This is a genomic window from Treponema parvum, from assembly GCF_017893965.1.
Taxonomy (GTDB): domain Bacteria; phylum Spirochaetota; class Spirochaetia; order Treponematales; family Treponemataceae; genus Treponema_D; species Treponema_D parvum.
The window spans coordinates 749,016-806,686 of sequence record NZ_CP054142.1 but is presented as its reverse complement, the minus strand read 5'-3'; the positions used below and the strand labels follow the sequence as shown (position 1 = coordinate 806,686).

At 45.3% G+C, this 57,671-nt stretch carries 39 protein-coding genes and 3 tRNA genes (2 of these 42 cut by a window edge); 21 read left to right on the top strand and 21 right to left on the bottom strand.

Annotated elements, in window-relative coordinates:
- The 4 genes from HRQ91_RS03610 to HRQ91_RS03595 form a co-directional block, all read right to left on the bottom strand.
- A protein-coding gene (locus HRQ91_RS03610; protein ID WP_246473270.1) for a glycoside hydrolase family 3 protein crosses the window boundary here: on the bottom strand, positions 1 to 845 show its 5' portion. The gene continues 865 nt to the left of window position 1, outside the view; only the first 845 of its 1,710 coding nucleotides appear in the window; it begins with the start codon at positions 843 to 845; its stop codon lies off the left edge, out of view.
- 129 nt (positions 846 to 974) lie between these two features.
- On the bottom strand, positions 975 to 1,841 hold the full coding sequence (locus HRQ91_RS03605; protein WP_210120304.1) for an HAD family hydrolase: 867 nt from the start codon (positions 1,839 to 1,841) through the stop codon (positions 975 to 977).
- Between the two features lie 157 nt (positions 1,842 to 1,998).
- A complete protein-coding gene (locus HRQ91_RS03600; RefSeq protein WP_210120303.1) occupies positions 1,999 to 3,147 on the bottom strand; it encodes an aldo/keto reductase in 1,149 nt (382 codons plus the stop codon).
- Positions 3,148 to 3,222: 75 nt separating this feature from the next.
- Positions 3,223 to 3,903: a GntR family transcriptional regulator gene (locus tag HRQ91_RS03595; protein ID WP_210120302.1), complete on the bottom strand. Its 681-nt coding sequence runs from the start codon at positions 3,901 to 3,903 to the stop codon at positions 3,223 to 3,225.
- A 252-nt stretch (positions 3,904 to 4,155) separates the two neighbouring features.
- Between HRQ91_RS03595 and HRQ91_RS03590 the strand changes: the two genes are divergently transcribed.
- The 3 genes from HRQ91_RS03590 to HRQ91_RS03580 all read left to right on the top strand — a co-directional run bounded on the left by HRQ91_RS03590 (position 4,156) and on the right by HRQ91_RS03580 (position 6,050).
- A complete protein-coding gene (locus HRQ91_RS03590; RefSeq protein WP_210120301.1) occupies positions 4,156 to 4,365 on the top strand; it encodes a DUF2281 domain-containing protein in 210 nt (69 codons plus the stop codon).
- Entirely contained in the window at positions 4,365 to 4,745 is a 381-nt protein-coding gene (locus tag HRQ91_RS03585; RefSeq protein WP_210120300.1) for a type II toxin-antitoxin system VapC family toxin, read from the top strand. The genes HRQ91_RS03590 and HRQ91_RS03585 overlap by 1 nt, the downstream gene beginning before the upstream one ends.
- 141 nt (positions 4,746 to 4,886) lie before the next feature.
- A complete protein-coding gene (locus tag HRQ91_RS03580; protein ID WP_210120299.1) occupies positions 4,887 to 6,050 on the top strand; it encodes a hypothetical protein in 1,164 nt (387 codons plus the stop codon).
- 73 nt (positions 6,051 to 6,123) lie between these two features.
- On the opposite strand, the gene HRQ91_RS03575 is transcribed toward HRQ91_RS03580, so the two are convergent.
- The 5 genes from HRQ91_RS03575 to HRQ91_RS03555 form a co-directional block, all read right to left on the bottom strand.
- Entirely contained in the window at positions 6,124 to 6,966 is an 843-nt protein-coding gene (locus HRQ91_RS03575) for an MBL fold metallo-hydrolase (protein ID WP_210120298.1), read from the bottom strand.
- Positions 6,967 to 7,000: 34 nt separating this feature from the next.
- The gene (locus tag HRQ91_RS03570) at positions 7,001 to 7,951 is read right to left on the bottom strand and encodes an ABC transporter permease (RefSeq protein ID WP_210120297.1); all 951 of its coding nucleotides are present in this window, start codon (positions 7,949 to 7,951) and stop codon (positions 7,001 to 7,003) included.
- A gap of 2 nt (positions 7,952 to 7,953) precedes the next feature.
- A complete protein-coding gene (locus tag HRQ91_RS03565; protein ID WP_210120296.1) occupies positions 7,954 to 8,904 on the bottom strand; it encodes an ABC transporter permease in 951 nt (316 codons plus the stop codon).
- Positions 8,901 to 10,418 (bottom strand): sugar ABC transporter ATP-binding protein, encoded by a 1,518-nt coding sequence (locus HRQ91_RS03560; protein WP_210120295.1) that lies wholly within the window; start codon positions 10,416 to 10,418, stop codon positions 8,901 to 8,903. The genes HRQ91_RS03565 and HRQ91_RS03560 overlap by 4 nt, the downstream gene beginning before the upstream one ends.
- 86 nt (positions 10,419 to 10,504) lie before the next feature.
- On the bottom strand, positions 10,505 to 11,533 hold the full coding sequence (locus tag HRQ91_RS03555) for a substrate-binding domain-containing protein (RefSeq protein WP_210120294.1): 1,029 nt from the start codon (positions 11,531 to 11,533) through the stop codon (positions 10,505 to 10,507).
- Positions 11,534 to 11,842: 309 nt separating this feature from the next.
- Between HRQ91_RS03555 and HRQ91_RS03550 the strand changes: the two genes are divergently transcribed.
- From HRQ91_RS03550 to HRQ91_RS03535, 4 genes are read left to right on the top strand one after another with little or no spacing between them, the layout of a single operon-like run.
- The gene (locus HRQ91_RS03550; RefSeq protein WP_210120293.1) at positions 11,843 to 12,850 is read left to right on the top strand and encodes a TRAP transporter substrate-binding protein; all 1,008 of its coding nucleotides are present in this window, start codon (positions 11,843 to 11,845) and stop codon (positions 12,848 to 12,850) included.
- Positions 12,851 to 12,864: 14 nt separating this feature from the next.
- Positions 12,865 to 13,440: a TRAP transporter small permease gene (locus tag HRQ91_RS03545; protein ID WP_210120292.1), complete on the top strand. Its 576-nt coding sequence runs from the start codon at positions 12,865 to 12,867 to the stop codon at positions 13,438 to 13,440.
- Positions 13,437 to 14,729, top strand: coding sequence for a TRAP transporter large permease (locus HRQ91_RS03540; RefSeq protein WP_210120291.1), 1,293 nt, complete (start codon positions 13,437 to 13,439; stop codon positions 14,727 to 14,729). Before HRQ91_RS03545 ends, HRQ91_RS03540 begins: the two co-directional genes overlap by 4 nt.
- 29 nt (positions 14,730 to 14,758) lie before the next feature.
- Positions 14,759 to 15,952, top strand: a complete 1,194-nt coding sequence (locus tag HRQ91_RS03535) for a mandelate racemase/muconate lactonizing enzyme family protein (protein ID WP_210120290.1) — start codon at positions 14,759 to 14,761, stop codon at positions 15,950 to 15,952.
- Between the two features lie 55 nt (positions 15,953 to 16,007).
- On the opposite strand, the gene aroA is transcribed toward HRQ91_RS03535, so the two are convergent.
- Both aroA and HRQ91_RS03525 read right to left on the bottom strand, forming a co-directional pair.
- The gene (aroA, locus tag HRQ91_RS03530; RefSeq protein WP_210120289.1) at positions 16,008 to 17,303 is read right to left on the bottom strand and encodes a 3-phosphoshikimate 1-carboxyvinyltransferase; all 1,296 of its coding nucleotides are present in this window, start codon (positions 17,301 to 17,303) and stop codon (positions 16,008 to 16,010) included.
- Positions 17,304 to 17,403: 100 nt separating this feature from the next.
- On the bottom strand, positions 17,404 to 18,021 hold the full coding sequence (locus HRQ91_RS03525) for a flavodoxin family protein (protein WP_210120288.1): 618 nt from the start codon (positions 18,019 to 18,021) through the stop codon (positions 17,404 to 17,406).
- A gap of 315 nt (positions 18,022 to 18,336) precedes the next feature.
- Here HRQ91_RS03525 and HRQ91_RS03520 point away from each other — a divergent pair, with 315 nt between their 5' ends.
- The 5 genes from HRQ91_RS03520 (at position 18,337) to HRQ91_RS03500 (ending at position 24,155) form a co-directional block, all read left to right on the top strand.
- Positions 18,337 to 19,983 (top strand): potassium/proton antiporter, encoded by a 1,647-nt coding sequence (locus HRQ91_RS03520; protein WP_210120287.1) that lies wholly within the window; start codon positions 18,337 to 18,339, stop codon positions 19,981 to 19,983.
- 292 nt (positions 19,984 to 20,275) lie between these two features.
- Positions 20,276 to 20,791: a TIGR03546 family protein gene (locus HRQ91_RS03515; RefSeq protein ID WP_210120286.1), complete on the top strand. Its 516-nt coding sequence runs from the start codon at positions 20,276 to 20,278 to the stop codon at positions 20,789 to 20,791.
- A 1-nt stretch (position 20,792) separates the two neighbouring features.
- Positions 20,793 to 22,979, top strand: a complete 2,187-nt coding sequence (locus tag HRQ91_RS03510) for a TIGR03545 family protein (RefSeq protein ID WP_210120285.1) — start codon at positions 20,793 to 20,795, stop codon at positions 22,977 to 22,979.
- A 74-nt stretch (positions 22,980 to 23,053) separates the two neighbouring features.
- A complete protein-coding gene (locus tag HRQ91_RS03505; protein ID WP_210120284.1) occupies positions 23,054 to 23,959 on the top strand; it encodes a PfkB family carbohydrate kinase in 906 nt (301 codons plus the stop codon).
- Between the two features lie 109 nt (positions 23,960 to 24,068).
- A tRNA-Leu gene (locus HRQ91_RS03500) sits at positions 24,069 to 24,155 on the top strand.
- A gap of 85 nt (positions 24,156 to 24,240) precedes the next feature.
- On the opposite strand, the gene HRQ91_RS03495 is transcribed toward HRQ91_RS03500, so the two are convergent.
- From HRQ91_RS03495 to cimA, 3 genes are all read right to left on the bottom strand, one after another.
- Positions 24,241 to 25,278, bottom strand: a complete 1,038-nt coding sequence (locus HRQ91_RS03495) for a sugar kinase (RefSeq protein WP_210120283.1) — start codon at positions 25,276 to 25,278, stop codon at positions 24,241 to 24,243.
- A 78-nt stretch (positions 25,279 to 25,356) separates the two neighbouring features.
- Positions 25,357 to 26,457 carry a 3-isopropylmalate dehydrogenase gene (gene leuB, locus HRQ91_RS03490; protein WP_210120282.1) on the bottom strand — a complete coding sequence of 367 codons (1,101 nt, stop codon included), beginning with the start codon at positions 26,455 to 26,457 and terminating at the stop codon, positions 25,357 to 25,359.
- 99 nt (positions 26,458 to 26,556) lie between these two features.
- Positions 26,557 to 28,134, bottom strand: a complete 1,578-nt coding sequence (gene cimA / locus HRQ91_RS03485; protein ID WP_420832846.1) for a citramalate synthase — start codon at positions 28,132 to 28,134, stop codon at positions 26,557 to 26,559.
- Between the two features lie 164 nt (positions 28,135 to 28,298).
- On the opposite strand from cimA, the gene HRQ91_RS03480 reads away from it, so the two are divergent.
- Positions 28,299 to 28,372, top strand: a tRNA-Asp gene (locus tag HRQ91_RS03480).
- A 34-nt stretch (positions 28,373 to 28,406) separates the two neighbouring features.
- Positions 28,407 to 28,479, top strand: a tRNA-Pro gene (locus tag HRQ91_RS03475).
- Between the two features lie 196 nt (positions 28,480 to 28,675).
- Here the strand turns inward: HRQ91_RS03475 and HRQ91_RS11740 are convergent.
- Positions 28,676 to 28,852, bottom strand: a complete 177-nt coding sequence (locus tag HRQ91_RS11740; RefSeq protein WP_246473302.1) for a BrnA antitoxin family protein — start codon at positions 28,850 to 28,852, stop codon at positions 28,676 to 28,678.
- Positions 28,853 to 29,298: 446 nt separating this feature from the next.
- On the opposite strand from HRQ91_RS11740, the gene HRQ91_RS03465 reads away from it, so the two are divergent.
- The 4 genes from HRQ91_RS03465 to HRQ91_RS03450 all read left to right on the top strand — a co-directional run bounded on the left by HRQ91_RS03465 (position 29,299) and on the right by HRQ91_RS03450 (position 34,365).
- Complete coding sequence (locus HRQ91_RS03465) at positions 29,299 to 29,985, top strand: DUF2249 domain-containing protein (RefSeq protein WP_210120280.1); 687 nt, start codon at positions 29,299 to 29,301, stop codon at positions 29,983 to 29,985.
- A gap of 213 nt (positions 29,986 to 30,198) precedes the next feature.
- Positions 30,199 to 30,684, top strand: a complete 486-nt coding sequence (locus HRQ91_RS03460) for an HD domain-containing protein (protein WP_246473269.1) — start codon at positions 30,199 to 30,201, stop codon at positions 30,682 to 30,684.
- Positions 30,685 to 30,901: 217 nt separating this feature from the next.
- A complete protein-coding gene (locus HRQ91_RS03455; RefSeq protein WP_210120278.1) occupies positions 30,902 to 32,221 on the top strand; it encodes an ABC transporter substrate-binding protein in 1,320 nt (439 codons plus the stop codon).
- Positions 32,222 to 32,229: 8 nt separating this feature from the next.
- Positions 32,230 to 34,365 carry a methyl-accepting chemotaxis protein gene (locus HRQ91_RS03450; protein ID WP_210120277.1) on the top strand — a complete coding sequence of 712 codons (2,136 nt, stop codon included), beginning with the start codon at positions 32,230 to 32,232 and terminating at the stop codon, positions 34,363 to 34,365.
- A 159-nt stretch (positions 34,366 to 34,524) separates the two neighbouring features.
- On the opposite strand, the gene HRQ91_RS03445 is transcribed toward HRQ91_RS03450, so the two are convergent.
- From HRQ91_RS03445 to ftsH, 4 genes are all read right to left on the bottom strand, one after another.
- Entirely contained in the window at positions 34,525 to 36,204 is a 1,680-nt protein-coding gene (locus HRQ91_RS03445; RefSeq protein ID WP_210120276.1) for an FAD-dependent oxidoreductase, read from the bottom strand.
- Positions 36,204 to 36,767, bottom strand: a complete 564-nt coding sequence (ahpC, locus tag HRQ91_RS03440) for an alkyl hydroperoxide reductase subunit C (RefSeq protein ID WP_210116926.1) — start codon at positions 36,765 to 36,767, stop codon at positions 36,204 to 36,206. Before ahpC ends, HRQ91_RS03445 begins: the two co-directional genes overlap by 1 nt.
- Positions 36,768 to 37,206: 439 nt before the next feature.
- A complete protein-coding gene (gene leuA, locus HRQ91_RS03435; RefSeq protein WP_210120275.1) occupies positions 37,207 to 38,877 on the bottom strand; it encodes a 2-isopropylmalate synthase in 1,671 nt (556 codons plus the stop codon).
- Between the two features lie 297 nt (positions 38,878 to 39,174).
- Positions 39,175 to 41,256: an ATP-dependent zinc metalloprotease FtsH gene (gene ftsH, locus HRQ91_RS03430; RefSeq protein WP_210120718.1), complete on the bottom strand. Its 2,082-nt coding sequence runs from the start codon at positions 41,254 to 41,256 to the stop codon at positions 39,175 to 39,177.
- A gap of 264 nt (positions 41,257 to 41,520) precedes the next feature.
- On the opposite strand from ftsH, the gene fliS reads away from it, so the two are divergent.
- Both fliS and flgN read left to right on the top strand, forming a co-directional pair.
- Entirely contained in the window at positions 41,521 to 41,961 is a 441-nt protein-coding gene (fliS, locus tag HRQ91_RS03425; RefSeq protein ID WP_210120274.1) for a flagellar export chaperone FliS, read from the top strand.
- A gap of 3 nt (positions 41,962 to 41,964) precedes the next feature.
- A complete protein-coding gene (gene flgN, locus HRQ91_RS03420) occupies positions 41,965 to 42,444 on the top strand; it encodes a flagellar export chaperone FlgN (RefSeq protein ID WP_210120273.1) in 480 nt (159 codons plus the stop codon).
- 21 nt (positions 42,445 to 42,465) lie between these two features.
- Here the strand turns inward: flgN and HRQ91_RS03415 are convergent, their stop codons facing one another.
- A complete protein-coding gene (locus tag HRQ91_RS03415; RefSeq protein ID WP_210120272.1) occupies positions 42,466 to 43,839 on the bottom strand; it encodes a hypothetical protein in 1,374 nt (457 codons plus the stop codon).
- Between the two features lie 265 nt (positions 43,840 to 44,104).
- Here HRQ91_RS03415 and HRQ91_RS03410 point away from each other — a divergent pair, with 265 nt between their 5' ends.
- Positions 44,105 to 54,226, top strand: coding sequence for an Ig-like domain-containing protein (locus HRQ91_RS03410; protein WP_210120271.1), 10,122 nt, complete (start codon positions 44,105 to 44,107; stop codon positions 54,224 to 54,226).
- Between the two features lie 331 nt (positions 54,227 to 54,557).
- Here HRQ91_RS03410 and HRQ91_RS03405 read toward each other — a convergent pair whose 3' ends face one another.
- Positions 54,558 to 57,671: the 3' portion of an Ig-like domain-containing protein gene (locus HRQ91_RS03405; RefSeq protein ID WP_210120270.1), read on the bottom strand. 1,491 nt of this gene lie beyond the right edge of the window; the window shows 3,114 of its 4,605 coding nt (coding positions 1,492–4,605); its start codon lies off the right edge, out of view — the gene reads right to left on this strand; its stop codon occupies positions 54,558 to 54,560.

Genomic DNA, 57,671 nt, shown 5'->3' with positions numbered 1-57,671 from the left:
AGCCCGTTATAGCCCAGCTTTTCGCGCAGTAATTTTTGGATTAATTCAGGAGCCAAGGTTGCCGGACGGATGTCCTCGTCTTTTAGTGAAGGATCAAGCTTTTTCGAATATTTAGGAAGCGCTATATGACCCGCCATAATCGTCATAACGCCTTCATCTATAAGCGCTTTATAAACCTTGCCGAACGTTTTGTCCCATTCTTCCGGCGAAAGATCGTTTACTCCCATGATAAGGTGCTGATCATTTTCTTCAGTACCGTCGCCCGGAAAATGCTTTATACACGTGGCGATGCCGAATTCCCTCATCGCTTTAAAAAACGATTTTGCAAAACGGATAACGTCGTCAGGATTTTCGTTATATGCCCGCAGATTGACTATAGTGTTGCGCCAATTATAGGGCAAGTCCACAATGGGAGCAAAATTCCAGTTGCAGCCGACCGCATCGGCTTCGGCGGCGCAGACTTTTCCCATCTTATATACGCATTCTTCCTTGCCTATGGCGGAAAGCGCCGCTCCGCATGCAACGGCAGTGCCGCCCGTCATTCCTCCGTTTCCTCCGGCTTCGCAGTTTGACGCGATCAATAAAGGAATGCGGCTTGTTTTTTGCAGACATTCGGCCATATTGCGGATTTCTGCGGGAGGCGCGTTGTGATAGCGGACGCCGCCCACGTGATATTTTTCCAATAATTTTGAAATGTTTTCAGGCTTACGGTCATCCGCCGACGCCAAAAGCGTAATAAAAAGCTGCCCGATTTTTTCTTCAACGCTCATGGAAGAAATTGTCTTTTCCACCCAATCAATCTGAGCGTCGTTTAAGTAAAACGGTTTTGCCCTTAAGTCTACCATCGTGATCCTCCGGAATAATCAATAAATTTAATCAATAGCATAAATTTCGAATTTCATTTTAGGGCGGCGGTTGCGCACGGATGTGCGGCACGGCCTTTTACCGCGCTTCACACCACGACGCGTCGTTTTTCAGACGCCGGCGCCAAGGTTTTTCCAAAACGCGGCGAGCATTTCCTTTTCATGAGGTTCGTAACTGTGTTTTAAAAGGCGATCCACAGCCGCCGCTGCATTCAGCCAGCTTTCCTTTTCTTTTTTTACCAAAATAGGATAACAGTGCACGCCGTTTTGTTCTGCGGCTTTTACATCGCCGGGAGCGTCTCCTATCATCAAGACATTGCCGGCCTCATAGCCTTTTTTCAAAAGAGCCGCTATGCATGCGTCTTTTGGTCCGTCTTCCTGACATAACAGAATATCGACGTGCTCCGCTATTCCCGTGCGCGTCCATTCTTCCTTAACCGCAGACCGGTTTGCGCTTGAAACGCCTGCAACGTCGCATGTTTTGTGTATTTGTTTAAGAGAATCGCGCACTCCCTCAAACGGCAAAAGTTCGGATTCATCAAGAGAGGCAATTTGAGAATTTACTTTTTTTGACCAAGCGAGAGCCTTTTTTAAGCAGAAATCATTCATTTTGCCTTGTGCGGCATCCAAGACGGCTTTTTCCAAAACGGAATTTGAAAGCGCTTCGGCGTTTTCAGTCCACGCGACAAATTCATCAAGCCCTTCGATCTTCCTTATTTTGGAATCTATGTATGAAAGAACTGTCGCAAGCGCCTTATAACGATTTATGCCGCGCGTCAATGAAAACAGGTTTACCTCGTTCCACTTGTCCAGAACTTCTTTGCGGTAATCGTCAAGCTCCCATTCTTTTACCAGCTCCGGGCCGAAGCATTTGAAATGCTTTACATTCATCGTGTCCATTGCGCAGCCGTCGCTGTCCACACAGACAAGAAAATCCTTTTTCTTTTTATAATCTTCGATCGAAACGGAAATATTCATAATCTTTATTATAGCACGGCAGCGATAAAAAATGAAACCGGGCTCGTACATGTTGCATAGTACGCGGAAGACTTAAGTTTTAAAATAAACGCTATAAATTAAAAATAATTTTATTACGGTTTTCGGCTGCATTGGCTTTTGCCGGCGCGAATACCGATTACTTAGCCGCCTTGTCTTTTCTGTCTATGTGCTCAAATACCTGTGCGACGTCTTTTAAAAGATCGCTTATGGGAAGTTTTTGCGGGCATATTTTTTCACACCTTTTACAGACTATGCATTGCGAAGCCTTGGCCGTACCTGACGCCAAATTTGTATAATATATCTGCTGTCGGGCGTATTTTTTTCGATTTATTTGGCGGTCCTTGTTGTACAGCATAAAAAAATCCGGAATAGGGATGTGTTTGGGACAACCGTCCACACAATACCTGCATGCGGTGCACGGAATGGAAATTTCCTTTTTTATCTTTTGAACCGCAAGATCTATAAGCGCCTTTTCCGCATCTGAAAGCGGTTGAAAATTTTTCATATACGAAACATTGTCTTCCACTTGCGAAGCGTCGGACATTCCCGAAAGCACCGTGTCCACATTAGGCAGACTTGCGGCAAAACGTATCGACCATGATGCAAGCGACATATCGGGAGCGGCTTTTTTGAAAATACCCGCCACATCGTCTGAAAGATTTACCAAAGTTCCGCCTTTTACCGGTTCCATGACTATGACGGGTTTGGAATGTTTTATGCAAACTTCATAATTTTTTCTGGAACAAACGCTTTCGCTTTCCCAATCCAAATAGTTTATTTGAAGCTGCACAAATTCCGTTTCAGGGTGTTCCGAAAGAATCCTGTCGAGAAGTTCGGGTTTGTCGTGATAAGAAAAACCGAGACGTCGTATTCTTCCTTCTTTTTTTAGTTCGGATAAAAACTCAAAGGTTTCATATTTAACGGCACGCTCGTAATTTGCTTCGTTCAGGCAATGCAGCAAGTAATAGTCAAAATAGTCCGCGCCCGTTTTTTCCGTTTGCTTTTCGAAAACCTGTTTTTGCTCTTCTTTGGAGCCGATCATCATAACGGGCATCTTAGTTGCAACGGTAAAAGAATTTCTTGAGTGTCGTTTAACAAGGGCTTCCCGTAAAACTTCTTCGCTTGTAAAAGAATGATACATCCACGCAGTGTCAAAATATGTGAAACCGTTTTCCAAAAAACGGTCCACCATAATTTTTACCTGCTCTATGTCCACGCTCGCAGGATCGTCAGAATTCTTTATGGGTAGGCGCATAAAGCCGAACCCAAGTTTTTTTGTTTTCATAAAATTTGTTCCCCACATTTTACAGTTGCTTCTAAAACCGAAGTCTTTAGAGGTAACTTTTAAGATGCCCTTATATTATATCACAGGCAGGTTGCGGTGTGCTTTTTTATACAATTCGATAGTAGTATCGATGTGCTCGCAAATAGCTTTTTGCAAGCGCAAAAGATCTGCGCTGAAAAGCGCATCCACGATCTCATCGTGCTGTTGTATAGTGAGCCTAAGAGATTTTGCGTTATGGATGTGAAAACCCACAAACATGCATTGATGTGTGTGAAGATTTTCGTATTCCGTTATTATGACGGGATTGCCGCAAGTCTTTACCAGTTCCTTATGCAGAGCATAGTCGTGTTCGGAAAGTTTTCCGAATGTCTCTTGAGTAAAATATTCGGCGCATTTTTCATATTCGGAATCAGTTTGTTCAAGCAGGTGCTTTATTTTATTCCGTATCTTATCACTGTTTTTTACCGATTCTATAGCGGACGCTGCGCAATACTGTTCTATCATCTGGCGGGCACGCCAGATATGCCGCATCTCTTCAAAATCAAAAGATTTTACCTTTATGCCGCATTTAGGAATTGCAACGACAAGTCCTACAGCAACAAGTTGATTCAACGCCTGTTTAACGGGAGTTTCGCTTACTTTAAAGTCCTCGCAAAGCCGGCGCACGGTAAGCCGCTCGTTTTGAACGTAAAGCCCCCGTTTGATGCGGCTTTTGATCTTGTCGGCCAATTCGTCGGCAAGCAGCGTCGATTCCATATCAATTCTCCTGTTTTGGGTAAATAATATAAGGAAAATATGAATATGTACAGAACAAAAATTTGAAAAACGGAATGCACCGGCGCCTGTAAAGTTAAAATTTGAAAGCAGAATACCGTTGCCACAGGCGGGACAAAAATCGGCAAAAACGCGGACGAAAGTGTAAAAGAGAGAATTTGATGCCGTCGGGAAGAATTTTTTAACGGCAAGCGTTTCAAAGATATGATATACTGAGTACAAGAGAGGAAATACATGCCATATTCTGTTTTAGAGAAAAAAATAAACAGCTTAAATGCGGAACAACGACAATCAGTTTTCGATTATGTTAATTTTCTAGTAGAGCAAAACAATGTCGGGAAAGAAAAGAAAACAATCCGCCGTACTCCAGGCGGACTTTCAGGCGCGTTCTATATGGCGGACGATTTCGATGAAACGCCCGAATGTTTTCGGGATTATGTTTGATGTATTTGTTAGACACCCATACGTTTCTGTGGTTTTTGCATAATTCTCCGCACATCTCACAAAAAGCGCTAAATATTATCGGCACGGAAGAACAAATTTATGTAAGCATTGCATCCTTTTGGGAAATTGCAATAAAAAAAAGCATAGGGAAGCTTAAGATCGAATATCCGATTCAAAAGATAGAAACGCTTTGTTGTGAAAAAGATATTTCATTGCTGCATATTACATCAAAACATCTTGATACTCTAATCAGTCTTCCGAATATTCATAATGATCCGTTCGACCGTTTACTTATTTCTCAAGCGATGAGTGAAAATCTGAGTATCATAACAAAAGACAGCATTATTCCCCAATACCCTGTTGAAACTATTTGGCAGTAATTTAATCACACAAATATACTGTGACATCTTCTTAGAAAATTGCAATAAAGAGAGAATTTGATGCCGTCGGAAAGACTTTTTTAACGGCAAGTAAACCGCGGCTCCTTGCACGCGGCGACGACGCATAGTATACTTTAGCGCATGGAAAAAGGCATGTACGTCTATCCGTGGGAAATTAAAGACATAGGCGACTTTGAAAACGAATACGCCGAAACAGGCTGTAACGCCGTGGCGCCGGCGCTGAGCTATCACCATGCTGCGACCTTTGCCGCTTCTACGGGACGCTGTAAAAACCTTCGAGAATCGGCCGTGAGCTTTACGCCCGGAACAGGGCGATACGGAAAAATCGTTCCCTGCGTCAACGAAGAGTGCGCCCGTGCCGGTACTGTGCAAAAGCTCCGTTCTTGGGCAAAAAAGACGGATATTCACTTTGCCGCTTGGACGGTGCTGCTTCATAATTCAAGCCAAGGAGAGCGGCACGAAGCGTTCACTACGGAAAACATCTTCGGCGACCGCTATCCGCACGCGCTTTGCCCGTCTAATGCGGAAATACAAGAATATGCCCTATCGCTCATTAACGACATTCTCGACCAGTTTTGTCCCGACAGCCTCATGCTGGAATCGGTAACCACTCTGCCCGCCTTTCACGGCGCGCATCATGAAATCGCAAACATTACCGTAACTCCCGCCCTGCGGTGGCTTTATTCTTTGTGCTTTTGTCCTTCGTGCCGCAAAAACGCGGCGCGAAGATACCCCGGTATAGACCCCGACGCGCTCAGAAGCAGTCTTAAAGAAATCGCTCTTCGTCTTGCTGCAGAAGACACTCTGATTCAGGGTAACGGCGACGCACAGACAATGCAACTACTCTTGGAAATTCCCGGTCTTTTTGAGTACCAAAAGGCGCGGGAAGAAGGAGTAGCCGACTTTATTGCGCTTGCTACGGCGCCGGCACGAGAACGCGGCGTACGAGCCACAGTGATCCCGAGCGCGACGCCGTTTGACGCGAACCATGTCTTTATGGAAGGAATGAATTTTTTGCTGAACCGCACAAAGGCGGATCTTCTTTTGCCCCTTGTTTACGGGCAGGGTGAAACCTATGCCTCGGTCAAACGAACCGTACGGCTCTTTGACGAAAAAACGCCCGTAGGCATGGCAATGAGTCTAAATCCGGCGCAGTCCCCGACAAAGACAGCCTTCCTGGCTGCTTGTAACGATGCAAAAGAAGCAGGCTGCGAACATTTTTACTTCTATAATTTTTCGCTGGCCTCAGCGGAACGCCGCAGCTGGGTGCGGCAGGTAGTCTGAAAACCGGAAGCATAAAAATTCCCCTAAATCCGATTCGGAAAGCAATAGGAGCGGCGCCGGCTCGATGTGAGAACTACGCTTGAATTACGGCGGTATGCAGGCCGCAGGATTCCACCTTGGTTTTAAACATTTTCCACAGCGCAGGTTCGTGCGTCACTATTATACGATCCAACCGCCCCTGTGCTTTTTCGTACATCGACTTTAAGGCAAAAACCATATTCGTATTGCTTCCTACTCCGTAACCGAGCGGAAAGAACGGTCCCTTGCCGTCTTTGCCGAAGCTTTCCAACGAGCCGCAGGCATCTCCCGTAAACACCCACATATCGGCTGGATCTTCAGGCGATACCTGGATTGTGATAAATTGAGATCCGTAAGTATGAGTATTGAAAGCCGGAACCACGGAAATTCCGGGCAGAAGGTCGCACACGAATCCGTCCAACAGCGTCATCCTGCCTTTTAGGACCATGTCCAAAGCGTCCCGCATATCGTCAGGATTGATGCCTGCACGGATATAATCAAAAACGGACGGCAAAGAAAAAACTTCAACCCAGTCCAACATCTCTTTCTTCTGAAGATAAAAATGCGCGTTAGGGAAAGCCCTTATTCCGCCCATATGATCCCAGTGAGCATGAGTCAAAATCACCGTGTCAAAGTCCTCTCCGCGAAGACCTATTCGGGCCAGAGTTTCCTCCAGCGACTGAACGTTTCGCACGTGATTCATAGCCTCCAGTTTAAGGGCGTGCCCCTCTCTCAGATGGCCGCAGTCCAGAGCAACAGTGTGACCGTTACCTTGCAAAACGAGGAACCCGAAGGGTACGTACATATAGCCTTCATTATGTCTGCCGTAAACCATGGCAGACACTGCGCTGTCCGCCATAGCGTACTCCAAAAACCAGATTTTATATGATTCTCTCATAAACAACTCCTTGCGAGACGTCCGGCATTTACAGCTAGCGCTGTCTCTTTTCTCGTCCGTACAATAGTATCATCAGCAGAATCAACAGTCCCTGCGCCAATTCGCGGCCGGCCTGAGGCATCTGTATGACTTGCAAAATATCCTTAATTATGATGAATAAAAAAGTACCCGCTATAACGCCGGCGAAGTTACCCTTACCGCCGGTTATGGCTATGCCGCCCATTACCGTAGCCGCAACGGTAAACATCATATAAGGAGCCCCGATCGTAAGATAGGTGCTGCCGATGTAACCCGTCAGCAGAATGCCCGAAATACCGCCGCAAAGCGACGAAATGACGTAAATAAGGAATTTCATCGGGAATATTCTCACGCCTGAAAGCCAAGCGGCTCTCTCGTTGGTTCCCATAGCATATATCCGTCTGCCCCATTTTGCGCTTAGCATAAAAGTTACGGCAACGCACATAAACACGGCGTATATTAAAAGGACGTTCGGAATGCCCGGAATAAATTGCCCCTTTGCCAAAAACGTGACCAAAGGCGGAACCCCGAAAGGCGGCGTCCCGTCCGTAGCCAAAAGCAAGCTGCCGTCAATAATGGTCATCGTGGCCAGCGTCATAATCATAGGCGGAATACGCAGGAATGTGACACCCGCGCCGTTAAATACGCCCACAACGATCGCTAAAAGCAGCGCCGCTCCGATGGCAAATCCGGCGCTGTGGCCGCCCTGTGTCATAGCGCTGGTAACAACCGAAGCCATAGTGACTACATTGGCTATGGACAAATCAAAACCGCCTGAAATTACAACGATGGCCTGACCTACGGCCATAAAGCCCAGATACACCGCCGCCTGTGCAAAAGTTATATTATGCGACCAGGTATTAAAGCCGCTGATCGACAAGCTGGAGCCTATCCACAGCGCGACCGTCAACACGGACACAAGGAAAACGGGCTCTGACACGGCTTTTTTTAGCGTAGCTTTAGACATAATCATTCCTCATCCCCCTTGCGATAATACTCGACAGCTTTAACGCCGATGACAGCTATAAGTATAAGTCCCTGTACTACCTTTTGAAAATAAGGCGACGCACCGGCAAAAAACAGAATGTTTAGAAGACTTGTATTTATGAAAGCGCCGATAAGAGCCCCTCTCATCATGCCCACACCGCCGGTAAAGGCGACGCCTCCCAGTACCGCAGCTGCGATGGAATTCATCTGAAAAGGAGGGCCTATGGTAGGATCTCCGCATCCGATCTGTCCAACCAAAAGCAGAGCGCTTACGGCTACAAACATGCCGGACAAAGCGTAGGCGGCCAAACGCGAACGATTTACATTTATACCGTTGGCATAGGCGACCTTAGGATTGTCGCCCACAGCGTAAATGGCGACTCCGAGCCGGGAATTCTTTATCAATTTCCATACAACTACGGCAACGATCAATACCAGCGCAGCTCCGGGGATCATCGCCCTGCCTGAAAAAAAGCGGGTAAAAACCTTAGGAATGTAGCCGCCCGGTCGCGGCAAAATGAATAAGGTAACGCCTTTCCATACATAAGAAAATGCCAACGTAACTATGATGGCCGGAATGCGGGCAAAAGTAACTACGCTTCCCATGATAAGCCCGACCGCCGCTCCTGAAAGCAGCGTTACGATCACTCCGAAAGCGATGCCAAGGGGGCCGTCCCCCATTGTAGTTGCTAAAATCGTCGTCATCATCGAAACGGTCATGCCGATCGACAGATCTATACCGCCGGTAAGAAGAATACAAGTCTGTGCCATCGCGCAAGCCATAAGCGGTGCGAATTGCAGAAAAAAGGCGCAAGTCGATCGCCAGTTGCGAAGCACAGACGGATCGAGTATCAGGTTCACTACCACAAACACAGCTCCCACCGCGTACATGGGCAACATTTTCCGGGTTTGCTCGGAGAATTTGTATTTCATGCTTTTTCCTCCCGGCTGAATACCGACGCTGCAACGAGGCTTTCTTCACTCAGATCTTGCCCGTCAATTTCGGAATTAAGTTTGTTTTCGTAAAAAACCACTACGCGATCGCTTAAACCCACAAGTTCAAGCGTATCGGACGAGAGAATCAGTATAGTCACTCCGTTCCGTGACAGATCGTGAAGCAGTTCATAAATCTGCTTTTTGGTACCCACGTCGATACCTCTGGTAGGATCGTTGAGCAAAAGAAATTCAGGAGAACGCAGAAGCCATTTACCCACGACAACCTTCTGCTGATTGCCGCCGGAAAGATCTTCTACCAATTGATCCATTCCCATCATTCTTACCTGCATATCTTTTTGAATTTTCCCGTTTTCTTCCATTTCCTTAGCTCTGCGAATCAATCCGAGCGAGTTGGAAATTTCATCGAGACGGGCAAAAGACATATTAAAACCTATGGAATGCCAGAGAAAAAGTCCCTCGGTTTTGCGCTCGGCGGGAAGATAAGCTATGCCCAAACGCATGGCCGACTGCGGTCCTGAAAGACGGACGGGCTGACCTTTAACCGTGATGCGGCCTTCGCTGACACGCTCTATTCCAAAGAGACATTCAAGCACGTGCTGCTGACCTTGACCTGCCAAGCCGCCTATGCCTAAAATTTCGCCCTTTCGAACGCTAAAACTCACGTCGCGTAAGTGACGCGTGGATACATGCTCCAATCGAATCACTTCTTCGGCGCCTTTAAGGCGCTCGGGACGTTTGGCAGGATACAAGTCGCTTGCTTCCCGTCCGGTCATCAACGATACCAAACGGTTCTCATCAAAGGCGGCGATTTTTTCGGTAACAATTTGCTGACCGTCTTTAAGTACGGTCATTATGTCGCAAATTTGATACAATTCATTTAGACGGTGAGAGATAAAAATTACCGACAGCCCCGTACTTTTAAGCGCCCGCAATTTGCCGAACATCAATTCCACCTGCTCGTTGTTAAGGGCGCTCGTAACTTCGTCCAAAATGAGAAGGCGGGGCTTTTTTCTTAAAGCCTTGGCAAACTCCAGAAGCTGTTGCTCGGGCAGACTCAAACCCGACACATAGGCGTCAGGATCAATAAAACCAAGATCCATATCGGCTAAAAGGACACGGGCTGCCTCCCGCATCTTTTTTTTATCGCGCAAGAAACCGCCGTAGAGAAGTTCGTCGCCGAGAAAGATATTTTCGGTAACTGTAAGATGATGATGTAAACTCAATTCCTGACGCACGGCTTGAATGTCAAGGAGCTGCGCTTCTCGCGGGGAGAGTTTTTTATAAGATTGACCGGCGATGATCAAATTGCCGCCGTCCGGCTCGTATACACCTGAAACCAGATTTATAAGCGTAGATTTACCGGCACCGTTTTCACCGATCAGAGCATGAAACTCTCCCGGTTTAATCTCCAGAGAAAAAGGCTGAAGAACGACGTTGCCGGAAAAGGACTTACTCACCTTATCAATAACAAGAAATGACTGTGTCTCCATGTGAACCCCATAGAAAGGAAACTGGCTGAAGCTTTTGGACAGAATCCATAGAAAAAGCCGCCCCTTGCGGTGCGGCTTTTCCGCTGTTACTTTAACAGTTCGTTGATCTGCTCGTCGGTTATCGTAAATAAATAACCGTCATCGGCAAGACCGGACAGATCGAGTTTTTCGATCATTGCGTCGTCAATGACCGTAGAAGAAATGGGAAGAATTACTTCCTTTTTAATCTTCTGTCCCTTGAGAGCCCGCACGGCCTGCTCTACGCCGAGCGCACCGAGCCAGTTAGGCTGACCTACGCACATCGACGAAAAACCCTGCTTGCGAAGTTTTTGCCAGTTCTTAAGATAGGCGCCGTAGTTCTCGGATCCGATCGGAACAAGTTTACGCCCCATAGCCTGAAGAGTCTTGAGAGCTGCAGAGCCCTGAGAGCCGCCGAGTGTTATTATACCGTCGATATTGGGGTTTGCATCCAGAACCGGGCGAATCGCATCTATCGCCGGGCCTTCATTGTAGTCGGAATAGGTTTCGGCTACGATCTTGATTCCGGGGTATTTGGCCAATACGTTAAGAGCGCCTTTTCGTCTGTCTTCCGAAACGGAAACTCCCTGAGGCCCGTTACAAACGATGACGTTTCCCTTGCCGCCTATCTGATTTACAACCCACTGGGCTACGGTCGCTCCGAAGTCCAGCCCGTCGGTGCCGATTTTACTGGTTACGTCCTTGCTTGTAACCAAAGAGTCGATATTTATTATACGAACGCCCTGCTCTTCTGCTTCTTCGATGACATCGTTTAAAGCCTCGGCGTCGTTAGCGATCAGAATAATAGCGTCATAGCCCTGTTTGACAAGGTTACGAATGTCGTTGATCTGCTGATTTGTGTCGCCCGCAGCATCAACTACGCGATACTCGCCGGCAACGGTACCGTCGCCCTTATACTTGGCAAACTGTTTCTCCGCCCACTGCAGAGTAAGCTTTTGCCACGTGGGAGTAAGAAAACAAGTAGATTCAGCAATTTTAAAACCGCTGGTCTTCTTTACCTTTTCTTCGCCGCCCTTAGCAAAGGCCGTGCCAATTGCCAGTGTAAGCGCCAATACCGCAAACAGAGTTTTCTTCATAACAACTTCCTCCAAAAAAAGCAAAATTCAGGCTGCAAAAGCGTGACCTGTAAAAATACGAATAATATATTATATACGTACAATCGCCGCCTGTAAAGTTAAAAATTGAAAGCTGAATACTGCGCTGGCGCTGGGGATAAAAAAGCGGCAAAAGTGCGAACGAAAGTGTAAAAGAGAGAAAGAGCCGCTGCCGGCGAGATTCTTCGGAACGGTAAGACAGAAAGCCGAAAAAAAAAGATTGACAACCCGGAAAAATGGTATATCATGAAATTAGATCTAAAAATTAGGTCTAATTTTAGGAGGATAGAAATGTTAAAAAAAATTGCCGTATTTGTTTTTGCTCTTACTTCAGCGGGATCTCTTGCTTTTGCCGGCGGAGCTCAAGAAACGGGAGCCGGTCAGGCCGATAAGAAATTCGACATTGACCTTGCCACATCTTATGCGGCAGAAGGGCCGGCGGGCAAGGCTCTGGTAAAATTCGTCGCCGACGTAAAAGAAAAATCCGGCGGTTCCGTCAATATCAATCTGTTTACGGACGGAACACTGGGTAATCCTAAAGACAACTATACGTCCGTAGCCAGCGGCGACTTGGATATGGCCGTAACGGGCCTTGAAGGTCTTGACTTATACGCGCCGGAATACACATTCCTTGACTGCCCGTTTTTAATAAAAGACTGGAACCATTCCATGGCCTTATTAAACAGCGGAATAGGCGACAAACTTAAAGCGAGATACGAAGAAAACGGAATCACAACTCTTGCCTGGCACAAAAGAGATATCCGCGTACTGGCTTCCAACAGGCAAGTTAAAACTCCGTCCGACGTTACCGGTATGAAGCTGAGACTTCCCGGTATGAAAGTGTACGTTGACGCATGGGGAAATTTAAAAGTTACCACTACGACAGTAGCTATGAGCGAACTGTACACCGCGTTGCAGACAAACGTAGCCGAAGCATGCGAAGGCGGTTATGAGCAGATGAAAACGCTTAAACTTTATGAAGTTCAAAAATACATTGCGGATACGGATCACGTATTTGAATTTGTAGGTCTTTTTATAAACCGCGACCTGTTTAAGTCTATGAGCGACGCTCAGAAAAAAGTCCTGAAGGATTGCGCCGCCGAATCCATGAAGTATGCGGACAGTCTCGCCGAAAAAAACCGTGAAAATTACAAAAACGAATGTATAAAAGGCGGCATGAAATCCGTGCAAGTAGACAAAGACGCGTTCCGAAACGCTATGACGGCCTATTACAAAGATAAATTTGCAAAGGTTTGGACAGTCACCACATATGATGAAGTGATGAGCTACGCAAAGTAATTAAAGGGAAAGTTATGAATTTAATGAATAAGATTTATTCCCTTTATCTAAGGATTTTGGAATGGATCTGCATAGCTTTGCTGATAATCATACTTGCATGCATGCTTTTCCAGATAATTTGCAGAATTTTTGTCATAAGCCAAAGCTTTACGGAAGAACTGGCGCGTATCTGCTTTTGCGTAATGGCGTTTATGGGTTCTCCCCTTGCCCTCGCCGAAGGGATTCACATTGCAGTAGACATGGTAGTGCGCCGTTTTTCGAACACGGGAAAAAGAATTTTCGGAGTTCTTGACGCTGTTCTCATTGACGTTTTTTCCGTATTCGGGATCATCGGTCTACAAACAATGATGAAGGCGAACACAAAAACGACCGCCGTATCTATTTCATGGATAATGATGAACTGGATCTACGGTCTTGTCTATCTGTCGCTCTTTTTTTTATTCTTCGTCTCTACCGTGCAGCTGATACTGATTTTAAAAGGAAAGTCTGAAATAACTTTGATAAACATGAAAGAAATGGAGCTTGAAAGAAATTCGGAACAGAGCTCGCTCGCACAAGCTATAGAATCCGAACTGGGAGAAAAAAAATGAATCTTGTTATCACCCTCATTCTTGTGAGCATGCTGCTCTTATTTCTTTGCAAGGTTCCAATATACATAAGCATGACCTTAGCCGGCTGCGTTCTTATGGCGGTTACGAGAGGAATGAAATGGGGAATTCTCGCCCAGTACTTGTACACGGGAGTGGATTCTTTTACATTGCTTGCGATTCCGCTGTTTTTGCTTGCCGCAAAGATAATGAACACGGGCGGAATCACAAAAAGGCTTTTTGCCTTCTGCATGAAAATGGTAGGCTGGCTTCCCGGCGGATTGGGACATGTAAACGTACTGACAAGCCTTGTATTTGCCGGTATGTCCGGCACGGCCGTTTCGGACGCTTCCGGACTCGGGACAATCGAAATTCAGGCCATGAACGATAACGGCTTTGACAATGAATTCAGCTGCTGCGTTACCGCCGCTTCTTCAACACTGGGTCCCATAATTCCTCCAAGCATTCCTATGGTTATCTACGCTACGGTTTCGGGAGCATCTGTCGGAGCCTTGTTTATGGCAGGAATTTTCCCCGGAATAATAATGGCACTCATAATGATGGGAGTTGTCGCAGTATATTCGATAAAGCGAAAATATCCCCGTACAAAATTCCCCTCCGTAAAAGAATTCTTCGTTGCATTTAAAGAAGGGCTTCCTCCGATGATGGCGCCGGTGATTCTGCTCGTAGGTATTTACGGCGGAGTTTTTACCCCCACGGAAAGCGCGGCCGTAGTCGTAGCGTACAGCATCGCTCTTGACCTTTTGCTTTACCATGAACTCACATGGAAGCATTTTTTAAATATCCTCAGGGATACCGTCCGAGACTCGGTTACTATCGCAATGATAATCGCAGGGGCAACCTTTTTCGGCTATGTAGCTACAAGGGCGAAAATTCCGCAAATGATATTAACGGCAATGACGGGAACGATAAACAACAAATACGTTTTGCTCTTAGTCATAAACATTTTCCTTCTTATTATAGGATGCTTTTTGGAAACCGCTTCGGCCATAACCATAGTAGTGCCGCTGCTCTTGCCGCTTTTAAATCAATACGGAATAAGCCTAACTCAATTCGGCGTTATCATAGTTCTTAATCTTATGATAGGACTTTTAACGCCGCCTTTCGGACTCGTGCTGTTTGTGGTAAGCAAGATAGGACGAATATCAATAGGGCAGTTCAGCAAGGCTCTGCTTCCGTGGCTGACAGCCTTGCTTGCGGCGTTGCTGCTCGTTACGTTTATTCCTCAGATAAGCCTTTGGTTCCCTTCTTTCCTTGGGATGAGCGTTTAAATAGGACATAGGAATCAGAGGAGACTTTTATGAAAATTTCAGCCGTTGAAACGATACCGCTCGCGCACGAATGCAAAATTCCGATCGCGGACGCCGTAGGAGTAAACAGGCTTCGTAAGGCTCTGCTCATTAAAATAAATACCGACAAAGGCCTTTGGGGAATAGGCGAAGCGTTTTTGTACGGCTGCTCGCTGCAAGGGGCTAAAAAAATACTGGAAGATCAGTTTGTTTCTCTCCTTATAGGGAAAAATCCCTGCAGTGCAAAAGAAAACTACGAACTTCTTTGCTGGAATTCCATGGCCTTCGGTCGGGCGGGAATAGTAAAGGCGTTGATCAGCGGCATTGACATTGCCCTATGGGACATTGCGGCAAAAGCGGAAGGCTTGCCTGTAGGAAAACTGCTCTGCAAGGAAACCTCATGCTTACATTTGGATAAAATTCCTTCATACGCAAGCGGAGGCTTCTACGCCGAAGGTAAAGACAAAGCTGCTCTCGAAAAAGAAGCCGAAGCATATTTAAAAAAGGGATATTCCGCCGTAAAAATAAAAATAGGACGAAATCCTTCAAGGAGCGACAGTCCTCTTAAATATCTTCCGTCTTCCTGCTGGGGCGAGAGCGTCGAAAAAGATATAGAGCGGATTGCGGCCGTCCGGTCCGTATTGGGAAATGAGAGAATCTTAATGGTGGATTCAAACGCTTCTTTTTCCGCCCAAGGCGCAATGCAGATTCTTCCTTCATTAATAGAACAAGGCGTAGCGTGGTTTGAAGAGCCCATCCGCTTTGAAGACGAAGACGGCCTTAAGGAATTGCGTGCCGCCATGAAAGGAAGAATGCAAATCGCGGGATTTGAAACCGCACAGGGAGATGCGGTTTTTAAAAACCTCATAGACGGCGGCTGCGTAGACATCGTCCAAGCCGACATCGGCTGGGCTGGAGGTTTTACGGGCTGTCTTAAGATCGCGGAACTTGCAAAAAAAGCCGGAAAAAAGTTCTCTCTGCATTCATTCGGTTCGGCTGTACATTTTGCTTCAAGTCTGCACCTTGCTTCCTGTTTAGCTAACACCGATATGATAGAATCGGAAGAGAATGCTAATGCGCTGCGATCGGCCATAGTTAAATCTCCGTTTCAGGCAGACCCGAAAATGGCGTTTTACGTTCCTGAAAAAGAAGGTCTCGGCATAGAACTTGACTGGGACGCCGTGCATTCAATGCGCGTCTTGTAGTATATGCGCCTTAAATAAGGCTGAAATTTTAAACTTTACAGAAAAGCTGCATCCCTTATTCCGTAAGTTCGATACCGGCGCCGACCCTGTTCATCGATTCAAAGAAGGTGGGGAACGAAACGGAGGCGCACTGTGCATCTTTTACTTTCATACTGCCGTCGGCAAAAAGTCCTGCAACCATGAGCGCCATGGCAATGCGATGGTCTCCGTAACTTTCAACTTCCGTGCCTGTAAGCGCTCTGCCGCCATAGACCTTCATTGTGTCCGCGGTCGTTTCTATCTTAGCGCCCAGCTTCGTAAGTTCTTTTTCCATTACCGCCACCCTATCCGTTTCCTTTATGCGCACGTGCGAAAGTCCCGTAAAAGTTACGGGATCTTCCGCATAACACGCCGCAACGGAAAACGCCGGAAAAGAATCGGGGGTGTCATCTAAATTTATCGTAAGCCCGCCTTTGAGAGGTTTTCCGCCTTTTATTATAAGACGACCTCCGTCCGAATCTTTAGTTATGTCGGCTCCCATAGCTATAAGATGATCGGCAATTATCTTATCGCCTTGTGCGTCGTCAAAATCTACGCCGGAGACAGTCAATTGCGAAGGCGTACATACCGCAGCGACAAGGGGGAACGCTACGCCCGACCAGTCGCTGGGAATGACAGAATCGCATGCGGTATAAGACTGATTCCCTTCGACGGAAAGTCTCGTATAATCTTTGGAATTTAAAGAAAGCTCCACCCCGTACCGGCGCATCCAGTCTATAGTCATCTGTAAGTACGGTTTTTCAAGAGGATTTTTAATTTCAATATCGACCCTGCCCTCTCCCAGTGCGGAAGCCATAAGAATTGCCGAAACTGCTTGAGAATTGAATCCAGAAAAATGCGCCGTTCCGCCTTTTATCCTGCCTTTCACGATTACAGGCGGGGCTTCCAGCCCCGGACGCGTTAAAAAAGCGTTTGCGCCTATTTCGTTTAAGGCAGACACGAGGTGTGATACCGGCCGGCGGCGTATCTGATCGTCGCCGGTTATTACCGTGTATCCTTCGCAAAGAGCCGCCATTCCCATTGTAAAAAGCATTGTAGTGCCGGAATTCCCCGAGTCAATCACATCGTCGGGAACTTTAAGATTTCCGCCCGTGCCGTAAACCGTCCACACGCCGTCGTCTTCTTCGACCCTCGCCCCGAAAGCCCTTGCCGCAGAAAGCGCGCTTTTGCCGTCGCTTCCCGTCAAAGGATTTTTGATTCGAGATCGTCCGTCAGCCATCGCAGCCAAAAGTACAGCCCGTATAGTGTGGCTCTTCGATCCCGGCACGATTATTTCTCCGTAAAGTGAACTTCTACGGCTAATAGCAAACATGGCTTACTCCCATAAAAACTTTAAATAGCCGGCGACATACAGGCGGCGCGAATGCCCGTATGTGCGCACAAAGGCAAAACGTATTTCCCCTTATATCGTCTTAACGTATAAAATTCGTCCTTTTCCATTTTTCTTTTGCGAGCAAACCGAATTTTTCTTTTCCCAGCGCAATGCTTTTTATAAGGAAGGACATATTTCTGGCAAGGACGCGCACCGTCTGTAATCCTTCTTCGTCCTGAGAGGCTTCTCCGGGCATTCTTCCGAAAACATTGTTCCAGTACTGGCTTGAAGCTACCGGCATTCCCGATATGGTAAAATATTTGTTAAGACTGTCAAAAGCTGAAGACGTTCCCGCCCTTCTGGCGACGACTACGCTCGCTCCAACCTTCATCGTCTTGTTAAAGCGGGTGCTGTAAAACAGCCTGTCAAGAAACGCCGTAAGCGTAGCGTTTGGAGCCGCGTAGTAAACGGGACTTGCTACAACAAGACCGTCGGCTCTTTCGAAATGTAAAGCGGTTTCGTTTACGTCATCTTCAAAAACACATTTTCCTGTCTTGCTGCAAGAATAACAGGCCACACAGCCGCGTATGTCCTTATTTCCTATTTGAAGCGTTTTTGTTTCAATGTCTTGTTCTAAAAAAATTTTTTCCATCTCTTGTAAGGCGATCGAAGTGTTCCCTTCACAGTGCGGACTTCCGTTTAACAATAATACATTCATAAATGCGCTCCTTAAAATTACACTCGGCCAAAAGTTTCAATTTTGTTTGTTCCCGCTCAAACTGTTTTACCCCGCTCAGTATACGGCAAAGCAAAAAAAAAATCATTGTTTTTTACGAAAACACGTTCTTTGCGCGGCATTCGCGGCATGTAAGACAATATTTGCAGTGTCGATAGACAACATTTTGCAACATTGAAAAAAAAATTTATCTTCTGTATACTCTTTCAAATTGTGGGCGCAGCCTATGTAAAATATTTAAATGCAAAGACGTCGACACAATGCCGAAATATAAAAAATCGCCGATTAGGAGCCGTTATGCCGCTTTTTCTTCTGATAACCGCCGCAGTAATTTTTTTGTGCGTTTTGCTTAATAAAATTTCTTCAAAACTCGGCGTTCCCATGCTTTTAGCATTTATTATTTTGGGAATGGTGTTCGGTTCCGACGGAATTTTTAAAATCCCGTTCAACGATTTCGCCGCTTCCGAAAAATTATGCACCGCAGCTCTTATTTTTATCATGTTTTACGGAGGATTCGGAACAAAATGGAGCGCAGCGAAACCGGTCGCCGTTCAGTCGTTTTTGTTGGCTACGGTAGGCGTAGTTTTGACCGCCGTTTTTACGGCTCTTTTTTGCCATTTCGTTCTCCGTTTTTCTTTCAACGAAAGTTTTCTCTTGGGAGCGGTTATAAGCTCGACGGACGCGGCTTCCGTGTTTTACATTCTCCGCTCAAAAAAACTGAACTTAAGATACAATACAGCCTCATTGCTCGAAGCGGAAAGCGGAAGCAACGACCCGCTTTCATACATGCTTACGATCATAGCTTTGTCGTTTTTGGGAGTTTCAGGCGGAGAGAAGGGAATGAGCGTTCCTTCCCTTGTGTATTTAATCGTATCGCAGCTTGTATACGGCGCCGCATTCGGACTTATAGCCGGAAAATCGGCCGCCGTTACCTTAAAAAAATTTAAATTTGCGGACGCCGGTTTTGACGCGGCGTTCGTCATAGGACTGGCTGTTTTGTCTTATTCACTGCCGTCGCTCATAGGAGGCAACGGCTATCTTTCGGCCTATATAGCGGGCTTGTTTTTAGGCAACAGCAACATACCGAACAAAAAGTCACTGGTTCATTTTTTTGATGGAATAACGGGGCTCATGCAGATGCTTGTTTTCTTTTTGCTGGGTCTTCTTGCCTTTCCGTCCAGAATTGCCGGAGTAGTGACGGTCGCAATGGCGGTCGCTCTTTTTTTAACCTTTGTTTCGCGCCCGCTCGCAGTCTTCTTTCTTTTAACGCCATCAAGGTATCCGCTTCGTCAGCAAATGCTTATCTCATGGGCAGGACTTCGGGGAGCGGCCTCCATCGTATTTGCCGTTATGGCGTTAAATTCAATAAATGCAAATTCTCCCGGTATACTGCAACACGATCTGTTTCACATAGTGTTCTTTATAGTTTTGTTTTCAATTACGATACAGGGAAGCCTTTTGCCGCTCGCGTCGAAAAAACTTAAGATGATAGATAACAATACGAACGTTCTTTATACGTTCAACGACTATCCCGATGAAATTCCCGTACGCTTTATTCAAGTAAAACAGCCGGAAGACCATCCGTGGAACGGAAAAGAGATAAAATCGCTTGTTTTGCCACCCGAAACCCTTTTGGTTCTCATATTAAGAGATAAAGAACGTCTTATTCCGCGAGGCGCAACGATCATAAAAAGCGGCGACACATTAGTTTTGGCGGCAAAAGTATTTAACAAAAATGTCCATGACAAAGAAAATGACGAAGGTCTTATGGAAATTCCCGTCGGGAAGGATCATGAATGGGTTGAAAAGACATTAGCCGAAATCGCTCCGAAAAAAGCTTTTATAGTGCTCATAAAAAGAGGCGGCCGGCTTATAATTCCTAAAGGAAGCACCAGAATTGCCGCAGGGGACGTCCTTGTCGCGGAACAAGGACTGGATAAATAGATATCGGACTGCGCTCGCTTTTTTCAGAAAGCTCGTTTGCCAAGCGCCAGAGCGGCTCTGCGCCCGTTGTCGCGCGTAGCTGCGAGTGTTGTTATCGTAAGAGGTTTTTAAAATATCTTTAATCTTTTAAAAGAATAGATTATAATCGAGCGGACTAATTGCAAAAATGCATAATGCGCATTTGCCCGTATTCAAACAAAGCTGTGCGCAAGATGCGCACGAAAACGCCATTCTCGGAAATTGAAATTTCCTCGTATGCCGTTTTTTAAGGAACATCAGGGGAGGATCAACAGTGATTCGCTATATAATAAAGCTTTTTAAAGCCTTAAATGCAAATACAAATCCTAATGAGATAGCTCATGCGTTCGGCATAGGATTTTTGCTCGGTCTTATGCCAAAAAACAACCTTTTGTGGTATTTGCTTTTTATCTTTTTTTTACTGCTTCGTATAAACAAAGGCGCATATTTTCTTATACTGCTCCTGTTTTCATTCGCCGCTCCGGTCTTTGATCCCTTACTGAATTCAATAGGCTATGCGGTTTTAAAATTTGCGCCGCTCGAAGGACTGTTTGCAACTCTGCTCGACATTCCCTTTGTAGGCTTTACGCGCTTTAACAATACGATCGTAATGGGCTCTTTGGTTTTGGGAATCGTCGCATACGTTCCGATGTTTATACTCGGACGGCTGTTCATAGTATTTTGGCGCAAGGTAATCACCCCAAAGATAAAACAAAATCCTGTTATGAAGGCATTTTACAAAATTCCCCTCATAGGAAAGATCAAATCGCTTGTTACGGAGATCAACTGATATGGCTGACAAAAAAGCTCCCAAAAAGAACATAACTGAAAAAGACGGCAAAAAAAAGACGGCCGATAAAACCCCGGTGCAAAAAAAACCGACAAAATCCTTGAGCGCAAAAAAACTTCCTGCGCTGTTAAAAAAGGCGTATACGCAAAAAACGATCGAGAAAAAATTGTTCGATAAAATATACATTGACGACGACAAAAAATTTCTCGCTTCTTTTTTTAAAGATCAAAAAGGAATCGTTCGAATTCCGCCTGAAACGCTCATTTCTGCCGCAGATTTTAAAAGATTAAAACTTATAGCAAAAGAAGTCAAAAAACAAAAGGGAGGTATAAATCCCGTTCCGTTTGCGGCGATAGTGATCGCGTGCGTCGCAATTTGTTTAACCGTAACGATATTCAAAAACGTAATAGTCAAGCGCGCCATTACGGCCGGTATGCAGCAAGTCTTCGGTGCGAAAACCGACATACAAAGCGTCGACGTAAAAATCTTTCAGTCTTCGCTTACCGTAACGGGGCTTGCACAAGCGAACAAGAACGAGCCGATGAAGAACATATTCGAAGTCGGCAGCATAAAGGTTGATTTTAATCTTACGCAGCTTCTTCGCGGGAAATTCGACGCGGAAGACATTTCCGCTATGGATATCTTATTCGGAACGGATCGAAAAACGTCAGGCGAGCTTCCTTTAAAAACCGCAACAGCCAAAGAAAAAAAAGTTTCAAAACAATCGGGAGAAAAATCCGCCGCTAAGATGGAAGCTGTAAAAGAGAGCATAAAATCGATCTTTGCCGACTATAATCCTAAGGCCATAATCGCAGGGCTTGAAAATAACCTTAAGTCCCCCGCCCTCGCCGAAAGCATAAAAACCGAAACCGAAGCTCTGACAGTAAAATGGAAGGACAGACCCGAGCAGATACGCTCCGACGTTGAAAAACTAAAAGCGGATGTACAAACCATAACCGGCACGGACTGGAGCAAAATCTCAAACGCGGCGGAATTAGCCGCAGCCCTTAAAACCACGCAATCTGCAATTGAAAATGCCAAAAGACTCAAACAGACGACGCAGGAAGCCGCATCAGACATAAAGGCGGACTCCAATACCGTAAAACGACTTTCATCCTCTCTTCAAGACGCAATAAAAAACGATAAGGTTCTTATACAAAAGGAGGTCGATAAAATAACTTCCTTTTCTTTGGACAAAGCCAAGTCGTTGCTTTCGGACTCTATGACGGCCATAGCTTACGATATTTTCGGTAAGTATTATACCTATGTTCAAAAAGGAATCGACGCCGCGCTCCGTTTAAAAAGCCGGTCTAAAGCGGGCGCTGCAGGAAAAGCGAAAAAAAAGGTAAAAACTGAAAAAAGAATGCCGGGAACGGACATATATTATAAAAAAGATAGCGTCCCGAAATTTTTGATAGAAAAAGCTGCAGCTTCCGGAAAAAACTTTAAAGCCCAAGTAAAGGAAATTTCAAGCGATCCGGATTTAAGAGGAGCTCCGGCGGTCTTTGACGGAACGCTTTCCCTTGCCAAACAGACTCATAAACTTTCGGGCGTCGTCGACGGACGTACGCAGACAAAAGAGCCTCTTATCCAAGCCGATTATTCGGGTTCCGGTTATCCTGTAGCTGTAAACACGGACGTAATCGCTTTTTCAGGAACATCACGGATAAACATAAAAACAACGGCCGACGACGACGGAAGCGTCTTTGCGGAAGGCGTAATAGATCTTGCAAATCTTTCGCTCGGCTCACAGCCTTTCGAACCTGAATCGGCATACAATATTTATAAAAAGGCGCTTGCTTCGATAAAGACATTAAAAATAAATTTAAAAGCCGAATACTCCGCAGACGGAGGCGTAGACATAAATTTGGCGACCGATGCGGACAAAAAACTTTTAAATGCGATGCAGGAGCTTTTTTCGTCCGAACTTTCTTCGATAAAGTCTCAGGTACAAAAAGAAATGACAAATTTGCTCTCGCAAAAGACCGGCGGAGCTCTGAGCGCTCTCGACAAATATTTTGAAATTGAAAGCCTTATGAATAATCAGGAAAATGCAATGAACGCGATAAATCAGCAGCTTTCAAAAAAGCAAGAGGAAATATCCGCTCAGATCAAAAAGCAGGCAGGCGACGCTGCAAAAGAAAAGGCCAAAGAAGCGGCGGGAAACGTGCTTAAAAAGTTATTTTAAAAGGGGTCTGTCCAAAAATTTCAGCTTTTGGCCGGTTTCCCTGATCTATATTCGCTCGCATAAGGTTTGATACTATGAAAGTAACTGCGGTTTGCTTGAGTTCTACGATACAAAAGACGATTACATTCGAAAACCTGAAGCTAAAAAAAGTCAATCGCTCGCAACGATATGTCGTCCATGCGTCCGGCAAAGCCGTAAATTCCGCGCGCGTATTGGACCAGCTTGAAAGCGGCTTTTGCGAAGCGATATGTCCCGTAGGAAAAGAAAACGCACAAAGATTTTTGGCGCTCGCCGCCCGAGAAATTTTTCCTATTAAAAGCGTTTTTGTTCCTGGTTTTACGCGCGAATGCTGGACTCTTTTGAATAAAAAAAATTCAAGCGTTACGGAATTAGTCGTAAGCGAACCTCCGCTTTTTACGGATATGTCAAACAGCATAAAAGAGCTTACGGCCATGATCGATAAAAGCCTTGAAAAAACGGAGGCTCTGCTCATTGCGGGAAGCCGCCCTGCAATTTGGCCTGAAAATTTAAACGCTGAAATCTGTAAACTTGCGGCGGACAAAGGAAGGCTTGTCATGGCGGATTTTTGGGGCAAAGATCTTGAAAAAACGCTTGAAGTTTGCACTCCGCACATAATAAAAATAAACGAAGACGAATTCTACGGAACATTTAAGCTGCCGCCGGCCGGCAAAGATGAAAGCGAACTTGCAAGAGCCGTGTGCGGTGAAAGTAAAAGACTTAAAAACATAATCGTCGTTACCCGCGGAACAAAATCTACCGTTGCCGGAGAAAACGGCAATCTTTATATGCAAAAAACGATTAAGACGAAAGCCGTAAATACAATAGGCTGCGGAGACGCTTTTTCCGCAGGTTTTTTATACACGTATATTAAAACAAAGGATATTAAAAAGTCGCTTGAAACCGGTGCGGAATGCGGGGCAAAAAACGCGGCGCTTGAAATGCCGGGTTCAATAAAATAGAGGCGATAAAATTGCGTGCCTTTTTCCGGATACGGCGGACAGGCGCGGGACACGCCGTAAGACGCCCGCTTGAACATAAATGCTTTTTTGTATATTATCTGAAAGCGTTGCCAGGATGGTGGAAATGGTAGACACAAGGGACTTAAAATCCCTCGACATTAAACCTGTCGTGCCGGTTCGATTCCGGTTCCTGGCAAAACCGTTAATTTGCGGCATTTCGGCTTTACCCGAAACTCGAAGTTAAAAGCGCCGCGCTTATTCAGCAGCGTCTTTTAACAAACTCACCTTTGAACGCGTCCGCTTGAATTTCCTGCGGACAAAGACTTCACCTCGTCCACACTCGCAAGATTAAAATCGTTTTCAATGGTATGCTTAAGGCACGAAGACGCAACCGCAAAATCTATTCCTTCCTGCACCGGCATTCCCGTTATAAGCGAATATATTATTCCCGCGCTAAAGGCGTCTCCTCCTCCGACACGGTCGATCATCGTTATCGAATATCTGGGAGAAAAAGTTCCTTCTTTCTTTTCGCCGTCGTAGATCATTCCGCCCCAATCGTTTATATCGGCGGAAATGCTTTTACGAAGCGTCAGGGCGACTTTACCGAAACCGAATTTTTCGACAAGCTGGCGTGAAACGCTCGTCGGACCTTCTCTGTTTAAAATCGCGGTTTCAATATCGCAAGTTTCGGGCAAAATACCGAAAATTTCACAGACGTCGGACATATTGGAAATAAAAACGTCCACATACGGCAATAATAAGAGCATTGTTTTTTGCGCCTGTTCGGCCGACCACAGTTTTCGGCGGAAATTAAGATCACAGGAAATCGTCAGCCCTAATTTTTTAGCCGTCTTGCACGCTTCAAGGCATATCTCGGGTAAAGATCCGCCGACGGCGGGAGTTATCCCCGTAAAATGAAACCATCCGGCATTCGACAGAATTTCATTCCAATCGTAATCTTCAGGCTTCGACAGCGAAAAAGCGGAATCCTTGCGGTCATAAATTACCTTGGACGGACGCTGGCTTGCGCCCTTTTCAATAAAATAAATTCCAAGCCTGTCTCCGCCGCGCGCGCACTTTGACATATGAACGCCGTAATGCCTAAGCCAGTTGACCGCGCATTGACCTATATCGTGAGAAGGCACTTTTGTAACCAAAAAAACTTCCTGATCGAAATTTGCCAAAGAAACGGCGACGTTTGCTTCAGCTCCGCTGTAAGAGGCCTTCCAATTGGAAGCCTGTAAAAGCCGTTCATATCCTGTAGGATTAAAACGCAGTAATACTTCACCAAAGGTGACAATTCTTTTTTTATTGTTCATATCTGAATGTTAATTTGTTATAATTTTGCTGTCAAGCAAATAATAGAGCATATTACGGACGGCGGCACCGAATACGGTTTAAACCGCAGCCTTCAGGGCGGAAATCACAAGCTGTCCCATTTTCTTTGTTCCGACAATTTTTCCTTTAGCTTTAAGTTCTTCGATCTTTGCACCGGCAATATCGGCCGTACGCCAACCGTCTTCAAGAACCTTATCTACGGCAGCTTCAACGGCCGCCGCTTCTTTTTCAAGCTTAAAATCGTAGCGCAACAGCATGGCGGCAGATAAAATCGTCGCAAGAGGATTTGCAAGGTCTTTACCTGCGATATCGGGAGCGCTTCCATGGATCGGTTCATACAATCCCGGACCGGAACCGTCGCCAAGAGAAGCCGACGCAAGCATACCTATCGATCCTGTTATCTGGCTCGCTTCATCGCTTAAAATGTCGCCGAACATATTGCTTGTAGCAATTACGTCAAACTGCCTCGGATTACGCACCAACTGCATGGCCGCATTATCTATGTACAAGTATGAAAGTTCCACATCGGGATAATCGCCTTTTACGGCTTCCGTAACGCGTCTCCAAAGCTGGCTGGAATTTAAAATATTAGCCTTGTCCACTACGCAAAGGCGTTTTTTTCGTTTTTGAGCCGATTCAAAACCTATGCGGACTATGCGCTCTATTTCAGGCCATGTGTATTTTTCAGTATCCCAAGCGGTTTTTCCGTCGGAAGAAGTTCCCCTGTCGCCGAAATAAATTCCGCCGGTAAGTTCCCTCACGATAAGAATATCAAGCCCGTCGCCCGCAACTTCATCCTTTAAAGGACATGCGTCTTTTAATTGCCTGAACATAACAGCGGGGCGAAGGTTCGCATAGACCTTTAATCCGCCGCGAAGGCCGAGCAGAGCTTTTTCAGGGCGAAGTTCCGAAGGAAGATTGTCCCATTTCGGGCCGCCTACGGCTCCGAGCAACGCCGCGTCCGAAGACTTTACGGCTTCAAGCTGCTCGTCGGTAAGAGGCTTGCCTAATTTGTCTATAGAACAACCGCCTGCAACAATATCTTTATAAGAAAAGGAATGTCCGAATTTCTTTGCGACTTCGTTTAAAACATTAACGGCCTCGGCCACAACGTCGGGGCCTATTCCGTCTCCAGGGATCAATGCTATCGTCTTGTTCATTTAAAACCTCATTTTATACATTTTATTAAAAATCCTGAATTCTCACTACAGGGCATCCGGGGAAACTCGCCTTTAGCGATTTTTTCGGCTTTCGGCTCCCTAAAGCAGCTTTTTATAACGCTGTTCCACATCTTTTATCAATTTATATTCAAAAGAATCGACAAGGGCTATCCATGACGCTTCCATAATATCGCAGGAAACGCCTACGGTAGTCCAAGTTTCCACACTGTCGGAGCTTTCGATCAATACGCGTACGCGGGACGCTGTTGCGGATCTTCCGTCTAAGACGCGTACCTTATAATCGATTAATCTTATCGTTTCAACCGCAGGATAAAAACGGCACAAAGCCTTACGCAAAGCTATGTCAAGGGCGTTTACAGGACCGTCGCCGTCACCGGCGGTAACTTCAATCTGCCCTTCAACTTCAAGCTTGATTTGAGCGCAAGCGCAAACTCCGTCTTCCGGTCTGGGATTTACGCCGTTAGTCTGATAGTAATGCAATTTAAAAAACGGCTGATATTTTCCGATAGTCTTACGAACAAGAAGTTCAAAACTTCCGTCGGCTCCTTCAAACTGATAACCTTCGAGTTCAAGATCCTTAACTTTTTTAATTATGTCCGCAACGACAGGGGAAGACTTTGTGATCGTAGGATCGAATTTTTTTATCTTTTCGATTATCATGCTGCGTCCGGCGACTTCGCTCATCAAAAACACTCTGGAATTTCCTACAGTTTCAGGAGCGATGTGCTCATAAGCCGTAGGATTTTTTAACACCGCATCGATGTGCATGCCGGCCTTATGCGAAAAAGCGCTTGAACCTACGTAGGGAACGCCGGGATTTATCATTATATTTGAAATTTCAGCGATCCGCTTTGCAATCGGCGTAAGGAGCGCGATGTTTTCAGGAGGAATGCACTCATAACCCATCTTAAGCTGAAGATTGGCTATGATAACGGCAAGATTTGCGTTACCCGTACGCTCCCCGAAACCTAAAAAAGTTCCCTGAACGTGCCTTACCCCGTTCTCCACAGCTATAAGGGAATTCGCCACTGCAAGACCGGAATCGTCGTGAGTGTGTATGCCGATCTTTACCTTAGCGCCGAATTTTTCACATACGACCTTTGAAATTTCACTGCAGCGGGAAAGCATACAGCCGCCTTTCGTTTCGCAAAGAGTTAGTACGGAAGCGCCTCCGTCAACGGCAGCCTGCAAAGTCAGCATCGCATAATCTTTGTCGTCCTCGTAACCGGTAAAAAAATGTTCGGCGTCATAGATTACATTTCTGCCGCTTTCTTTTAAAAAAGCGATCGTTTCATAAATCATCTTGATATTTTCTTCGGGTGTAGCACGTAAAATTTCAGTAACTTGAAATTTCCATGACTTACCGAATATGACTACGTCTTCCGTTTCTGCGGCGAGAAGGCTCTGAACGTTCAAATCTTCAGCGCTTGAAACGTCCCTGCGCCTTGTAGAACCGAAGGCGCAAAGGCGGGCGTTTTTTAATTTAAGCTTTTTTGCCGCCTGAAAAAATTCCATATCTTTGGGATTTGAACCGGGGTTTCCGGCTTCTATAAACGCTATGCCGATTTCATCAAGCGCTTTAACTATGTGAATTTTATCTTGAACTGAAAAACTGATTCCTTCGCCCTGAGCGCCGTCGCGCAACGTAGAATCCAAAATTTCAATTTTTCTATCGGGAAGGTTCAAATTTTTATCCTCAACAATTAATTTTATGACCTGCGCTATTATGGCAGTCAATAAATATCAATGTCAATAATTTTTCAAATTTTTCAGGATATGTTGACATAAATTAAAGTTTTTTATATATTTACGTACATCATGCGGGTGTAGCGAAGCTGGTTATCGCGCTGGCCTGTCACGCCGGAGATCACGGGTTCGAGCCCCGTCACTCGCGCATATACCCATTCGCCATGAATGGGTATTTTTTTCGGGCAATAGCGCAGTTGGTAGCGCGCTAGGTTCGGGACTTAGAGGTCCGCGGTTCAAATCCGCGTTGCCCGACTGTTAATTCCTTGCTATATACAAACTTGTCAAACACAGACTTTTTGCGGCGTTTTAGAAAGTCAATAAAAAGTCAATTCTGCATACTTCGCCGCAGATTCCCAGCGAAAATTCAAGCGGGCCAGCGTATCGCTCCCCCTGCGCGAATAAAAAGTCAATTCTGCAAAACGGGCGCGTCTATTTGACCGAAAGGATTTTATAAGCACTTACGCAAAAATTCGGGAGTTTTAAAAGCTTCGTCAATGATACGGCTCAAAACGGAACTGTAGCCTTTACCAAGCGCTTTAACTTTTTCGGCAGTTTCGGGAGAAAGGCGGATCGCTATTACTTGTTTTTTTCGGAGCTTGCGCTGTTCCTCGCTCGGTATAAACAACAAACAAAACTTTTTCAACTTTCCCTATCGTGATAAGGCGATCTTCCGTACCGCTATGGTTATATCAAATAATTCGATACGGTTGCTACCATATAAAAACGAGCTTTGCGGTTTCAAACGAGATTTTGTGCATTTTTATATTACACTGTTCTTTTTCATAATCCCATTCAAAAAGGCGCCGTATCGTGCTCTCATTTTCCATTTACTTAGCATACAATATGTAATACTTTTTAACAATCTATTTTTTTACTGATTAACGGTTTTTCGGCCCCGTCGTTTCATAATATTGTCATGACATTGCATGGCCGTTGCCAACGTGCCTTTTTCCGTGATAAGCTATGCCGAAGTTAAGAGCGCCTATCGTTTCGATTTTGCGATAACGCAAGAGTAAATCGGAAATCTTAGTCCGCCTCATAACAAATATAAGCTAATTAAGGAAGTATTTTATGGCATATACGGATTGGAGCAATAAGATCTCCGGATTCAAAAAAATCGATGTTCGCGGCGTAGCAGGAAATTTTTTCCCCGGATTAAAAAAACAGGCCGAAGATTTAAACGTTGGACAGGGACTTGAAATTGTGCAGAGTTTCGACCCGATTCCTCTTTACGAGGTTATGAAAGGGCTTGGATTTGAAAATCACACCGAAAAAGCGGGAGAAAACGAATACCACGCTTATTTTTATCGCGTTGAAGCAAAAAACGAAACAGGGCATATCCCGATGAGGCCTGCCGCTTTGACCAATTTTCCTCTCATAGATGAAGATCTGGGACAAATAGCCGTGAATTTTTGGGAGCTTACGTGGAATGACGGCAAAAGGTATCTTCCGTATGAAACACGGCTGTTATTATCATTGACAAACGCGGTAGGCGCAGGAAGGATGAGACAGGCTACCAGAGAACTTGTAAAAGCGTACGCGTACGGACTGGACTCCGCCGCCTTTGACGATGTGTTTGAACTTCTTGCATGGAATCAGGGAATAGGATTTTTCAGCTCCGAAATAGGACCGTCAACCCTATTTGCCGCATACAAGGCCATAAAACAGATGGAAAAACAGGGAAGAGACAGAGCGGAAATCTGTTCGATGCTTCGAGAAAAATTCGGAGAAGCGAATCCCGATGTAAAAGTTTTATAAAAGACAGCGCTAAAAGCGTGTGAAAATAGCGCACGAATGCGTAATTTTCGAAAATTGAAATTTTCTCTCTTGTGCAATTTTAAGAAATCTCTAAAAACCGCAAGTTTTTTGAGCCGGCAATGGGATAAAGATTTCCTCTAAATTACTTTTCGGAATCGTTCATGACAAATTTCATAATATGCTAGTATATCTTTAATGAGAGGAGGAAATAAAATGCAAATAGCTGAAATCATGAAAAAAATGATTGCCTATTCCGGCAAAAACCGGCATGACATAAATCACTTTATAAAAGTTTGGACATATGCAAGAACAATAGGTAAGTTGGAAGTTTTGGATGAAAGAACACAGCGCATCCTTGAAATCGCCGCGATACTGCATGACATAGCCTGCCCTCTTTGCCGAAAAAAATACGGCAACACCGACGGAAAGGCGCAGGAAGCCGAAGGCATGATCCTCGCGGAGGATTTTCTTAAAGACTGCGGTTTGCCGGACGACGAAAACAAAAGGATAATATACCTCATAGGTCATCACCATACTCTCACAAATATCGACGGTTACGACTATCAGATACTCATTGAAGCCGACTACCTTGTAAACGCCGATGAAAAAAGTTATTCTTCCGAGAATATTCATAAATTCAGAGAACGGATTTTTAAGACAAAGTCAGGAATTGATCTGTTAAAGTCGATGTACACCTGAATTTTACCCGCTGCACAAGCCAAAAATCCGCACGCGTCCGAAAATCGAAAATATGCAAAAAGCGATAATTTCCAAAATGTCAAGTCTGTCAAAAATATTGACACAAGCCCCGCTTTTGTTATATACTAAATAATAGTACATTATTGATTTGAGTACAAATTTCTACATAACATAATATTTTATAAAGTCGCTAAATACTGATTTTACAGAGGTTCCTATGAAAAAAGGTTTTTCAAGGCTTTTACTTACAAAAGTATTGTTTTTTTTGTTATTGCCGGTATTGGCGGGCTGTATAAACAAAAAGTCAGATTCCGCCTCCGTCCAAATCGATTTTTGGACGTTTCCCAACTTCTCTTCGGAAACGGGAACGGCGGGAGACTTTGAAAAAAGCCTTATAGCGGCTTTTGAAAAGCAAAATCCGTCCGTTAAAATAAATTTCAATCTGGTAAGCTTTGCCGACGGAGCGGCTAAAATTGAAGAAGCCATCGCCGCGGGAAAGGCTCCAGATATAGTATACGACGCTCCGGGGCGCATAATCGAATGGGCGAACAAGGGATTGCTGGCGCCTCTCGACGACGTTCTTGCAACCGAAAAACCGTATATCACGACAGGTTTGCTCGCCGTATCCGCCGGTAAAGACAGGCGCACCTACATGTATCCGATGCACGAGGGTCCCTTCGCAATGGCCTTCAATAAAGAAATGCTTGAAGACTTAGGCCTCATAGATCTTTTACCGTATAAACGCCGAGACAGGCAATGGACCGTCGCCGAATACGAAAAACTCTTAACCGCGCTTAAGACAAAATTGCCTAAGGGCAAGACACCGGGAGTTTTCTTTTATAAAACACAGGGCGGAGATCAAGGGACAAGGGCGTTTTTGGTAAACCTATACGGAGACGTAACTCTTTTAAACGCCGACTATTCTAGATACACATTCAATACCCCTCAGGCGGTAAAAAATCTTACATGGACTGTAAATGCAATGAAAAAAGGACTTTTACTCGACGGTAAAGACCTTACTTCCAACGACGCCATAGCGATGTTTGTGGAAGCTAACGCCGCCCATACAATCCTTTATTCTCCGCAGTTGAACAAAATGTACGACGGTAAACGCAAATACAAAGGAAAAGATTTTACTCCGATCTACATGCCCTTCCCTAACGATTCGGGTGCTCCGTCTCTCGAATTTCTGGCGGGAGGAGCCTGCATTTTTAAAAACAAGGATCCGAATAGAATAAAAGCGGCAAAAAATTTCTTAAAATTTGCAGCTACCGACGAGGTTTGGGCCGAAAAACTGGTTGCAGCGACGGGAAGTTTTCCCGCTTCGTCCAAAATAGAAATAAAGACCGACAATGATGAAATATTGTACAATTCCGTTCTGCAAAAATTTTTCGGTCAGTACTATAATACCGTTACAGGTTTTCCGGAAATGCGAAAATTTTGGAACACAGCTCTTAAAGACGCCGCCGCAGGGCAAAACATTCAAAATGTTTTGAATGTTTTTGTAAGAAACGCGGATAATTCCCTTAAAAAATAGGATATTTTATGAAACAAATTTCTCAGGACATAACGAAAAGTAAGATTTTTTCCATTAAAAATAAAATAATAGCGGCGTTTGCAATATTTTCAATTTCAATATTGGCAATAACATGCGTGGTATCCATTTCGCTTGCATCGTTTTCGCTGATGAACAACACTAAATATTTTTTAAATGAATTGACTTTCAGTTCATCAAAAATTTTGGACGAACGTTCAAAGGCTATTTTCGGAAAGCTGGAAGCTTTTGCAAATATACCCGATATTCAGGACGAAACGATTTCCTACAGAAATAAGATTGAATTATTTAAAAACGAAATTCAGATGCAACGCCAACGGGGATGGTTGACTTTCGGCATAGGCGGCAAAAACGGAATCATATTCCACACTAACAGTAAAACCGAAAACGCCGCGTCGACGGCATGGTTTTCCCAAGCGATAAAAGGAAAGTACGTGATCACCGAACCCGCATTGTCCGCCACAGAGAGATCTTACGTCTCCACGGTTGCCATTCCGATGCGGGATCTGCAGGGAAAAATTACCGGCGTCATAAGCGCAACTCTTTTGGGGGATTCTCTTTCAAATCTCATAAGCGACATAATAGTCGGAGAAACGGGAACCGCGTATCTTATAAGTCCGGAAGGCACGATACTCGGAAACCGCCAGCCTGAAATATTGTATAAAAACATATTTACGGACGTATACGAAAATGAAAGCGCGGAATTTCAATCATTTTTAAAGAAAGCGTTAAGCTCTAAAAAGTCCAACGTCAGCATTTCAAAAATTGACAATATACGATACGTATCCGCGACATCTCCTATGCGCTATTCAAATTGGACTCTGTTGGTAACGGCTCCCGTTTCGGAGTTTGTCGCAGAAAACATAAAAACTCTTGTTAAAACATTCATATTTGTTACAGTAATACTGCTTTTAATTGCCTTCATCATAGGTTATATAGTCGCAAGGCATATTGCAAAACCGCTCAATCGTGCAATTGAAGCTCTGCGCAATATTTCACAAGGAGAAGGAGATCTCACCATAAGTTTGCCCGTAACGGGAAGCGACGAAACGGGACTCTTGTCTTCATATTTTAACCAAACTATTTTTAAACTGCGAAACTCGATCAAAAAAGTAGGAGAAAATTCCAGCGGAATGAAAGCCGTTGGTTCCGACCTTGAAAGCAACATGATGTCCGTAACGGAATTCATAAAGACTATAACGAATAGCATAGAAGATCTCCGCGGACACTTCAGCGCACAAGAAAAAAGTATTACCGAAACTGCGTCCGCGATCGAACAGATAATCAAGATCGTAAGACAGCTGGACGCAAGCGTAAGCCAGCAACTATCGCTCGTAATGGAATCCGCAAGTTCTTTTGACAACATGACGCAGAGTATGACCAGCGTTGGATCCAACGTAAAGCAGACGCAGGTCGCCATAAGGAACCTCTCCGACGCTACAAATAACGGAAGAGAAACTCTTATTAAGGCAAACGATATTTCTCAAAGAATTTCTGAAGCGTCCGGAGGATTGATCGAAGCGAGCGCCGTAATTGAGAATATCGCAAACCAGACAAACCTTTTGTCAATGAACGCCGCGATCGAAGCCGCTCACGCCGGAGAAGCGGGAAAGGGATTTGCCGTCGTCGCCTCCGAAATCAGAAAGCTCGCGGAAGTTTCAAGTTCTCAAGGCAAAACCATAACCGAAACTCTGAAAAAACTTACGGGCGAAATAGAAATGCTCGCCGGCTCGGCGGCAAATGCGGTTGAAAAATTCAACTTTATTTCAGGATATTCCGAGGAAGTCAATAATTCCATAGAAATTGTCGTTAAAGCTATGGAAACACAGGAAGAGAACGGCAAAAACATATGGAAGATGATAAAAGACGTCAACAGCATAACCGATGAAGTAAAACACGATTCCGATGAGATGCTTTCAAACAGCGAACAGATCAGCCAAGAGACTACACACCTTGACGGCCTCACAAAAATTCTAAGGGAAACGATGGATTCCATCCAAGAACAGCTGGACTTGATAAATTCCGTAACGCAGGAATCTCTTGAAATTGCGACAAAGAATAAAGACAGCATCGATAACCTTGTGGTCGAGGTGGGTAAGTTTAAAACTTCGGTTGAAGAAAATTAAGGCCTGTGAAAAAAAATTAATGGGTCAAAACGTCGGGAAAAAGACGACAGGCAGCCGTCTTCAGGCGGCTTTTTGTCGTGCCGCTGTCCGTAAAATTCACTGACAGCGGCCGAAGATCACCAAAAGCCGGCGATTTTTCGGCGGCGGCTCCTTCTTTTCTTATTCTTTTTCGATAAGATCAAGCAGCTCTTCTATCGTCTTTTTGCCGAACAGAGCTTCTTTGCCGTTTATCACATAGCACGGCACGCCCATGATGTTATACTTATCCTTTATTTCAGGAAAATGAGCGAGATCGTAAACGTCCGTAGTTATCCTTGTGTTTTGAGAGGCAATCTTCTGCGCAGCAGTGACCAGATCCGGACACATTGTGCAGGTAAGGCTCACAAAAATATCCATATGGACGTCCTTATCGATCGCTTTTATGCGGCTTTTCACGGAATCGTCCAAACTCTGCCCCTCCCCCGACATATTGTAAAGACCTAAGATAAACGAATTGAACTCGTGTCCGCCAGGCACACCGTGAAACGCCATACCCGTCTCCGTTCCGTCGGCCTTTAAAACTTTTACGCACGGCAATTTGATTTCTTCGCTATTCGAAGCCGTCTGTGTCGTAAGCTTATCGGTAAGGGACGAAAGCTCGCTCATGTACTGTTTTAATTCCTGTGAAATTTGCCGTTCGTCCAGATACATCTTTAAAACAAGGGGACTTTCCATCCTCTCAAAGACCATATTAAGTTGGGTGACCATTTCGTCGGTAAATAATTTTTCAGTTCCGGCAGATTCGGGCGATCCGCTTACAGCCGTTTTACCTGCCGCTTCGGCGGCAGGTCTTCCGTGCGCAGCCTCAGATTCGGCGGTCTTTCGTTTAGGCCGATCCGGAACGATACCTGTTTTTTTCTGCATTTCCGTGCAGTATTTTTCCAATTCGGTGGCGGCAAGCGCGCCGTCGCCGGTTGCTGTAACTACCTGCCGCAGATCTTTAATACAAACGTCTCCGGCCGCATATATTCCGTCTTTGGAAGTTTTCTGCTTTGCATCGGTCACTATGTAGCCGCGATCGTTCAGTTCAACGACTTTCGAAACAAAGGCCGTGCTGGGTTCATAACCGGCGAATACGAATACGCCGAACGTGTCATTTTCGTATTTTTTTTCCGTCAGTTCGTTCGTCTTATTGTTGCGGTAAACGATCTTACGCAATACCGTATCGCCCGAAACTTCTTCTATTTCGGAATTTGTAAGAACTGTGATTTTTTTGTTCTCACGCACTTCATCCGCAACCGATTTGGCGCATTTAAAATCGTTTCCGCGGATGAGAATAGTTACGTGCGCGGCGTATTTAGTAAGAAAGATGCTTTCTTCAGCTGCGGCAAATCCGCCGCCCACTACAAAAACATCTTTTCCCGTAAAAAATTCACCGTCGCAGGTGGCGCAATATGCAACCCCGTGCCCGCGGAATTCAGCTTCGCCTTTAAATCCTATTTTTCTCGGATGGGCGCCTGTCGCGATCAGCACACCGAAACATTTTATTTTTCCTTTATTCGTGCTGACCGAATAACAATCGCCGCCGTCTTCTATACCGGTAACTTCCGCAAGCATAAATTCCGCTCCGAAATTTTCCGCCTGCTTTTGCATTGCCCCTGTAAGATCTTCTCCGCTTACGCTCTTTATTCCGGGATAATTTACAACTTCAGCAGTGAGCGTTATCTGTCCGCCGAATTTTTCTTTTTCGACTATCAACACGCGGAAACACGCCCGTGCAAGATATATTCCGGCCGTAAGACCTGCAGGCCCGCCTCCAATGACGACGGCATCGTAAAACTGCTTGAGATCGCCGCTCATCAAAGCGCACCCACGAGATCAATGCTGGGTTTTAAAGTTTCTTTTCCGGGCTGCCACTTGGCGGGGCACACTTGATCGCCGTGTTCGGCTACAAACTGGCATGCTAAAAGCTTACGCAAAAGTTCTTCCGCGTTGCGACCTACATTTCCCGAATTGACTTCATATGCAACGATTTTGCATTCAGGGTTGACGATAAAAGTTCCTCTTTCCGAAATTCCCGCATCTTCAATGAGAACTTCAAAATCTTTAGACAGCGCATGCGTAGGATCGGCAAGCATGGGATAAGTAAGCTTTGCGATCTTTTCCGAATGATCGTGCCACGCCTTGTGCACGAAGTGCGTATCGCACGAAACCGAATAAATTTCACAGCCGGCATTTTTGAATTTGGCATAAGTGTTTTCCAAATCTTCAAGCTCCGTCGGACACACAAAAGTAAAATCCGCCGGATAAAAGAAAAACACGCTCCATTTGCCTTTGATATCGGCTTTTGATACTGTTTTAAAAGAATTGTTTTGAAAAGCTTGAACTTTAAAATCTGCAACTTCCTTGTTGATAAGTGACATAAAAACCTCCTGATTACGATAAACTTATCCGTATATATTAGCCATACGTAACTTTAGTATAGCATACGAACAATTATTTGTAAACAGTATAATATAATAATTATTACAATTTTATATTAAAATTAACTGAAGAAAGACATTTTCATGCCGAAAAGATGTTTTTTGTAAGACTATCCTGTAACTGTAACAAAGCGGAGATGTTTTATAAGTAAACAGCAAAAACAACCGCTGATTTTTGCAGATACAGCACTGCATCCTCCTCTCCTTTTGCCCCGCCGATAAGTTTTATCGGCGGGGTTTTTCATTTTAAAATGAATGTTGAGTTTTGAAGGTAAGAGAAAAGATGTACTTTCGGCGAGGACGGCGTTAGGATTCGCCTTTCGTCGTTCGTTGGTTCACGCCGTTCGCCGCTCTCACTAACGCATGCCGCTGCGGCCTGTCACTGGTTCAGAGCGCTGACAACGGCTTCAATACCTGCGCGGCCGACGTTGCTGCTCTTGCCTACGCCCCACGTCTGCCGTCCGTCTTCAAACGTGATCTGAACATAAGAAAACGCGCTTGTGTCACTTCCACTTCCGACGCTGTGCTCGTAAAACGAAGTTATATTAAAGCGCGGAACCGGCGTATCTTTTAAAGCCGCTACGAAGGCGTCAAGAGGTCCGTTTCCTTTTCCGCCTATGGCGTATTCTTTTTCTTTCCATAAAATCACACCGCGGCACGCAACGGTTTTGTCGGCGTTTTTGCCGGCCGGAGAATCTATATGTGTTTCGGCTAAATCGGTGATTGAAAGAGGTTCGGTTTTATTCAGCCACTGTTTGGAAAAACAATCGTAGACTTCGGCTATCTTAAGTTCCCTCTGCGCCTTGTCCGCAGCTTCTTTAACAATTTCTCCGAGTACGGGATGCATGGGTTTGGGAATGGAAAGGCCGTAGTTGTTTTCAAGTATAAAGGCCGCTCCTCCTTTTCCGCTCTGGCTGTTTATTCTTATGATTCCCTCATACTGCCTTCCTATGTCATGAGGATCTATGGGAAGATAGGGGACGTCCCAAACGGCGTTTTCAGGCATTGTTGCGCGCGCCGCCATTCCCTTTCTTATCGCATCCTGATGAGAGCCGCTGAAGGCAGTAAAGACCAATTCTCCTGCGTAAGGAGTTCTGGGGTGTATGGGCATGCCGGTCAATTCTTCGTACTTTGCGGCGATAAAAGGAATGTCCGACAGATCCAGTTCAGGATCTATCCCTTGGGAATACATGTTGAGCCCTACTATAACAATATCAAGGTTTCCGGTACGCTCGCCGTTTCCGAATATAGTACCTTCAACCCTGTCGGCGCCGGCAAGAAGTCCCATTTCACAGGTGGCCACCCCTTCTCCGCGATCGTTATGAGGATGAAGGCTTATAATTACACTGTCGCGGTTTGTAATGTGCGTACAAAAATATTCTATTTGATCGGCAAATATGTTCGGCATTGCGCATTCCACAGTAGTGGGAAGATTTAAGATTATTTTCTTATCGGGAGTCGCGCCCCACGCGTTTTTTACGGCTTCACAGATTTCAACGGCAAAGTCTATTTCAGTATTGGAAAAACTTTCAGGCGAATATTCAAGGCGAACGTCGCAATCCCCTGCAAGCGGAAGCAGTTTTTTTACGCACGCAATTCCGTCAAGAGCTACTTTAACTATTTCTTCTTTTGTCATGTTAAACGTGTATTTTCTTTGGGCGGGCGAAGTGGAATTGTAAATATGGAAAATGACGCGGGGAAGCCCCTGCAGGCATTCGAAGGTTTTTTTGATCAGATGTTCGCGCGCCTGGCACAATACCTGAACGGTAACATCGTCAGGAATGCGCTTTTCTTCTATAAGTCTGCGCAAAAAATTATATTCCGTATCGGACGCGCTGGGGAAACCGACTTCTATTTCTTTAAATCCGAGCTTTACCAAAAGATCGAAAAAAGCAAGTTTTTGTTCGATTCCCATAGGATTTACGAGCGCCTGATTTCCGTCGCGAAGATCGACGGAACACCAGACTGGAGCCTTTGTTATCGACTTATCCGGCCAGCTGCGGTTTTTAATGTCAATGGCAGCGAAGGGCTTGTACTTTTCAGGTTTCATATTCAACTCCTTTTACGCTGCCGTAAAAACGCAATTTTACGGCAGCGCATAAAAAAAAGACCCGCCGCATAAGCGACAGGTCTGTAAAATCCATAGGTAATATTTTACACGGCACCATCATCTGCGGCATTTGGAGAGAAAACCTGCTAGCAATAGCGCTGTGTATTTTTGTTTCATAATGTGATAATGCAACGTTTTTTAATAATAGTCAAGCGGGCAAAGCCGAAAGTGCATGCAAAAAGCGCAGGAGGCACACAACGCAGCGCTCGCAAACGTGCGAATTTCCCGCTTCCCTCTTCAGTTATCCGCTTTTTTTGTCCGGCGCTTAGGAGCCGTTTCAGGTTTACCGGAATTCAGTTCGATATCCTTCACAGGCGCAGCTTTAGACGACGCCGTAATATCGTCGCAATGCTTTGAGGCCTTTACGAGTTCGTTAAATTCTTTGCCTTCCACAGTTTCTTTTTCGAGCAAGAGTTCCGCCACATATTTAAGCAATTCACCTTGTTTTTTGAGCAATTCCAGAACATGTTTGTAGCGTTCTTCCATCACTCTGGCAATCTCTTCGTCGATGTACTGCTGCGTAGTTTCCGCATATTCGCGTACAAGAGCCGGTTCAACTCCGCCGTAACCCTTTCCGGCCTTGCCGAGAGCGACGTTTTTAAAACGCTTACTCATTCCGTACGAAGTTATCATATTGCGCACTATATCCGTCGCACGCTGTATGTCGTTGGCCGCGCCCGTAGTGATTTCATCAAATATAAGCTGTTCCGCAGCGCGTCCGCCCAGCAATACGTCAACTTCACCCAAAAGCCGCTGTTCGCTCTTAAGGAATTCGTCGTCTTCGGGAAGCTGAAGAGTATATCCCAATGCGCCTACACCGCGCGGAATTATCGTTATCTTATGCACAGGATCGCTTCCCGGCGTAAAAGCCGCTACTAAGGCATGTCCTGTTTCATGATAGGCGACTACTCGCCGCTCTTTTTCTTTTACAACTCTGGATTTTTTTTGCAGACCGACCATGGTTTTTTCTATGGCTTCGTCAAAATCGGCCATGGAAACGCGTTTGCGGCCGGCACGAACGGCAAGCAAGGCCGCTTCGTTTACGATATTTGCCAAATCCGCTCCTGCAAATCCGGCGGTAGCGTGCGCAAGGGCGCTGAAATCTACGGCGTCTTCAAGCTTTACGTTTTTTGCATGGATACGAAGGATAGCTTCGCGCCCCTTTACATCGGGACGATCGACAACCACCTGCCGGTCGAAACGTCCCGGCCTGAGAAGAGCGGGATCAAGAACGTCAGGACGGTTAGTAGCCGCAAGGATTATAAGGCCTTTTTCATTGTCAAAGCCGTCCATTTCAACAAGAAGCTGGTTTAAAGTCTGTTCACGCTCGTCGTTACCGCCGAGATTATTCATGCGGCTTTTACCTATGGCGTCCAATTCGTCAATAAAGATAATACACGGAGCCTTTTCGCGCGCCTGCTTGAACAAATCGCGCACGCGGCTTGCGCCGACTCCCACAAACATTTCTACAAAGTCCGAACCGCTTATTCTGAAAAAAGGCACCCCCGCTTCTCCGGCCACGGCGCGGGCAAGCAAAGTTTTTCCCGTACCGGGGGGACCGACTAAAAGAACGCCCTTGGGAATTTTTCCGCCTATGTCGGTATATTTTTTAGGTTCCTTTAAAAAATCGACGACTTCCACAAGCTCTTCTTTCGCCTCGTCTACGCCGGCTACGTCCGAAAAACGCGTCTTTACCTTGCCCTCTTCAACAGCCCTTGCGCGCGATTGCCCCGCGCTGAAAATGCTGCCCATGCCGCCGCCCATTCCCCCTCCCATCTTGCGGAAAACAAAAAAGTACATGAGAAATATAAGACCGAACGGTAAGAGCAAATTCATCAAAAGCTGCATAAAATAGTTGTTCTGTTTGGTTGCGAAGCGATATTCCACGCCCTTCCTGTCAAGCAGTTCGATAAAGCTGGACATGAGCACGCCGGCCGTTCTATACTGAGCGCGATTTGAAAAAGCCGTCGCACGCGACAGATTCCATAAGCTGTCGCGGACGGAAGAAGAATCGGAATAAGAACTGGCGGGACCGTAACCTGTAAAATATGTTTCACCTATTTCTACGGAAACGATTTTTCCGTCTTCAATAAGCTGACGGAACTCGGAAAAGTCGATAAGATTTTCGGGCTTCGAATTCATCATCATGTGCAGAATTGCGACTATGCCGAATACCACAAGAAGCAAAAGCCCGAACGGAACTCGCGGCCGCCTTTTATCTTTTTTATTCTTATCGTCATCTTTGGGATCCGTAGATAATTTAAAGAAATTAAAAGGATCTTCATTATTATTTTTTTCAGGGTCGTTTTGTTCGCTCATAAATATTTTCATAATAAGAATATACGCAATTTTAAATAAATAGTCGACAAAAAACCATATTTTAATTAAGTTTTTTTTTTGCCGGCCGATAATGAGAAGTGAGATATAAAAATATTTTGCAGCGTCTCGAAAGCCGGAAATTTTCCGTGACGCGCATTTTATTAGCTGAGACTGTCCGAAAATTTCAGCTTTTGAACAGTTTCTTTGATTGCACCTGGCCGAAAATCAAATCTTTCCCGGTGCAATTTTAAATCGGGAGGAAAAATGGGCTATCCGCAGGCTTACAGCGCATACCGCGAAACAAATGTTAAGACGGCAAGCCAAGGAAAACTGGTAGTGCTGTTATACGAGGAAGCAGTTAGGCAGCTTTCACAAGCTTTAGGGCATTTCAATTCCGGCGGGAAAATCAACGCTTCCAAGATCGAAAAATTCAGCGCAAACATAAGCAAGACGCGCGAAATAATCACCGAATTGCAGGTTTCTCTCGATATGTCCAAGGGAGGACAGATAGCGCAAAGCCTCATGTCGCTGTATGTATATTTTAACAATGAGCTTCTTGACGCAAATATAAGCCATGATAAGAAAAAGATCGAATTCGTTGCAAATATGATGAAAGAATTGCTTGAATCCTGGCGCACGGCTGCAAACAGCACGGCAAACGCACCGGCAGCCGTCATACCCGCGGCCCTTAATATAGAAGGATAAAATATGACGGAACTGACGGATCGGGAAGTAAACGAGAGAATCGCAATCCTTAAGCGCTTTAAGACACTGCTCGAACAGCAGCGCAATAAATTCCGAGAATATCTTAAGATACTCGAAAATCAACAAAATTCAATCGCTCAAGAAGATCCTGAAAGCCTTTTTACCCATACCGTGCTTGAACAACAGGTAGTTCAAAATATAGTCACACTGCAAAAGGTAATAGATCCTATGAACAGCCTGTACCGTCAATTTAACGGTATTGCCGAAAATGAAGACGACCATGTTCTTTCGGATCTTAAAAACGATCTTACAAACCTGCAAGAAAAGGTTTTGGCTCAGAACAAAAAGAACCGTGATCTTCTTCGCACGCACTTAAGCCAGATACGAAGGCAGCTTGAATCGTTTAAGAATCCTTATGCCCGCACGCAGAGCATATACGCTCAAAAAGCGCCCGTCGCAAGCCTTGTAGAAATTCAAGCTTAAATTCCGCCGACTTTCGATCGCCTATTTTTCAGAAAGATAGTAGCGAATATTCTTTACAAAATCGGCACGGCTCTTTTCAGATGCAAAAGCACAGGAAGCGATGTCGGGCAGCGGTCCTCCGGGCAGCGAGGCAGCCCAAAAGCGAACGTCGTCAGCTTGCATATCTATCGATTCTCCCCTCAATGCGGCCGGAGCAAGCCGCGTTTCCTGTGAAAACAAAGATTGTCCTGCCTCTGAAGACAGCCGCTCAAGCATCGCTTCGGAAGTTTTTGTGTTGCGAAAGCACAGCGCGGAAACGGAAGGGGCGATTATTCCGTGCGTCATATAAGGTTTTTTGGGAAATATTTCAGCGTCGTAGTATTTTATCATCGGGAAAGGCTGTTCTCTATGCCCGCTTAAAAGCATAAGAATGACGGCGGTATGTTCCCTGTTCATAAGATCGGTCACAACTGTTTTAGGAGCCTTATACCAGTTTCTAAGAAGCATCCCCTCTTTTTCCCATTTCTTTAATATATCAAGCGCCTCAGAAAATTTTAAATCCGCGGTTGCAGGATTTTCGGCGCTTAAAGGAGTTTTTTTGCCCGTGCCGATTAAACCGAGCGTAATATCAAGCATTTTTGAAAATTCGGAAGTTTCTTTTAAGCGGCATACAAAATCATAATAGCCGCGCCCCGAAAGAGCTTCTACAAGGGAAGAAACAAAGGCGATCAACGTATTATCGTCGAGTCCGGCACAGGAAACGGGAACGGCAATGAGCGGACGACTTTTGTCAATAAAAGTTGAAAATTCATCAAGATTTTCCGGTTTTAATATATTCGCCCTGTTAAAAAATGAAGCAAGGTAAGCCGCTTCAAAATGATCCGTAAAAAGAGGCATCACACAAAAAGCGGCAGGAGAGGCAGAATCGTTCCTTTTTGTCCGCGCCGGATTTGAAAAGAACACGGAGTTTACGACGGTCTGCGGATATCGGGCGGTAATTTGAGGCGGCAAAGACAGCGCGTATTGCTTTTGAAATTCCGTCACTATTCCCGTATTTGTTATAAGGATATCCGTTTTCTTATGCAAATCTTTGTTCAATGACTTTTTTTCGGCAATCGCCTTGAATTTTATTTTACCCGAGATTTCTTCCGTTATTACGGATCTTATAGTTTCAACATAGGTTTCAGGGACGCCTAAAAACCCCACTATCGTGGTTTTGACGCGCGCCGTGTACAAAACGACCCGAACGGCAGTTACCGTAAATAGTACGAGCGCACAAAAAAATACGGCATAAAATCTTTGCTTTTCAGACAGTTTAGAGAAAAATGCAAAAAAAACCGGATATTTTTTGCGTTTTTGAAGCGGCTTTTGTGTTGAATATTTTTGTTTCGCGCTTTTTTTTCGTTTTTTACTCATATACTTCCATATATTTTCATTTTATGGTAACATATTGACTTTAATTATACGCAGAATTTTATTAAAACACAACATAGTGACTTTTTATTAAAAATACTGTATATTATTAAAAAATAACTATTTATAAATATAAAACATACCGATTAACGACTAAGGGTCATTTTAACCGAATTTTACTGCACAAAATAGACGCTGTATGTCGATCTGCGGCAAAGTTTCAAGCAACTACAGCGAAACTTTGAATATTTTAACACAGAGGGACATTATGAAAAAACTATTCCATACCCCCCCCCTAAATTTTTTTGTATTGGCAGCGGCAGCCTTGATTTTCTTTCTTGCCATTCCGTCATGCGATCTAGGACTCGGAGACTCCGTAGATACGGAAACGCCGACGGTTTCCATATCATACCCTCCGCACGGCGCGATAATAAAAGATTCTTTTACGCTTGCAGGAGCATGCTCCGACGACGAAGGAGTTACCTCGATAAGCATCGCTGTTACGAATACCAACACTCACGTCTCTTACGGCACATATTGGGCTTCAATTTCAGGAAATTCGTGGAGCGCAAATTTAAATGCAAGAGTCCCTGCCGGCGGATACAACGGCTGGACGCTGCCCGACGGCAATTATGTTTTTTCGGTTACGGCGAAAGACGCCGCCGGCAGGACGTCGGGAACTTCGTCGGTCGCATTGACGATAGACAATACCCCTCCCGTTTTTGTAATAAGTTCTCCCGGCGTTGACGGAACAAACGCGTCAAGCGACCCGACGGAGTACGGTACCCGTTTTAAAGTAAGCGGCCAAATAGCGGAAGACCATGCTGTGAACATGACTGTGAGCGTCTACGACACGTCTACGGATCCTAATAACTTAAGCCCCGCAACTCTCTTAGGCACATATACTGAAAGCAATATCGACATTTCAGGCGGAACCGATATCGTATTTGCAAAGTATTCGGCAGGCGGCACAAGCGAATTAAATGCAAGGTATGCGGCCTGGTATGGCGGCGCGTCGGGAAATAAAAAACTTTACGCAGTGATAAGCCTAGCCGATTCCGCAAGAGAATACAAAAATCCCTCATCGGGCGCAACGGGAAACGGAAATTCAAACGAGGGAAAATTATATCTTTACGACAAGGTATATTCTGAACTTATGAGTACGAGCGGAACCGGGCTCGGACTTACCATATCGGACATTAAACAGATATATAATGAAACTTCAACGCTTCCCGAATCGGTGCAAACAAGCGCAAAAGCAATACTTACAAACCCGAGTTATATAACAAACGTAACAAAATTTTCAATAAATCCGGATGCCAGCCCTAAATACAGCGTAATAGGCTACGGATTTACCGCAGCAGACGTAGGAACCGCAACTTTTACAAATTCCGCTTCAGGCGGACAAAAGGTTTCTGTTTCCGCGATTTCAGGACGCGACGGAACTCTTGTAAAGCCCGAAACCCTTAAAGCATGGCAATTCGGCCCGTACAAGGACAGCGCGGATCCGGGCACGGAGAGGGTTCTTACGCCCGCTGTTCTGCAAACCATCTATGACGACCCGGACGCCTATGCGGCAGATCCTGCGAACGCTGCCGTTAAGCTGCAACTTGCAGATAATTCAGCTTATACGGGATCTTCCGTGGACTCTTATTCCTGGGAAGTCCAAATAGGCAGTACTATTACGGCAGGAAAGTATTATGTCATAGCCGTTTCAGGAAACGATGCCGACAACACGCCGATGACAAACGCCGACGACAGATACTACGGATTTAAAGCTTCGGTGTCGGGAACACCGCCTGCAATAACATGGGACAATACCCTACCCTCAACCTTCATAAATTCCGCAGACGATTTGGGTTATTTTAATTCAAGCGATATGACTTTCAGCGGAAAAGCGACCGGAGGAGGAGGAATAAATTCCGTCCAATATTCCGTACAGGTTACGGACGAACAGACAAACCTCACCGTAGGAACTATTACTGGAAACGCAATCTATAATTCTTTGGACAATAAATGGACCTTTGATCTTGTACACGGAGCGGGATACTTTACCTGTGAAACCACATCTCTCACAAACAGCGGCAGGCAATATCTTTTTAACGTAACCGTTACCGTAACAGGAGTAAACGGTCAAATAAGCACGAGAAATCGCCGTATTCATGTGGATACGAAAAAACCCGATATTACCATTTCTTCCGTAAGTCCCATAGTCGCTTCAGGAACGGATTCTCTTGTAAACGGTAAGCTCACAATAAGCGGTTCCGTAACAGAATCGGCTCTTAAAAATATTTACTATGAGATTTTCTCGCCTGCAAGTGCGGCTGCCCCTTCATACACTTCAAGCGATCTAGGCGCAAAATATTCGTTTTCAGAAACAATTCGTACGACGGATCCTGTATACCATATCCAAGACAACACATCCGTAAAGATCGTATATTACGCAAAAGATCATGCGGGAAATGTGAATTCCTATTCGACAACACAGTATTTAAACAACGGGAACGACAGCGGAACGCCGCTGGAAGTCAAACAATCCTCCGACAAACCTGTCGTTACCGGAAGTAATTTTTATGACGTAGCTTTGGCAAATATAAGCGCAACGGTACATCAGGTAGGAAACACTTATTACGGAAATCTTTTCGGAGTGACAAGCAACAACAAGCTTTTGGGAACTATTTCCGATGACGACGCCGTCGCAAAAGTTTCAATCGGTTACAGAACGGCAAATTCATCAGATCCTTTTACCGAAACTACGCTTCTTACAGGCGGAAATTCCTCCACCTATCCTTTCAGTTACAGCTTGCCGTCCACAGAAGGTGAATATGAAATTCAATTTACGGTGCTTGACAGGACGGGCTTTGCAGCGGAATCAAACGCCCAGCCTGTTCCCAGTACTAATATTACAAAGAAAAATTTCTTTGTCGCGGTAGACAAGGGATCTCCGACGCTTGTTATAAACAATACATCGGGTTCCTATTACAAAACAGGACAAATCTTTAAAGTTACGGGAACAGCTTCCGACAAAACGGCTGTAACTCTCAGCGGTAAAAGCAATCACGGAAGCCCAGATACTCCGACAAACCCCGCCTTCGATACTCCCGCGCCGCCGGTTCCAGAAAAGCCGTGGACTGATACGATAACCGCCGCCGGAACTGAAGGCCAAACCGTAACGCTTACCTACTCCGCAAAAGACAAATACGGACAGGAAACTTCTTCTTCGATCAATTACACAATAGATAATACGGCGCCGGCAATCAAAAACGACGCAACTCATAAGGCAGAGGTCAACTCAACCGACTACGATTCTTTAGGTGCGACTTGGTATAATTCAACGGCGTTAAAAATCACCGATTACTTTGAGGAAAACGGAAGCGGAATTTCAGCCGTTTATTACAACTTAAATAATTCCATAAACACAACCCTAAACCCTGACGGAACTCTTACGGCGGACGGGTTTGTAAACCCTGCCTCGGCGAAAGGCGAATTTTGCGCTTTTTCGGCGACGATTTCAGGCTTTGCGGAAGGGAGCAATATACTTTACATTGCCGCGACCGATAACGCAGGCAACGTTTCGGCGGTAAAAACATACACTATCAACATAGACACTACGGCCCCCACAATAGAATCTTCTTCAACTTCCGTTATATTGACAAACGGCAAAGCGGATATTTCCATAACGGGCTTTACGACAGACCCGAAACCGTCCCCAAGCATACAGGCGTCGGGCGTCACCGCGGTTTCGGTATACATAGGCAATACGACAAATAAAATTGCGTCGGATAATCCCAGTGCGACTCCTTCTTACGGATCCTTAGTATTAGGCGCGCCCGATTCGGACGGCAAAAGAGCGTGGACGCTTACGATCGACGCAGCCGACGGCAGCGGGAACGCCAATGCATGGTTCAGCTCTTTAGGTTCGGAGTCGGGAGTTTACGCTTTGGTAACGGACTCTGCCGGAAACAAGATAGACAATATAAAAATAGCGTCTCTTTCCGTAGATACAACTGCCCCGACGGTATCGTTTACGGTGCCGGCTGAAAACGCCAGAGTGAACAAAACGATCAGCGTAAGCGGGACGAGCTATGACAACAAAGAGCTTTCAAGCGTCGCCCTTTCCTATACCACTTCAACGGCGGTTTCTCCTCCGGAAAGCGACTGGCATCTCTTGCAAACTTTTTCGGCTACGGACGGCTATAATTGGTCTTATAATTTCAACACTACCGACCCTGCTCACGGCATAGCGGATAATTCCGTGGTAAGGCTGAGAGCTCTTGCGACGGATTCCGCCGGAAACACAAAACAAGAAATAAGAAGCATAAATATCGATCAGAGCAGCGACAGACCCGTTGTTTCATTTACAAACCTTACATTAACAGGCATGACTTCCTCAAACTATGTATGGCTTATAGGCTCAAATGTTCTCAGAGGAACCGTCAGCGACGATGACGGCGTCAATTCAATAAAACTGATCATAAGCGCTTCAATACCGACCGATACGGATTGGAACAATGAAACAGCTCTTACGCTCGGTAACGGGAATTCATGGACTTACACATTCACCAGCAACGGAAGTCAGAAAGTATATTTCCAAGTTACGGATTCCGCCGGCGAAAAATTTACGTCGCAGGCTTCATATTCCGTAGACGCAATTTATCTTTCCGACGACACGAATACATTCGGTACGGTATCCCATGCCGATTCCGTCCTTTATCTCCGCGTCGACACTTCCGCGCCTTCGGCCGCTATGACCGGGATCAGTACGGACGGACTTGCAATTACGAATGCCGGTAAAACATGGACAACTTCGTATTCTTCCGTTCTTTTAGGCGGAGACAAACCGTCTTTCCAAATAAAACTTACCGCAAACGACGAAAACGGAATTGCCCACGTTAAGGCCAAAACTTCAGGCCTCACAGCCGACAACGGCACTCCCGTTGCCGTCGCAAACTATACCGCCAAGGCTATGACCGCTGCAAATACGGAAGCAGGCCCTTCTGACACAATAGATTACTATCTTTTTGAAAACATTGCATGTTCAAACGGAAGCGGTTCCATGGTTCTTACCGTTACGGTTACGGACAGTTCGGGACACGCAACAAATATCACACAGAATTTAGCTGTCGACAATACGGCTCCTAAAATTATCGTACAATCGCCGTCTCAGAACACCACTATAAGCGGCGCCGTAAGCGTATACGGTTCGGTAGACAGTTCTTCTACCATGTATTATGCGGTTTCGACAAATTCCACCGTATCTCCGGACGATGATAACGGCAGCACTGCGTTTACATGGCTGGATGAAAACAATGTTTCCACTTCGCTGGGCGACATTTCTTCCAAGACCGTTTACACGCAGATAAACGATGCAACGCTTTCATGGTACGTGTACTTTGACGGCGATATAGGCGGTGGCGCTACGGGAACGCATGCAAAGACTTTAAACGATTATCTTGTGGACTTCGGAGTTACGACAACCGCAGCTCTTCAAGATCACAGCAATCCTTTTTCAAAAATAGTAAAACTCTACGTATGGGTAAAAGCCGTAGATTCGGCCGGAAACAAAATTGAAAAGGCACACCTTGTTCAGCTTGATCCGCAAGGCGACCGGCCGACGATTACCGTAGATTATCCGGATGCGGACGGTGAAGTTTTGGGAGGCACTGTACGTTTAAGCGGCAATGTAAGCGACAACAATACCGTAAAGACGGCGTGGGTACAGATAGTTTCGGAGTCTCACATATACACAGCGAACGGCTTTAACCCTGCAGGCAAAACCTTCGGTACCGTCTCTCCGTTTGTCTTGACGGCGCACGACTTGGATTACTTGGCAAATGCGGGTTATAACGTTTACAAAATGAAGGATTTCAGACCTGACGAACCGGTATCGTCTACCGCAAACACTCAGGCTAAATGGAATGAGGGAGATACCTTGTCCGTCGGCGAAAGAGCCGAAGATTTTGCAATACTTGCAAATATTTCAGGCGGAACTTCGTGGAATCTTAAGATAAACGCATCCGACGAATTTAATCCTCCTCAGGTTATGCTAGGCTCGAGCACTAACAAAATCGCTTTCCGTGTTTATTCTATAGACGACGACGGTAAAGAAAGTATCGCCGTAAACAGAACTGCCGTTTTTGATTCGGATAATCCTGTCATAAGCGACTTGTACCTTGTGCAATCGCCTTCGCTGGGATCCCCAACCGTAACTTCCTCACGCGAATATATTGACAACATGTACATAAAGGGAGAATGGTATCTTACCGGAAAGGCGACGGACTCCGACAAGATAAAGACATTGTCTTTAAAGATCAACGGAGCTGCGCACACTTTAATCTCAAATTGTAACGTACAGTCGGGAAGCCAATGGCAGTTAACGGACGAAAGCGGCGGCGGAGTCAACACCGGTAAAGCATGGAGCTTTAAATATAAGATCACAAGCGGTACCGAAACCGTAGGAAAACTTGTATGTCAAGTTACGGCAGAAGACAATGCGACAAACACGCATACAATAACCGAAGACCTTACGATTAACTACGACAATCAAGCTCCCGAATTGGTTAATACGTCCGATGTGAGTTACAATATTTCAGGCTCGATACGGCAAAGCAATAATTTCTATACTTTCGGATCCAAGGTCAAAGAACCCGCCGTAGGAAGTGTCAATCAAAGCGGTTTCGCCCGCGTAGCGTTCTATTTTATGCGCCGACTTACGGCTCCTGCCGAAGCAAATCTCTATGACATTATGCTTAGCAAAAGCTCAACAGGACATAAGATCAATGTTGCAAGCGTAACTTCTTCGCCTACAACTTTAATGTCGGGAAATTACATATATGATTCCGGCCTTTATTGGAAGGTTCTGACCGTAAACCGCGACGCGGACACGCTTTCAGTATTGGGAGGCGTCGCAGCAAGCAATAATATACGCAAGGGAGGTCTTGTTAAGATCGGCGGTTACTTATACACGATCAATTCAATAAGCGGCACGAATGTTACGATAAACGGATCCCCGCTTTATTCCAGCCCGACGGAGACCGCATACTTTGCAATAGCATCCGTAGTTGACAACACCGTAACCGAAAGTTCGGGCGGTACAATAACCTACTCTTCCAACGGAATAAACGGCTACTATTCGGCGCCTCTTAACGACGACGGCGATCACATGATAGAAGGCGTTAAAAAGAGCGGTACGGACTGGACGTGGGAAGCGAACGTCTGTTCAAAAAATATTCCAGACGGTCCGATAGAATTGCACTACGTAGTATTTGACGCTGCGGGAAACTACAGCATAGGCATTGTGGGAAACACCGCCGCCTATTCCGGTTACGAAAACGTAAATTCCATAGCGCACAATTATGTAAATCAGAGTGCATTTGTAAGCAACAATCCGCCGCGCATAGCAGGCGTACGGCTTGGAACGGACTATGACGGTTCCGACACTATCGGTTCGGGTGAGTGGAATACGAACCACGCCGCGACGGTAGTCTCCGCCGCATATATGGCGTCACAAACGGAAGCCAACGCCCAACACCTGGGAACGGAAATGACTATAGGAACCGCCTCCGTTCCAGCCTTTACATTTAAAGGTTATTCGGAAATAAAACCCGAAATTACGGGCGGAAACGGAAATTTAGGTTTCAAATATGAATTGGGCCCCAACACAGGAACGCCCGTGCTAAGCGGGAACAGCAGCATATCTTTAGGAACAGGAAGCACTGATTATACTTTAAATACAATGAATGTCATACCTATTCAAATAGGAGATCTTCTTGCTTCGGGAACTACCGACGGCGCTAGGAAATGCGTGATATCAGTCTATGACAGCACTGAAGGAACTTCGCAATTTACGGACAGTTTATACGCTAAAATAACCATGTACTTGGCCGTAAAAGTACGCGACGGGGTTCCTCCCGAGTCCGCCATAAATCCGTTTTATTGGAACACGGCAAGCGACAACAGTTTGTTCGGGGCAACCGCAGACGAAAAAAAGGCAAACGGACACATCGAACTTGAAGGCGATCTTCCGACAACGGCATTCAATGATCCGTCCGGCGTTAAAGACCGCGACCCAAAAGCATCCGGAAAGATTTCGGTTACGGGAACCGCAAGCGACAATCAGCGTCTTAAACGTCTGTATCTTAAAGTGCCCGGCATGGAAACAAAGTTTGCCGCTGCAGGCCTTACACATCATTCAGTTCACACGTCATATTACCTAATGGCCGAATATTCGGTCATCAGCGGCACATGGACAGGAACAGATGCATGGGCTGCAGGAAGTATTTCAGGCAACTACGGATTCAAATTTGACGTAAATACAAATACGTTTACAAATTCGGGTCATAATGTAACGTGGACATTCTCGTGGGATACTTCGAGAATTACAAATGTCGCATCTTCCGATATAGGAATCGGCGTAATGGCGGAGGATGAAGGAACGCCCAGCTATACGACCGGATCGGGTGCAGGATTTTCAAAACGCAGCATAGACGGCGTCACTTATTACGCCGATACTGCAACGTATGCAAGTTCGCAAAATTCCGCCGCAAGTACGACGCAGACGACGTCAACGACAAAGACGCCTTACTACAAAATAGATGTCGTGCCGTATATAAGCAAAATGGAAACGCATCTCGATAAAGCCTATAACTCAAATCCGTCCGTATTCAGTCGCTCGGCTACAGGCGCATATCCGGTTCGAAGCGGCGAGACAATAACGCTTAAGGGCTTTAACTTTAACGGTTCATCTTCAACCGTTAAAGTGGGATCGCAAACCATTTCCTCACCCGGAGGTTCCGGTTTCGACACAATAACTTTTACGGCTCCGTCAAAATCCGGAAAGTTAAGCGTTACGGTTAATTCCATAACTTCTCTGAACAACGAAAACGCGGCTCCTACATTTGACGCCAATATGAATCCGCTTTTGTACAGCTACAATGCCGAGGGGAACGTTATAAACAACAAACTTCTAACCGACGATCGCGAATTACGCGTATGGAAATTTAACGATATAGTAAATGACAGCGCCGTCCGCTATCCCACAATGAGGGTTGGTAAAGACACCGATCAAACGCTCGGATTTGTATACGACAGCGGCGCGGACGAGGTAAAAATGTATTACGGCGGTTTTTCGTTTAGAATTGACAAATCCTTTACGCAATGGTATGACACCGCATGCGCCGTCGATAACTACGGGCGCATATACGGCTCGGCCCTAAACGCAGACAGCGGCGGCGGAAGCGGAGCAAATCAAGCTTATTACGGAAGCGGCTATGCAAATAACGGGTTTTATGCTTGGAACACAAAAAATGTTCCCGGAAGAATATATGCTAACGGTTCCTATGCGAATCCCGGCGTCGGAACCGGAAGTTCTCGCCATGCATACAGCAGCGGAAAGAAAAAAGTCTGTATAGAAAATACTTATAACGGCAGCGTTTTTAATGCGAGCAGGGTAATGAACCCAAAAATTTCCGCTGATTATTATTCTTCAACGGGGCACGTTTACATGACGTATTACGACAGTACTACCGACCAAGTTAAATTCCGTTATGGGGAAGTAAGCGGCAATCCGAACGATCAAAATGCACAGCTTTCATTTACGGGAGCATTGGCTAACCACAATAACACAAACTTCGGATCAGGACAGGGCTATCATGTGGTTGCTGGCTTCGGCGCTACAGGCACATATAACATAGGCACCGTTTCAACAGATAATACTGCGCGCGCCGGAGAGTACAGCGCAGTAGGCGTAAGCAATACGACGGAAAACGGCTTAACAAGCGGTACGGCAATAGTCGCCTGGTACGATTCTTCAAGCCAATCGTTGCTTATGAGCCATAATACTTCGCCGGATACTGCTACAAGCCAGTCGCAATGGGGTTCAAACACTATCCTCGTAGATTCGGACTTTTCCGGCTGGTATGTGGACATGGCGGTGGACGCAAAGGGCGGAATACATATCGCCTACTACGGAGCCTCAGCGGGAGATTTAAAGTACGCATATCTTTCCGATTATCGCGATACTACTCCTGAAGTTGTAAAAGTGGATTCGTACCTTTCCGTAGGCACCAATATTTCAATTGACGTCATGGAAAAAGACATAGGCGGGACGACATATTACGTGCCGTATATTTCTTATTTCATATCCGCATTTACAAAAACATCGTTCTCCGTACGTACCGCATGGCTTTCAAAACTGGGAGAGTCGTCCGTTCCGACAGGTGTGACAAACGACTTCTTTACCGGCAGTTGGGAAGTTATGACGGTTCCCACAAGTGAAATACCGCTTGATTATTCCGTAGGCATAGGAATAAAGAAAAACACTTCAAACGTTAACTCGGCTTTGTTGGGATACGGTACAAAGAAAGGCTTGCAGACGGCGTCGCTGGAATAAAACCTTCATTAGATTAGCGGTGTTTTGGAAGGGCAAACTCGACAGTTAGCTAGGCGGCGACTTATAGCCGCCTGGTTAAACTTTATTTAAAATGCGGTATTGCAGCATCAACCTAACATTGTCCATGATTTATTCGCCTTGACCAATACCCGGACCTTGTAATAACTCGTGTTTTTGTATTTTTCCGGCTTTATGCTGTTCAATTGATTTTTTTAAATGAGCTGCATTGACCTCATTCCTAAGCCTATGAAACCCTCGGAAATTTCTGTGGCGCAGGCATTTGTTTTGTCACAGAACTCAAGTGAAATGCGCAATATGAGATAAATCTATCTTAAAACACATTAAGTCTTATACCTACGCCTACCTGGGGCACAATGTTCTTTACTCCGTCCGCTTCGGATATATCCGTGGGAATAAACCAAAGCTGAAATTCGGTGTAGAAAGACATTGTTCTGAATTTCTTTAACTGTTCAAAAGTCATACGCGGAAATTCAAGCTGCGCCAAAATAGCCGAAAGAATTTGCGCCTTCCCGCTGTTAGTATTATCGAAACGTGAAAAGTTAGCTCCAAGTGCAACATTTGCCGAAAGCCATGTAAAGTCCGGTCCGAAAAAATAATGGAACGGCATACTGGCAACGTTTGCCAGTATTTTTGTGCCTATGACATTCCCTCCGTAACGGAACGGAGATCCTTTAATCATATTCCGCTGCGACTGAGTGAGCTGACCGTACTGAAATTGCAGTTTTACGTTATCGTCAAAGAAAGAAACCCCTACTCCGACATCAAAGAGCGTGGCACCCCAAAAATGTATATCAAAATAAAGTCCCTGTATAAATCCGGGAATTCCGTACATCATTTTATCGCCGTCGCGCAAAGCAAGCTTTACTTCCTTTAATCCCCTCTTACCGTCGGCAAGTCCGTCAAACGAAATTTTCTGATTGTATCTTCCGCCTTCAGTAGGAGAGATAAGGAGGACGGACGGCATACTTTTGTCAATCTGAACCATGGTATTTAAAACGGCCGTGCTGCCGTCTTTCATTACGGCGCGCACAAGCATAAAATGATACCCTTCGGTAAGATAATCGGTTTCAATACGGTATTTCCAGCTTTCTTTTTTGGAAATATTTTTAAATGTTTTCCCGTTGTCAAGGCTGAGTTCTATGTACTCAACGGATTTTTCCTTGAACGCATTTTTTTCTTCCGGAAAAGCTTCCTTGGAATTTACATATGCTTTTTCTTCATCGCTTACAAAATAGCCCGCCTTTCCCGTAACATACGGCCGCCCTATGGCAAAATCACCCAAGACAAATTTTTCAAGCATTATCCACGGCCCGTAAGGAGAATAATTCAGTTCCTGTTCGGCGGAAACTGCAATTTTGCCGTCGGCCAGTGAGGCTTGAATTTTATAAGTATGGATTCCTTCCGAGACCTTTTCGGGGCCAAGTTCAAATTGACAATATCCTGCATCCGTGATTTCGGATTTTTCTAAGACAATACCGTCCATTATGAGCACCAGAGATTCTACCGTTTCCTGTGTTTCAATCTTTGCCGCAATATTGAATCTGCCGTTTACATAGCTTCCGGTCAAAGGATAAAGTATGCCGATTGCTGCAGAAGGAAAAGCCTTGTCGACATGTACATTACGCGTTACGCGCGTTTCGTTACCGGCGGCATCTTTCCCGATGATTTCAAAATTATAAAATCCGTCGTCCAAAGCGGAAACATCTACAGGTTTTGAAATGAGCATAAAAGGTTCAAGTTGTATATTTGAAAATTTACCCGCTGCAGCGGAAGGAAAGGCCTTATCCAAAGAGTGAACGGCAATATTGAGTTCCGTAAGCTTTATATTATCTATCGTATAACCTGAGAAAAACACCGTCCCTGATGTTCTTGTGCCGTCGACAGGAGAAACAAGCGAAATTTCAGGCGCAGTATTGTCAATATTTATCAGGCTTGAATACAAACCTTGTATTCCGTAAGAATCGTAAATTTTATAAAAGACAACATGAGAACCGTCGGAAATTATGCGTGAATCAAATCTGAAAGACCATTTTTCTTTTCCGGCAGCATCGTGGTATGTATTTCCGTTATCGAGCGACACCATAACTTTTTCTATGCCGTTTTTATCGTGCGCAGTTCCTTCAATTAATACGTCACGGCTTACAGTCTTGTCAAATGAAGGATTTATAACTTCACCTTCAGGTTCGTTCAACGAAACGCGGAATTTACGTGTAGTTTCTTCACCTTTAACTCCGTTCCTGTCTACGGCATAAACCGTAAGCACATGCTCGTTATCTGAAAGCGCCGAAATCGGAACCGTAAAATTAAAGTTCGACGAATTGTTTGTAAGTTCAATCCATTGACCGTCATCAATCTTATAATAACAATTTGAAGGTCCGTCATCATCATAGATAACGCCTGAAACCGTAAAATCATACGTCTCCACCGCATTTTCCGGCGGCATATGCATTTCCACCCGCGGCATATCGGATGCCGCATCGATTGTAAACGGCACTGATCTTACAAAAGCTTCATTGCCTGCAGCGTCGGTAAAAACAAAGTTCATTCCGCTGCTGATAGGATAAGAGTCCGTACCTACCATGACGTTAACGAGAGAAGAAAGAGGTATGTCTTTACGAACAGCCGCGCCTGACGCAGTACTTGAAGCGGCCGCAGTATTGGCCGGCGTAATACCGGTACGTGCAGCGGATGTTCCCGCATTTGCAGCCGCGCTTGTAGAAGCGGAATCTCCGGACGGAGGAATATATTCAGCCTTTGCAAGATGGTCGTTGTCTGAAACTTTAAAAGCAAGCGTGGTTGCACCGTTTACCGTGTCGGATGAAAGCGGCAGAACCATTTCAACAACTGGAGGGGCGGTATCCTTATAAAGAGCAAGAAAGGCAAATGCTTCGTTTCCCGTCTTATCTGCGGCACGTATATTTATAGGAACAAGACCGTCTTCGGACAAAAGATTTATCGTTGCGGAAAAAACCGCGCCCGCATCGGTTCCCTTCGTCCTTTCAATATTGCAAGGCGTCCAACTTATGCCGCCGTCATAGCTGTAGTCAACCCTCTCAATACCGCCTTCATCATCGGCGGTTCCTCTTATATTAACCGAACTGCCGGTATAGCTTAAGTTTTCAGGCGCAGTTACGACAAGGATCGGAATTGCAGTGTCGGAAGAAGGCGGCGCGATCGGTTCGGCAGGAACCGAAACTTCGGAGGCTCCCCCTTCGCGGCTGTAATTCATTATTCCCAGAACTGTATTCTGCGTAAGGGTCCGCCCGTATTTGTCCGAAGCGCTTATTTCCACGGAAAGGCTTCCTGCCGGAACAGCACTAAGAGGTATCGAAAGGTCTATTTTAGGAGAAGAAGAACTGTTTTTGCGTTCTCCGGTTATCACGGCTCCCGATTCGGGTTTCAACGTCCATGAAACGTAAGCGAT

Coding starts and splice junctions, on each gene's coding strand:
- HRQ91_RS03570 (WP_210120297.1), bottom strand. CDS start 7,951: ATGTCTAAAGCTACGCTAAAAAAAGCCGTGTCAGAGCCCGTTTTCCTT.
- HRQ91_RS03605 (WP_210120304.1), bottom strand. CDS start 1,841: ATGAATATTTCCGTTTCGATCGAAGATTATAAAAAGAAAAAGGATTTT.
- HRQ91_RS03415 (WP_210120272.1), bottom strand. CDS start 43,839: ATGAGTAAAAAACGAAAAAAAAGCGCGAAACAAAAATATTCAACACAA.
- HRQ91_RS03455 (WP_210120278.1), top strand. CDS start 30,902: ATGAAAAAAGGTTTTTCAAGGCTTTTACTTACAAAAGTATTGTTTTTT.
- HRQ91_RS03600 (WP_210120303.1), bottom strand. CDS start 3,147: ATGAAAACAAAAAAACTTGGGTTCGGCTTTATGCGCCTACCCATAAAG.
- HRQ91_RS03410 (WP_210120271.1), top strand. CDS start 44,105: ATGAAAAAACTATTCCATACCCCCCCCCTAAATTTTTTTGTATTGGCA.
- HRQ91_RS03535 (WP_210120290.1), top strand. CDS start 14,759: ATGAAAATTTCAGCCGTTGAAACGATACCGCTCGCGCACGAATGCAAA.
- HRQ91_RS03460 (WP_246473269.1), top strand. CDS start 30,199: ATGCAAATAGCTGAAATCATGAAAAAAATGATTGCCTATTCCGGCAAA.
- HRQ91_RS03525 (WP_210120288.1), bottom strand. CDS start 18,021: ATGAATGTATTATTGTTAAACGGAAGTCCGCACTGTGAAGGGAACACT.
- HRQ91_RS03585 (WP_210120300.1), top strand. CDS start 4,365: ATGTATTTGTTAGACACCCATACGTTTCTGTGGTTTTTGCATAATTCT.
- HRQ91_RS03580 (WP_210120299.1), top strand. CDS start 4,887: ATGGAAAAAGGCATGTACGTCTATCCGTGGGAAATTAAAGACATAGGC.
- leuA (WP_210120275.1), bottom strand. CDS start 38,877: ATGAAACCTGAAAAGTACAAGCCCTTCGCTGCCATTGACATTAAAAAC.
- fliS (WP_210120274.1), top strand. CDS start 41,521: ATGGGCTATCCGCAGGCTTACAGCGCATACCGCGAAACAAATGTTAAG.
- HRQ91_RS03560 (WP_210120295.1), bottom strand. CDS start 10,418: ATGGAGACACAGTCATTTCTTGTTATTGATAAGGTGAGTAAGTCCTTT.
- HRQ91_RS03590 (WP_210120301.1), top strand. CDS start 4,156: ATGCCATATTCTGTTTTAGAGAAAAAAATAAACAGCTTAAATGCGGAA.
- HRQ91_RS03555 (WP_210120294.1), bottom strand. CDS start 11,533: ATGAAGAAAACTCTGTTTGCGGTATTGGCGCTTACACTGGCAATTGGC.
- HRQ91_RS03450 (WP_210120277.1), top strand. CDS start 32,230: ATGAAACAAATTTCTCAGGACATAACGAAAAGTAAGATTTTTTCCATT.
- HRQ91_RS03595 (WP_210120302.1), bottom strand. CDS start 3,903: ATGGAATCGACGCTGCTTGCCGACGAATTGGCCGACAAGATCAAAAGC.
- aroA (WP_210120289.1), bottom strand. CDS start 17,303: ATGTTTGCTATTAGCCGTAGAAGTTCACTTTACGGAGAAATAATCGTG.
- HRQ91_RS03510 (WP_210120285.1), top strand. CDS start 20,793: ATGGCTGACAAAAAAGCTCCCAAAAAGAACATAACTGAAAAAGACGGC.
- HRQ91_RS03445 (WP_210120276.1), bottom strand. CDS start 36,204: ATGAGCGGCGATCTCAAGCAGTTTTACGATGCCGTCGTCATTGGAGGC.
- leuB (WP_210120282.1), bottom strand. CDS start 26,457: ATGAACAAGACGATAGCATTGATCCCTGGAGACGGAATAGGCCCCGAC.
- HRQ91_RS03465 (WP_210120280.1), top strand. CDS start 29,299: ATGGCATATACGGATTGGAGCAATAAGATCTCCGGATTCAAAAAAATC.
- HRQ91_RS03505 (WP_210120284.1), top strand. CDS start 23,054: ATGAAAGTAACTGCGGTTTGCTTGAGTTCTACGATACAAAAGACGATT.
- HRQ91_RS03495 (WP_210120283.1), bottom strand. CDS start 25,278: ATGAACAATAAAAAAAGAATTGTCACCTTTGGTGAAGTATTACTGCGT.
- flgN (WP_210120273.1), top strand. CDS start 41,965: ATGACGGAACTGACGGATCGGGAAGTAAACGAGAGAATCGCAATCCTT.
- HRQ91_RS03565 (WP_210120296.1), bottom strand. CDS start 8,904: ATGAAATACAAATTCTCCGAGCAAACCCGGAAAATGTTGCCCATGTAC.
- HRQ91_RS03540 (WP_210120291.1), top strand. CDS start 13,437: ATGAATCTTGTTATCACCCTCATTCTTGTGAGCATGCTGCTCTTATTT.
- HRQ91_RS03575 (WP_210120298.1), bottom strand. CDS start 6,966: ATGAGAGAATCATATAAAATCTGGTTTTTGGAGTACGCTATGGCGGAC.
- HRQ91_RS03545 (WP_210120292.1), top strand. CDS start 12,865: ATGAATTTAATGAATAAGATTTATTCCCTTTATCTAAGGATTTTGGAA.
- ahpC (WP_210116926.1), bottom strand. CDS start 36,767: ATGTCACTTATCAACAAGGAAGTTGCAGATTTTAAAGTTCAAGCTTTT.
- ftsH (WP_210120718.1), bottom strand. CDS start 41,256: ATGAGCGAACAAAACGACCCTGAAAAAAATAATAATGAAGATCCTTTT.
- HRQ91_RS03550 (WP_210120293.1), top strand. CDS start 11,843: ATGTTAAAAAAAATTGCCGTATTTGTTTTTGCTCTTACTTCAGCGGGA.
- HRQ91_RS03520 (WP_210120287.1), top strand. CDS start 18,337: ATGCCGCTTTTTCTTCTGATAACCGCCGCAGTAATTTTTTTGTGCGTT.